Raw genomic sequence first — 53798 nt, 5'->3', positions numbered from 1 at the left:
TGGATGAGAGCGGCGCGTCTTGCCTGCAGGAAGCGGCGCACCGCCGGATCGCGCTCTAAGCCGATCGCCCGATCATAGGCCTCGAGCGCCTGCGGTGCCTGGCCGAGCCTGGCCAGCAGGCCGGCCCGCGCGGCCCAGTAGGGCTGGTAGTCATTGAGCCGCTTGTCGTCTCCCAGCACGTAAAGAGCCGCCAACCCCGCCACCGCGCCCTCGGTCTCTGCGATCGCCACCGCGCGGTTGATCGCCACGACCGGTGATCCCGCGATCGAAAACAGCGCTTCGTAGAGCGCGCGGATCGCCGCCCAGTCGGTGCGGCCGCTCAGTCGTCGCGCCACATGCGCCGACTGGACCGCCGCCTCGAGCTGATAGCGGCCGATCGTGCCCATGGCGGCGGCACGGCGGAGCAGGGCTTCGGCCTCGTCGACCAGGGCGTGATCCCACAGTGCATGGTCCTGCTCGGCGAGCGCCACATACTCTCCGGCCGTGTCGCGACGCGCGGCGCGGCGCGCTTCGGCGAACAGCATCAGCGACAGCAGGCCCAGCGCTTCCGGCTCTTGCGGCAGCAGCGAGGCCACCAGCCGGCCGAGCCAGATGCCTTCGGTGGCGAGGTTCCGGCGCCGCGTCTCGGTACCGGCCGGGTCGGACCAGCCCTCGGCGAAAGCGGCGTAGATTGCCTCCAGCACCGCGTCCAGCCTTTCGCCGAGTTCGGCTCGCTCCGGTACGCGGAACGGAATGCCGGTCTCGCGGATGCGGCTCTTGGCGCGCACCAGGCGCTGCCCCATCGTTGACGGCGAGAGCAGGAAAGCGGAAGCGATCGTCGCGGCATCGAAGCCGAGGATGGTCTGCAGGATCAGCGGCGCCCGCACGCCCGGTTCGATCGCCGGATGGGCGCAGGCGAACATCAGCCGCAATCGTTCGTCGGGCAGGTCCTCATCGGTCATGCGCGCCTCCGCCTCCTCGGCAATCAGCTTGAGATGGTCGCGGCCGGCTTCGCTGGTCAGCCGCCGCCGCACCGCATCGACACGCCGCCGCCTTGCCACCGCGAGCAGCCAGGCTTCCGGCTTTTCCGGCACGCCGGAGCGCGGCCAGCGTTCAAGCGCCGCCGCAAAGGCGTCGGCCAGAGCATCCTCCGCAGCAGCCACGTCGCGCGTGCGCGCCGCCAGCCAGGCGACCAGCTTGCCGTAGCTCTGCCGGGCGGCCGTCTCGGCGGCCACCCGGGCGATTTCGGGGCGTGTGTCCATCACGCCGTCATTTCCTGGGCAGATAGTCGGCCATTTCCCAGATCGGCCGCACCTCGACAGTCCCGGTGCTGGCCGCCGGACAGCGCGCCGCCCAGGCGATCGCGGCGTCGGCGTCCTCGGCTTCGATCATGTAGAAGCCGGCAAGCTGCTCCTTGGTGTCGGCATAGGGGCCGTCGAGCACGCTGGTCTTGCCGTCAGTCATCCGGACCAGGGTGGTCGCCTGGCTCGGGCGCAGCCTGTCGCCGGCCAGCCAGGTGCCGGACTTCTTCAGCGCTTCCGTGTAGGCGTCATAGGCGGCGCTCATCTGATAGGTCGCCTCGGTCGGCACGTTCGCCATCGCGGCTTCGTCGGCGTAAATCATAAGCATGTATCGCATGGGTCTTCTCCCGTGGTTTCGAAGGCCGCTTCGTTGCGGGCCGAACGTATGTCGCGCGACCTTGGCCGATTTCGACAGGCGCTGGAAAAACTTTCGGCTCCGGCCGCGCCTTGTGCAAGCCGGCATATGTTTGGCGACACTCTCAACCATTCGTCTAACGAGCGGAATTGCGGGTTGGCATTTCCCCTCCGCTGTCTAAACTCGCCCGGTTCGCGTCAGGGAGGCGATGCGGCCAATATTTCAGGGAGGAAACCGGATGTTGAATTTCAGGACGAAATTTGTTGCTGCCGGCGCGATGGCGCTTTCCCTTGGCCTTGGCGCGGTGTCGGCCACCGCGCAGGAATTCATCAACGTGCTGACCGGCGGAACTTCGGGCGTCTATTATCCGCTCGGCGTGGCACTGTCGGAAATCTACGGCAAGGGCATCGAGGGCGCCCGCACCCAGGTGCAGGCGACCAAGGCCTCGGTCGAGAACCTCAACCTCCTGCAGCAGGGCAAGGGCGAGATCGCGTTCGCGCTCGGCGATTCCGTCAAGATGGCCGCCGAGGGCAATGCCGAGGCCGGCTTCCCCGGCAAGCTGGACAAGCTGCGCGGCATCGCCGCCATCTATCCCAATTACATCCAGATCGTCGCCAGCCAGGAATCCGGCATCAAGACGCTCGCCGACCTCAAGGGCAAGAGCCTGTCGGTCGGCGCGCCGGCATCGGGCACCGAGCTCAACGCGCGGGCCATCTTCGCCGCCGCCGGGCTGAAATACGAGGACCTCGGCCGCGTCGAATACCTGCCCTTCGCCGAATCGGTCGAGCTGATCAAGAACCGCCAGCTCGACGCCACGCTGCAATCGGCCGGGCTGGGCGTCGCCTCGATCCGCGATCTCGCCACCTCCTTGCCGATCAATGTCGTTGCGGTGCCGGCCGAAGACGTCGCCAAGATCGGCTCGCCCTATCTGTCGGTGGTCATTCCCAAGGGCACCTATGAGGGCCAGACGGAGGATGTCGCCACCGCCGCCGTCGGCAACTTCCTCATCACCCGTGCAGATGTCTCGGATGAGACCGCCTACCAGATGACCAAGCAGATGTTCGAGCATCTCGACCAGCTTGCCGCCGCGCACGCCGCCGCCAAGGCGATCGACCCGGCCAAGGCCCTCGACGGCATGCCGGTGCCGCTGCATCCGGGCGCGGAGCGGTATTACAAGGAGAAGGGGCTGCTGAAGTAGGCGAGGACTATCTGAGATGTCTTCGCGACGCGCCTCGCACTATCATTCGCTCATTTTGGAGTGCGTCGGATGAGCGAAGCAGTCGACGGCAAATCCTCCACCTTCCATCTCCCCGTCGCCGAAGAGCAGGTCGAAGGACTGCCGCCGGGTTTCGGCGACGGCATCGCCGGCAAGGCGGCCTTCGCCATCGCGGTCGCTTTTTCCGCCTTCCAGATCTACATCGCCGCCTATGGCAGCCTGCCGAGCCAGGTGGTGCGGGCCATGCATGTCGGTTTCCTGCTGCTGCTCGGCTTCGGCCTGATCGCCAATCTGCGCGCCACCAGCCTGCCGGCCAAGGCCGCGTTCTGGACGCTGGGCGTGCTCGGCTTCGGCACCGGCCTGTACAATTGGGTGTTCTATACCGACCTCATCCGGCGCTCCGGCTTCCTCACCACGCCGGACCTGATCGTCGGCGCGGTGCTGGTGGTGCTGGTCTTCGAGGCGGCGCGCCGGCTGATGGGGCTGCCGCTGGCGGCCATCGCCTTCATCTTTCTCGCCTATTGCTTCGTCGGCAATCATCTGCCCCCGCCCTTCATCCATCGCGGCTATGACTTCGCCCAGCTGGTCGACACCTTCGCCTACGGCACCGAAGGCATTTACGGCACGCCGATCTATGTCTCGGCCGCCTATATCTTCATCTTCGTCGTCTTTGCCGCCTTCCTCGAACGCGCCGGGATGATCGCGCTGTTCAACGATTTCGCGCTCGGCCTGGTCGGCACCTGGCGCGGCGGCCCGGCGCAGGTCTGCGTGCTGTCCTCGGCGCTGATGGGCACCATTTCCGGTTCCGGCGTCGCCAATGTGGTGGCCAGCGGCCAGTTCACGATTCCCTTGATGAAGCGCTTCGGCTTCCGCTCGGCCTTCGCCGGCGCGGTCGAGGCGACCTCCTCGATGGGCGGCCAGATCATGCCGCCGGTGATGGGCGCGGTCGCCTTCATCATGGCCGAGACGCTGAACATCCCCTATGCCGATGTGGTCAAGGCGGCCATCATCCCGGCGCTGCTCTATTTCGGCGCCTGTTTCTGGCAGGTGCATCTGGAGGCAGGCAAGGCCGGCCTGCGTGGCATGGCCAAGGCGGACCTGCCCAACCCCTGGGACGCGGTGCGACAGCACTGGCCGCTGGTGCTGCCGCTGGCGGCGCTGATCTATCTGCTGTTCGCCGGCTACACACCTGTCTTCGCGGGTACGATGGGCCTGGCGCTGACCATCGTGCTGATCCTCGGCACGCCGCTGGCGGCGCTGATCGGGCCGCTCGCCTTCCGCGTCGTCTTCTGGCTGGCGCTGGGGCTCGCCGCCGCCTCCTTCATGAAATTCGGCGTCAACATCCTCAGCCTTGTCATCGCCGCACTCGTCATTGCCTGCCTTGCCTTCAGGGGTGGCCGCGAGACGCTGCGGATCTGCATCGACTCGCTTGCCGAAGGCGCCAAGAACGCGCTGCCGGTCGGCATTGCCTGCGCCATCGTCGGCATCGTCATCGGCACGCTGACGCTGACCGGCATCGCCTCGACCTTCATCGGCTGGATCATCTCGATCGGCGAGAACAATCTGTTCCTGTCGCTGGTGCTGACCATGCTGACCTGCCTGGTGCTCGGCATGGGCATCCCGACCATCCCCAACTACATCATCACCTCGTCGCTGGCCGGGCCGGCGCTGCTATCGCTCGGCGTGCCGCTGGTGGTCAGCCACATGTTCGTCTTCTATTTCGGCATCATGGCCGACCTGACGCCGCCGGTGGCGTTGGCCGCCTTTGCCGCCGCACCCATGGCCAAGGAGAGCGGCCTCAAGATCGGTATCCAGGCGACAAAACTAGCCATTGCCGGTTTCGTCGTTCCGTTCATGGCGGTCTACACGCCGGCGCTGATGCTGCAGGACGCCGGACCGATCGCCGCCCAGTTCGGTTATCCCGTCGAGGTCGCCTACATCGTTCTCAAGGCCTGCATGGGCATCGTGCTGTGGGGCGCCGCCGCCGTCGGCTTCCTTGCCACGCGCATGGCCTGGTGGGAACGGCTGGTCGCCTTCGCCGCCGGCGTGCTGCTGGTGGCGGCGGTGCCGCTGACCGACGAGACCGGCTGGGCGCTGTCGCTGGCCTGGATCGGCTGGCATGTCTGGCGTGCCCGGCAGGCGCCGGCCAGGGCATGATCCCGAAGCGAAGGTCGGCGAACGCAAAAAGCGGCACCCGGCTGGCGGCGGCGATCCTGCTCAGGCGAGAAACCGCATGAGCCTGTGCATCCTCGCCGCCGGCAAGAGCGTGACGCTCGGCGTTGCCGCCTTCACATTGTCCTGGGCGCATTCGGTGGAGCGGACGCGCTGGGAGGAAGACTGGAAGGTGACGCCCTCCGGCCTGCAAGTAGTCGAGGCCCGTATCAAAGGCTCGGGTGCCGGCATGGAGCCGCCGGAAGGTGCGGTGCTGAAGGATGGCTGGTGGGCCTATTCGCCCAAGGTCGGGCCGCAGCCCCGTCTCGTGCTGGCGGCCTCCGGCGCGACGGCCGGTGGCTGGACGCTGTGCACGTCCCAGGATTGCCGCGAACTGGGTAAGGCGGCGGGCGGCGCGATTGTGCTCCAACCCTGTGTGGCCGATCGCTTGAGCCGGCCGCGGTAGCGCGCATTCATCCGATTGGCCGCAACCAGGCGCGACGCTCTCGAAGAGGATCAGCGGCTGCACCGAAGGGTTCAGAGGGACGGCTTGCGTGGGATGGCTCGTCCGCGGACGCGCGGTCACGCTGGCCTCGGCTGCTTATGTCCTATAACACCAAGCCAGCCGATGGCGGCATCAAAGACGCGGCGTTGCCGCACGCCGGCGGTCGGCCAGGACAGGGCGTTCGGCGCGATAGGCGGTGGCGCGGCTGTCGGCGTCCGGCCTGCAGATGCGGCTGTTGTGTCGGCTTTCGAAGCTCATGGTCAGTGTGCGCCCAGCGACGTGCCGCGACGGGCGCAGGCCGGACCGGGGCCACGCATGTAATAGCGCTCGGGCCGATAGGTCGGCGCGACGAATTCGCGGATAGCGGCGGCATAGCCGATGAGTTGCGTGAGGAAGTTCATTTTATCTGGTCCCTGTCCCGATTTTCGGACGTCCCTTCCGAAGTGCGAGAACGATAGCATCGAGGCGTGAATACTCAGTGAACGTGATGTTAATTTTTGGTCGAAAACCCGTCGCTTCATGGCCGGATTGCGGCTGATTCGGGGTGTTTCGACGCCTTTTGTCACCATTTCGGTTGGTGTGACTTTTGCATCACATATGTTTCGTTTGAATGTCGCCTTGGCGCGCTTGTGTTTCAACTTTCGTGCCGCCCGGGAATTTCCTGCCGTGCGGCCGCGAGCGCTCGGAACCGGCCCCACCAATGGACGTTGAGTTCCAAGAACCGGCATTGCCGGCTCACAGGCACTGCCCAGGCAAGGCCGGGATCTCCCGAACAAGCAAGAGCAATGGAAAGGTTGAAATCATGGGCTTCTTTTCGAAGGACATCAAAACGCTGGACGACCTCTTCGTGCACACGCTGCGCGACATCTATTATGCCGAAAAGCAGATCGAGAAGGCGCTGCCGAAGATGGTCGACAAGGCAACCGATCCGCAATTGAAGGCCGGCTTCGAAAAACACCTCGAGCAGACCAAGGGCCATATCGAACGCGTCGAGCAGGTGTTCGAGCTGCATGGCGTCAAGGCCAAGCAGGTCAACTGCCCGGCCATCGACGGCATTCTCGAGGAGGCCGACGACGTCAGCGGCGATGTCGACGACAAGGACGTTCTGGATGCCGCGCTGATCGCCTCCGCGCAGGCCGTCGAGCACTATGAAATGACCCGCTACGGCACCTTGATCGCCTGGGCCAAGCAGCTCGGCCGCAGCGACTGCGCCAATGTGCTGGCCAAGAATCTTAAGGAAGAGCAGGCGACGGATCGCAAGCTGACCGAAATCGCGGAAAGCAAGATCAACCTGCAGGCCGCCGAATAGGGGCTGAAGGTCGGGGCCGGCGGCAACCGCGCCGGCCCCGGCCCGACCGGGTTGGAACCGAGCGGGGTGGTCGCCCGTTCCAGCTGATCTTTCTCAAGGGGAAAACCTCATGGCGCCGCGCCCGGCCTGGAAAGGCTATCTGAAGCTCTCGCTGGTCACCTGCGCCATCGAACTGACCAACGTGGTCACCCATGCCGACAAGGTCTCGTTCCACATCCTGAACCGCAAGACCGGCAATACGGTGAAGCGGATCTATGTCGACGCCGAGACCGGAAAACCGGTCGAGGACGGCGACGAGATCAAGGGATACGAGATCGAAAAGGGCGACTTCGTCCATATAGAGGAGGACGAGATCGAGGCGGTGCAGATCGAAACCTCGCACACGATGAGCCTCGACGGCTTCGTCGACAAATCCTCGATCCGGCAGATCTATCTCGACACGCCCTACTATGTCGCTCCGGCCGACAAGGTTTCGGAGGAGGCCTTCGCCGTCATCCGCGACGCGATGGCGGGCAAGAAGATGGCCGGGCTGGCGCGCATCGTTCTTTATCGGCGCGAGCGTCCGGTGGTCATCGAGCCGCTCGGCAAGGGCATGGTGCTGACCACGCTGCGCTACGACAACACGGTGCGCCAGCCGGAGACCGTCTTTGGCGACATCGAGGCGGTGAAGACCGACCAGGAGATGACCGATCTGGCCGAGCTCATCATCGACAAGAAGAAGACCAAGTTCGATCCCTCGAAATTCGACGACAAATATGAGGAAGCCCTGCTCGAGCTGATCCGCGCCAAGAAGGCGGGGCACAAGGCGCCCAAGGCCAAGGAGGCGCCCAAACCCTCCAATGTCGTCAACCTGTTCGACGCGCTGAAGAAGAGCTTGTCGTCGGATTCGGGTTCAGGACAAACCAAGTCCTCCCCGGCGAAAGCCAAGCCGGCGGCCAAACGTGCCAAGGCGAAAAGCGTTGCGCCGAAGCGCAAATCGGCCTGAGGATACGAGATGGCCAGCAGCCTCGAACAGTATCATTCGAAGCGCGACTTCAAGAAGACCGCCGAGCCGGCCGGCAAGGTTGCGCGCGGCAAGAAGGCCGGCGGCATCTTCGTCGTCCAGAAGCATGCCGCCACAAGGCTGCATTACGATTTTCGCCTCGAGCATGACGGCGTGCTGTGGAGCTGGGCGGTGACGCGCGGTCCGAGCCTCGACCCGCACGAAAAGCGGCTGGCCGTGCATGTCGAGGATCATCCCATCGACTATGCCGGCTTCGAAGGCACCATCCCCAAGGGCGAGTATGGCGGCGGCTCGGTCCTCGTCTGGGACGAGGGCACCTGGATGCCCGAGGGCGATCCGGCCAAGATGATGGCGAAGGGGCACATCAACTTCGAGCTCGAGGGCCACAAGCTGCGTGGCAAGTGGCATCTGGTGCGGCTGCGGCCGCGGCCCGGCGAAAAACGCGACAACTGGCTGCTGATCAAGTCGGACGATGCCGCCGCACGCCCCGGCGAGGATATTCTGCAAGACGAGCCGAAATCGGTGAAATCAGGCCTGACGATCGAGGAGGTCGGCGAAGGCAAGGCGGCCAAGGGCGAGAAGCCGAAGGTCTGGCATTCGAACAAGCCGGCCGCCGGCAAGGCCAAGACCGGCGGCAAGAAGCTCGATTTCATCGAGCCGCAGCTCGCCACGCTCGAGCGCGACGCACCGTCGGGCCAGGACTGGCTGCATGAGGTGAAGTTCGACGGCTACCGCATGCAGGCGCAGATCGCCGGCACCGACGTTCGGCTCCTGACCCGCACCGGGCTGGACTGGACGGAAAAATTCGGCGGCGAGATCGCGGCCGAACTCGCCGGGCTGAAATGCAGCGACGCCATCCTCGACGGCGAGATCGTCGTGCTGGCCGACAGCGGCGTGTCGTCCTTCGCGCTGCTGCAGCAGGATCTGTCGGCGAAGCGGACGAACCGCTTCATCTATTACGTCTTCGACCTGATGCGGCTCGACGGCAAGGATTTGCGCCGCGAGCCGCTTGTCGAGCGCAAGCAGGCCCTGCAGGCGCTGCTCGGCGAGCCGTCCGACACCGCGGCGGTGCGTTTTTCCGACCATTTTGCCGAACCCGGCAAGATCATGCTGGAACATGCCTGCCGCATGGGGCTGGAAGGCGTCGTCTCAAAACGCGCCGATGCGCCCTACCGCAGCGGGCGCGGTCCGGCATGGGTCAAATCGAAATGCACGGCACGGCAGGAATTCGTCATTGGCGGCTATCTGCCGTCGGACAAGACCGGGCGCGGCCTGCGCTCGCTGCTGGTCGGCTATTTCGAAGGCGGCAGCCTGCACTATGCCGGCCGTGTCGGCACCGGCTTCTCCACCAAGAGCGCCAACGACCTGAAGAAGAAGCTCGATGCGCTGAAGGCGGACGCCTCGCCCTTCGATGCGGCCGTGCCGAAGGGCAAGGGCCTGGTCTGGGTCAAGCCGGAACTGGTCGGCGAAGTGGAGTTTCGCAGCTGGACGTCGGACCGTATAATACGCCATGCTTCGTTCCAGGGGCTGCGCGAGGACAAGCCGGCGGAGGAAGTCGTGCAGGAAAAGCCCAATGCAACGGGAACAGGGGCAGCGGGAACCAAAACAGCGACAGGCAAGAGCCCCGCCAAGCCCAAGCCGGCGGCAGGCAGCGCCAATACGGCAGCACCGGCGGCGAAAACCAGCGTGAAGCTCTCCCACCCGGACAAGCTTCTGTGGCCCGACGAAAAGATCTCGAAGCAGGCCCTGCTCGATCACTACGCGCTGGTATGGCCGCGCATGAAGCAGTTCGTGGTCGACCGCCCGCTCAGCCTGGTCAGGGCGCCCGATGGTGTCGGCGGCCAGCGTTTCTTCCAGAAGCATGCCTCGCCCGGCATGCATGCGAAGATCGAGAAGACCAAGGACCCCACGGATGGCGAGGAAATCCTGTTCATCCGCGATTTCGACGGCATCGCGGCGCTGGTCCAGCTCGGAGTGGTCGAGATCCACATCTGGGGCTGCACCATCGACAAGCTTGAACAGCCCGACCAGATCGTCTTCGACCTCGACCCCGACGAGGGCGTCGACGTGAAGGCGGTGCGCGAGGCGGCGCTCGACATCAGGGGCAAGCTCGACGAGCTGTCGCTGCCCAATTTCGTCAAGACATCGGGCGGCAAGGGCTTTCACGTCGTCGTTCCGCTGAAGCCGTCGGCGGATTGGGCCGAGGTCAAAGGCTTCGCCCATGATTTCGCCAGGGCGCTGGAGCAAGGCGCGCCGGATCGCTACACCGCGACGCTGTCGAAGAAGGCGCGCACGGGGAAGATCTTCGTCGACTACCTGCGCAACGGCAGCGGCGCGACCACCGTCGCGCCCTACTCCTCGCGCGCCAAGAAGGGCGCGACGGTGTCGATGCCGGTGACCTGGGCCGAGATCGAGGCCGGCCTGCCGCCGAACGCCTTCCCGATCGGCGACAAGACGACGCTGAAACGGCTCTCGGAAGCCGATCCGTGGGTGGATTTCTTCAAGAAGGGGAAGGTGCTGAAGCGGGGCTAGCTCGACTTTCGGCGCGCCGACCTCACCCCAAAAACACCCTCTCGAACGCCTGCTTGCCCGGCGGCGAGAAAATCACCGCGCGGCTGTCCTTCTCGCGGCGCGCCCATTTCTCGGCAAGGATCTTGTCGAGGATGGCGGCGCCAAGCGGCCCGGCGAGGTGCGAGCGCCGCACGCTCCAGTCGAGGCAGGCGCGGCACACCGGCCGCCGCGGCTTGGTGTAGACATCGATGCCGATCGCCGCGAAATGCGATGCGGCGGACGGCCCGAGCCTGATCTCCTTGTCGTCGCGGACCAGTATGTTTTTCTCCACAAGGCGGTCCAGCATCGCAACGGCCTGCTCGCCCGCAAGGTGATCGTAGCAGACGCGCGCGACGCGCATCGCGCCGTCGCGCGGGCCCGGCCGCACGCGCTTGGGGCCAACGGCTTCCGCAACGCCGGTGATGGCCTCGATCATGCCGGCCACTTGCGGGCCGGCCAGACCGTAATAGCGATGCCGGCCCTGGCTGGCCAAGGTCAGCAGCCCGCCCTCCATCAGCTTGGACAGATGCGAGGAGGCGGTCGGCAGCGACACGCCGGCCTCCAGCGCCAGTTCGCTCGCGGTCAATGCCGTGCCGCCCATCAGGGCGTTCAGCATGTTGGCGCGGGCCGGATCGCCGACCAGGCTGGCGATGCGGGCAATGTCGGGTCCTTCACGCATGGTTTGATCCTCATCGAAGCATTCTTGTCAGATAACCATTATTCTCCGACGGGATCAAGGAGACGAGGATGGCCGCACGAATCGCTTTCACCCCCGAACCGGTGCCCCGCCGCCAATCGTTCCCGTTCGTCACCTGGGTCCGCTCACGGTTGCTGGCCCGCTGGTATGACCGCCATGCGCAGCGCCGCGACCTCTCGGAGATCGACGACCACCTGCTGCGCGACCTCGGCCTGACACGGGAGGATGTGCGCCGCGAATGCGCGAAATCCTTCTGGCAGGTGTGATCGCCAACTCATCTGCCTAGCAGATCGGGTGGCACGACGTTTCGACGCCGCCCGAACTGTCGCCGCTAAACACCAAGGAGCCGACCATGACCATCACCTGCTTCATCCGCTACGAGATCGACCCGTTCGGCAAGGCCGCCTTCGAGGAGTATGCCCGCAACTGGGGTCAGGCCATTCCGCGCTGCGGCGCCGATCTGATCGGCTATTTCGCGCCGCATGAGGGCTCGGCCACGACGGCCTATGCCGCCTACAACATCGAAAGCCTCGCCGCCTACGAAGCCTACCGCGCCCGGCTTGCCGCAGACCCCGCCGGCAAGGCAAACTATGAATTCGCCAAGCGCGAACGCTTCATCCTCAAGGAGGACCGCATGTTCCTGAAACTGGCTTCCGGCCCGCATGCGCCGCTGGTCAAGCTATGATCGCCGTCATCTTCGAGGTGCAGCCTGCGCAGGGCCGGCGCGAGGCCTATCTGAGCATAGCCGCCGACCTGCGTCCGCTGCTCGACGGCATTGACGGCTTCATCTCCGTCGAGCGCTTCCAGAGCCTGGCCGACCCGAACCGGGTGCTGTCGCTGTCGTTCTGGCGCGACGAGGAGGCGGTGAAGGCCTGGCGCAACACCGAAGAGCACCGGCAGGCGCAGCGGGCCGGGCGCGGCGGTATCTTTGCCGGCTATCGATTGCGGATCGCGCACGTGGTGCGCGACTACGGACTGGCCGAGAGGGACGAGGCGCCAGCGGACAGCCGGGCCGTGAATGGGTGAGAGTTATTGGGCTGACGTTGGCGCCGCCCAGCGTTGGGAGCCAGCGCCGCAGCCAGCCTCCTTCTCCCCGTCACTATACGGGGAGAAGTGCCCGGCAGGGCGATGAGGGGCAGCGTCGATCTTCGCCACTTTGTTTACGCATTCCCGATCAGCACGCCCGCCGCGAACACCAGGGCGCCGCCCAGCACCACCTGGAAGGCGGCGCGCAGGAACGGGGTCTGCATGTAGCGGTTCTGGACGAAGGCGATGGCCCACAGTTCGAAGAACACCACCACGGCGGCTACCGCCGTCGCGGTCCAGAAATGCGGGATGAGATAGGGCAGCGCGTGGCCGAGGCCGCCGAGCGTCGTCATGATGCCGACGGTCAGGCCGCGCTTGATCGGCGAACCCCTGCCCGACAGCTTGCCGTCGTCGGAAGCGACCTCCGTGAAGCCCATCGAGATCCCGGCGCCGATCGAGGCGGCCAGACCGACCAGAAGCGTCTGCCAGGTATCATGGGTGGCAAAGGCGGCGGCGAAGATCGGCGCCAGCGTCGACACCGACCCGTCCATCAGCCCGGCCAGGCCCGGCTGCACATAGGTGAGGATGAACTGGCGCTGCTCGGCGGTCGCCTCCTCGACCTTGACTTCGCCCGGCACGTGTTTCTGTTCCAGCGCATGCGCCGAGCTTTCATGGCCCTGTTCGGCCGCGGCCAGATCGTCGAGCAGCTTGCGGGTCGAGGCGTCGGTGGTGCGCTTGGCCGCCTCGACATAGAACAGATAGGCCTGCCGCTCCATCGCCTCGGCCTGGCGGCGCACGGCCTCGATGCCGAGCGGCCGCACCAGCCAGTCGGGCTTGCGCTCGAAATAGCCCCTCACATGTTCACGGCGGATCAGCGGAATGCGCTCGCCGAAACGCTTGCGGAAGAGTTCGATCAGCGAGTCGCGATGGCCGTCTTCCTCCTCGGCCATGGCCTCGAAGAGTTTGGCCGATTGCGGAAAGGTCTCGGACAATCCGTCCGCATAGGCCCGGTAGATACGCCCGTCATCCTCCTCCGATGAAATGGCCAGCGCCAGGATCTCCTGTTCGGAAAGTGATTCGAAGGATCGGCGGCCGAAGCCGAAAACACGGGAAAGCATGAGGAAATCACCCTAGTTTAGAATTGTTCTAAACTATGATTTGCAACGTCCTTGGTCAATCGTGCGCTTGGCCGCGGTCAAGAATAGTTGAGCCGGCACCGGGCATCCCTCTTCATTATCAGCGAATGTTTACCTATATATCGGGCCAAGCCAAAAAAAGGAACGAGCTGATGACGGCCAAGAAGCCTCCGCACGCCTACGATCCGAAACCGGTCCTCGATCTCATCGCCAGCATCGAGGCCGACCTGCAGCGCCTGAAGGGGCTGGTCGAGCAGCAGGTCGAGAAATTCGACCCCGCCAACCCGCACAACAAGGCGCCCGACGGCAAGCTCACCGAGGAAGGCGTCGAGTGCTGCTACCGCATGTTCGACGAGGGCAAGTCGCGCTATTCGGTGGCCCAGCAGATGAAGATCTCGTTTGCCGCCGCCACGCATCGGTTCAACAACTGGCGCAAGCTGGGCGGCAGCAAGCGGCAGCGGACATTGCTGGGGTGAATTGCGACATGCGGGCGTGACGGCCGCAACGCTGGTGCATTTGTGTCTTGATCACAATCGCGAACTTTGTCCCGGTCACATCTTTTCGTTGGCGTCGCGCGCGCCTTTGCGTGCACCATGGCCGGATCGCATCGCTACAGGACTCGCCATGACCACCCCTCCCGGCATCGCCGACATCCACGCCGCCGCCGCACGGCTCTCGGGCCTGATCGTCGAGACCCCCTTGATCGAATCGCAGGAGCTGAACAGGCGCTTCGGCGGCCGCATCCTGTTCAAGCCGGAGACGCTGCAGCGCACCGGCTCGTTCAAGTTCCGCGGTGCCTACAACAAGCTGTCGACGCTGAGCGAGGCGGAGCGCTCGCGTGGCGTCGTGGCTTTCTCCTCGGGCAATCATGCGCAAGGCGTGGCGGCTTCCGCCGCCATGTTCGGCGTCAAGGCGGTCATCGCCATGCCGGCGGACGCGCCTGACATGAAGATCGCCAATGTCCGCAGGCTGGGCGCCGAGGTGGTGCCCTTCGACCGTTTCAAGGACGATCGCATGACGGTGGTGCGCCCCTATCTCGACAAGGGCATGGCGTTGGTGCCGCCTTTCGATGATCCGGCCATCATTGCCGGCCAGGGCACGATCGGACTGGAGCTGGTGAGGCAGGCGCGGGCGCTGGGTGTCGGCCTCGACGCGGTCGTCATCCCCTGTGGCGGCGGCGGCCTGACCAGCGGCATCTCGGTTGCCGTGAAGGATACCTCGCCCGGCACCGCGATCTGGGCGGTCGAACCCGAGCATTTCGACGACACGCGCCGCTCGCTGGCGGCGGGCGCCAGGGTTTCGAACGAGCCTGGCCACAGTTCGATCTGCGACGCCATCCTCACCGCCGAGCCGGGCGCGATCACCTTCGAGATCAACCGCCGCAACCTCGCCGGCGCCGTCGCCGTCTCCGAGGATGCCGTCAGGCGGGCGATGCGCGACGCCATGGCCTATCTGAAGCTGGTGGTCGAGCCCGGCGGCTGCGTCGCGCTGGCGGCGCTGTCGTCGGGCGAGATCGAGCTGTCGGGCAAATGCGTTGCCGTGGTGCTGTCCGGCGGCAATGTCGATTTCGGCACCTATGCCGGGATCATGGCGGCGTAGGGCGGCTTCCGAGTGCCAAAATGCTATGCCCGGGCTCAAGCTCCGCACTCAGCAGATACCGCTGATGCCTGATTTCGTCACGTCTAGCTAATGCTTTCCCCTAGCTCGTTTGTGGCTCCGGTTACGTTGCACCTCGGCCTCATCCTTCCGGAGCTTTTTGTCTGCTCGATGCAGGGCTCGCGGAATTGCGTCGCGTATAGCTACTAAGGCGTTCATCTCCACCACGCCGTCCAAATTTCTCAGCCGGCCAAGAAGTGCGCCAGTGATACGTACAAGGGTGTAGGCTGTGTTCAGGCCGGGCTCCACAAGTCCGGCATTGCTGCGCCCAGCGATTGGCATGTTGGCACCCATGTCCGTCAGGCGAAAGAACATGCCTCTGGCCCCGGCATGCACGTTGAAGTTTGCGAGCTTATAGTAAGTATTCATCCCCGATTGGTCTGCGGCTTCTTGCAGCTTCTTGAAGTCTGGCTTCTTGTCGTTGAGGTGGTCGGCGGCCCACCCGTAGTCGTGCCGAAAGCTTTGGCCGTAGCGGACCAGCAGATCGGCATATGCCTCTTCGATATTCTTTCGCTCTGGTGGAGCGATCGGTTTATAGCCAAGTGGAACCTGCTTGGAATCCCAGTCGTCCGCCTGTCTTTTCACCTCTACGACATGGTGATCGATGAAGCGCCGGGCCAACTCTTCGTCTCCGCCTTCGATGAGCGTCGCCACTACACCGATCTCATGTAACGTGCGCCATCGTGCCATTGCACCGTCAGCGAAGCCATTTTCTAAAAGAGTGATAATTTCATCTGCCACCTGGCAGGCACGAACGTGCAGTCGCACCAGAACGAACCTTCGATGAGCAAGATTCTTTGACTTCGATCGGTGATATCGTTTGGCGGCATCATGTCCGATTTCTCGGACCATGGTGAGCAACATGCGCAGGAGCCGCAATCCTTTGCCCCATCGCTCTTCAAGCCGGTCCTGAAACTGATCGATCTCAAAACGTTCAACAGCGCCGTCAATCTCCCAGCGCTTCTTCATTGTGTTGAACAGGTGAGCGCCGCTCATAGAGACGGTAGACTGAACGACTTCGGGTATGACCGACTTCATTCGGGTCGTGAAATCCTCGATCTCTTTTTCGTCTGCGTCGTCGAAGACAAGATCCAACTGATCTAGCTGATCCGGCGTCTCGGTATTTCCATCACTCCATGTAAAGTTTGTGGCATCGCCGCTGAGAATATGGTCCAGAAGAGCGTCGATGGCTTTTTTGGGAAGGGCAATGCTCCGCTCCCCAAGTTTTCGCTCCAAGATCGGCCGAAGAGCGAGCCTCGGTAATTGCGAGATTTGCTCCTGCAGAGCTTTCTGAAGTCGACCCATCCTCACATCTTAAGTGTGATTCTGATTCTCATAAAGGATTTGCCGATCTGAAAACGATCATTCGTGGAAACTAGTCCAGCGTGCGCCTGAACCGCACCAGCGCCACGCCAGCGAACAGCGCCACGAAAACCGACAGCCAGCCGATCTCGGTCGCCACCGCCGGCAGTTCCGCGCCCTTCAGCATCACCGCGCGGGTGATGCGCAGAAAATGCGTCAGCGGGAAGATCTCGCCGAAGGTCTGCGCCCAGTCCGGCATGCCGCGATAGGGGAACATGAAGCCCGACAGCATGATCGAGGGCAGGAAGAAGAAGAAGGTGAGCTGAAGCGCCTGCATCTGCGTGCGTGCGATCGTCGAGATCGTGTAGCCGAGCAGCACCAGCGACAGCACGAACACCAGCACCGCCGACAGAAGGAGCGTCATCGAGCCGGTGAACGGGATGGCGAACAGAAGCTTCGACGCCGCCAGCACCACCACCACTTGCACGGCGCCGACCGCCAGGTAGGGCAGCACCTTGCCCATCATGATCTCCAGCGGGCTCGACGGCATCGCCAGGAGATTCTCCATCGTGCCGCGCTCGGTCTCACGCGTCAGCGCGATCGACGTCATCATCACCATCGTCATCTGCAGGATGACGCCGAGCAGGCCAGGCACGATGTTGTATTGCGAGATGCCTTCGGGATTGTAGCGGCGGTGGACGACGACATCGAGCTGGCCCCTGGCGGCTTCCGCCGCGGCTTCCTGCGTGCCTTGCGCTCTCAGCAGCGCCTGGCCGGCGATGGTGCCCAGCGTCGAGATGGCGCCGCTGGCGACCGCCGGATCGGTGGCGTCGGCCTCGATCAGGATTTGCGGCTTGTCGCCGCGCTCGACGCGCCGGGCGAAATCGGCCGGGATGGTGACGACGAAGGCGACGTCGCCGCGCGCCATCAGGAACTCGGCCTCCTCGGCGCTTTGCGCGACATGGTCGAAGCGGTAGTAACCGGTGGTCTGCAGCGCCGCGACCATGGCGCGCGTGTAGGGATCGCTGCTGGTCGCCACCAGGGCCGCCGGCAGGCTTTTCGGGTCGTTGTTGATGGCGTAGCCGAACAGCACGAGCTGGATCAGCGGCACGCCCAGCATCATGGCGAAGGTGATGCGGTCGCGCCGCATCTGGATGAACTCCTTGATCAGCAGGGCGCCGAGCCTGGCGAAGGAAAAGACACTGTTCATGCCATGTTGTCCTTCGATCCCGACATGAACTGGATGAAGACATCCTCCAGGCTGGTCTCGCCCGGCGTCACCGTCACGCCCTTGTGCTCTCTCTCGACATCGGCAAGCGCGGCCTCGAGCGTCTCGCGGTCGGAACCGACGACGTGCAGCGTCGCGCCGAACGGAGCCACCTGGTCGACGCCGGGGCGGCCTTGCAGTGCTTGCGCCACCTCGTCGAGCTTTGGACCTTGCAGCACGAAGGTGGTCAGGCCCGCATTCTTCACCACCTCGGCGACGGTGCCGGTGGCCAGCATCCTGCCATAGGAGATGTAGCTGATGCGGTGGCAGCGCTCGGCTTCGTCCATGTAATGAGTGGACACCAGCACGGTCAGCCCGCCGCTCGCCAGGCGATGGATCTCGTCCCAGAACTCGCGCCGCGCCTTCGGGTCGACGCCGGCGGTCGGCTCGTCGAGCAGGAGCAGTTTCGGCTTGTGCATGATGCAGGCGGCCAGCGCCAGACGCTGCTTCCAGCCGCCGGACAAGGTGCCGGCCAGCTGGTTGCGGCGCGTCGTCAGGCCGAGCTCCTCCAGCGTGCGCGAGACATAGTCCTCGACCGGCCGCAGCCGGTAGAGCCGCGCCACGAATTCGAGGTTCTCGCCAATCGTCAGATCCTCGTAGAACGAGAATTTCTGCGTCATGTAGCCGACTTCGCGCTTGATCCTGAGGCTGTCGGTGCGGATGTTGAAGCCCAGCACCGTGCCTTCGCCCTCGTCCGGCGTCAGCAGGCCGCACATGATGCGGATGGTGGTGGTCTTGCCCGAGCCGTTGGGGCCGAGGAAACCGACGATCTCGCCCTCGGCGACCGACATCGTCACATGGTCGACGACGGTCTTGTCGCCGAAGCGCTTGACCAGGCCATGAACGTCGATGGCGTTCATTTTCCCATATCCGCGAGATCGACATCGACGATCTGGCCGGGCTGCAGCGGCCCCGCATCGCCCTCCGGCCGCGCCTCGACGAGGTAGACCAGCTTCTGCCGGTTCTCCAGGGAGTAGATCACCGGCGGGGTGAATTCGGGATCGGGCGAGACATAGCTGACGCGCGCCTTCACCTCCGGGCCACAGCCGTCGCAATGGACGCTGAGCAGGCTGCCGACCTTGACCGAGGAGAAGGCGCTTTCCGGAATATAGACGCTGAGCTTCACCGCGCCGTCGGGAAGCACCGAGATGACCGGCGCGGTCGGACCCGCCGTGTCGCCGGGATTGCGGATGACGTCGTTGACGCGGCCGGGCGAAGGCGCCGCCAACACCCGTTTGGAGAGCCGCCATTGCGCCTGATCCAGCGCCGCCTGCGCCTGTTTGACCTGATTGTCGGCGGCCTTGATCGTCTCGGCGCGCGCCGGCAGCCCGCCGACCGCCAGGTTGGCCTCCGCCTGGCCGACCTGCGCATTGGCCGTCTCCAGCGTCGCGGAAGCCGTGTCGAAATCAGCCTGCGTGCCGGCGCCGCGTTTGAACAGGTCGCTGGCGCGGTCGAATTTTCGCTTGGCATCGGCGGCCTGTGCCTTGGTCATGTCGACCTCGGCCTTCAGCACGGCGATCTCTTCCGGCCGCTTGCCGACCTGGAGATCGGCATACTGCGCCTGCGCCTGGGCCAGCGCCGCCTGCGCTTGCGCCACCGCGATCTTGGCGTCGGCATTTTCGAGTGTCACCACGGTGGCTCCCGGCGTGACGCGGTCGCCGCGCTTCACCGCCACCGTCTCGACCTGCGCCACCTCGATCGGCGCCAGGAGCACATAATCGCCCTCGACATAACCGACGGCGAGCGGTGCCGCCGGCGCGCAGGCACCGAACAATTGCGCGGCGAGCGGCAGCGAACACAGAAAGCTCATTGTTTTGATCCCTTCATCCCTGGTCCCTTCCGGGCGGCCAGTATGGCGCGGAGATTGTCCGTGGTGACCGCCACCACCTTGGCGGCCTCGGCGGCGCCGATGTCGCGCCAGCCCATGCGGCGCATGACGGCCTCGCGGCCGATGCGGAAATAGATGACCTGGCCGATCAACGTGAACACGGTGAGCCGGGTGCGTTCGCTCTCGGCCGGCTCGCCGGTGGCCTGCTCCCAGATCTGGCACAGCCGACGGTGCGTCGGCTCGAAGACGCCGTCATAGATGCGGTCGAGCGCCGCCGTCGGATGCGAGAGCTCGCGCAGCACGAATTGCACGATCTCTCCGGCCTGCGGCTGAGCCACGATGAAGCCGACCATCCGCTCGAGTGCCGTGAAGAGCTGCGCGCGCGCCGCCTCAGGATCGCTTGCCGCCGCCTGTCCATGGCCGAGCCCCTCGCCAGCGCCCAGTGCCTGCCCTGCGACGCCCTGGATGGTCTCGACGATGAAGTCGGCGGCAGCGGCGCGAAGACCTTCCTTGCCGCCGAAATGATAGGCGATCGAGCCGATATTGGCCCCTGCCTCGGCGGCAATTTCGCGCGTCGAGGTGCCGTCGAAGCCCTGCCGCCCGAACAGTTTCAACGCCGCCTGGACAAGCGCGGCGCGCGTCGGCTCTGCCGGGGAGGTCTCGCGGCGGGGTCTCTTGGCATCTGGCAATTTGATCATGCCAAAGACCTTAATCAATCGATTGATTAAGGTCAACTTGTGTGCGGCGCTGTCTTGCCATCGCGCGCGGCAACCGCTTTAGTGCGCGGCCATGGGCAAGGAAGTCGAGCGTAAGTTCCTGGTCTCCAGCACCGCATGGCGGGATCTGGCGGAAGCGGATATCCGCATTCTCCAGTTCTATCTCGCCACGGCACCCGGGCGAACCGTCCGCATCCGCATCAGTGATGGCGCCTCCGCCAAGCTGACGCTCAAATTCGGCAGCAGCGCGCGCGAGCGCGACGAATTCGAATACCCGATCCCGCTGGCGGAGGCGGTGGAGATGCTGGACTTCGCCATCGGACGTGTCATCGAGAAGACACGTCACCATGTTAGGCATCGCGGCTATCTCTATGAAGTCGATGTCTTTGGCGGTGCACTGGCGGGACTTGTGGTGGCCGAGCTCGAGACGCCGGAAGAGGTTCCGGACGAAATGCTGCCTGACTGGCTCGGCCGGGAAGTGACCGGCGAGCAGAAATTCTACAACGCGTCGCTCGCCCTCGGGGGGATACCGGAGATCGCCGCATGAGCTTTCGTATCGACCCGCGCCTGCCGCTGACCGGCGAGGTCAGGCGTATTCTTGCCGAGGAGATCGGCAAGGCCCTGCTGCATCTGGAGACGGCGCACACCCGGCCGGAACAGGGGCTGCACAAGTGCCGCAAGCGGCTGAAGAGCGCGCGTGCCTTGTTGCGCCTCGTTCGTTCCGGAGACGAAACATTCTGCAACACGGAGAACCAGTGCTATCGAAATGTCGCGGCGCTGCTTGCCGGTCCGCGTGAAGCCACGGCCCTGATCGAGACCATCGATCGGCTGGCGGCGGGCTTCGCCAGGGAAAGCGTCGATGGCGGGCTTGATGCCGTGCGCGACAGGCTGGTCGCACGCCAGCATGATCTGCACGAAGGCGCCGGCCTGAAGGCGGCGATCGGGGCGGCCACCGCCGCCTGCGAAGACGGCTTGAAGCGCATTGAGACCCTTGCTTTGCCCGATCAGCCGGAACAGGCCGCCGACGTGCTTGCCGAAGGCGCCCGCGTCGCCTTGCGGCGCGCCAGGAAGGCGCTCGACAAGGCCGGCACGCGCGGTGAAGCCGACGATTTCCATGACCTGCGCAAGGCGGCCAAGACGCATGGCATGCACCTGTCGCTGCTGGGCAGGCTGTGGCCGACCCCGATCAAGGCGCGGCGCAAGGCCGTGGATGAACTCGGCGAGCGGCTCGGCGAACTGCACGATGTGTTCGTCATGCGCGCGCTGCTCGAGGCGAACAGCGAGCCGCTGGGGCCGCCCGAGGACACAAAACTTCTCGGCAAGCTGCTCAAGCGCTCGGAAAAGAGCCTCAGGAAAGCCTGTCTCGCCGAGGCCGCCGAACTGTTCGGCGACAGCCCCAAGCACGCGACGAAAAAGCTCGCCCGCAAGGCACGCGACGATCTCGCCGGCGCCTCGTCCGCTGATGATCTTGCCGCCACTGCCGGCTGATGGGCGGCGGACCTCGGCCGGTCTAAGCGGGTAGCGGCCGGCGGCCTTTCGCTGGGGAAGGCTGATCCTTCATCCGCGCCCCGGCATCGCGTGGATGCGGCCCGATGGGCATGATCGCCTCGAATGGCGTGGCGCCAAAGGCAAAGGTCCATTTGTAGCCGATCAACCCGTTCTCGGGCGTGGTGTGCTGGTCGTGATGTGCTAGCAGTCTCGCCCGGTCGGCCAGTTCCTCGGCCTCGCGCCGCACCATCTCCGCCGTCTCCGGACGCATCCGCCTGGAGAAGCTGACGAAGGTCGCCTCCTTCTCGATATGGGTGATGGCCCAGCCGATGAAATTCTTGTTGGTCATCTCGAACAGCGGCCTGAGCGGCCCCTCGAAGTTCCACTGGATCGGGGTTTCGACCAGCAGTTTCGCCGACAGGCCATGGCCAAGCCCGATCAGGCCTAGTTGCTCGAGGTCGCGCAGATAGAGGAACATCGAGGCCTCGCTCAGGCCTTGCGAGCGCATGATGCCTTCAGGCGTGAATTTTTCCGACAGCATGACGAAGACGAACAGCAGCGCCGGCCGGCCGGCGAGCCGGCGCTCGATCTCGGGCGCGATGTGGTTGACCGGCCCCGGCCCGCGGTTCATCGAGCCGAGCACGTTTTCCAGTTCGACGCCAGCGGCCGCACAGATCTCCACCAGCCGGTCGAGCTTGCAGTTCTTCTCATGGAAGATGCGCTTCACCGTCGGCTCGGAAACGCCCATCCGTTCGCCGAGCTCACGATAGGTGACACCCTTGGCCTTCAGTGTCCGCTTCAGCGCCTCGAAGATTGGGCCGTTCATGGGATACGCCTCTTGCTGGCGGTTTCGTATCGATATTCGATACTAGCTTCAATCCGGCTTCCCGAGAAGTATCGAAAATCCTAGCTGTTCACCGACATCACAGGAGAGCAGCCATGAACATCTTCGTTACTTCCGCCTTCATCGCCGCCATCGGCATTGCCGCCGCCCAGGCCGACGAGCTCTGGCGCGCAACGGGCCTCGAACAGCCTGAATCGGCGCTGTTCGACGCCGCCAACGGCCGCATCATCGTTTCCAACATCGTCGGCAATCCGGGCGACGCCGACGGCAACGGCTACCTCAGCCTGCTGTCAATGGATGGCAAGATCGTGAGCCAGCACTGGACCGACGGCATGGACGCGCCCAAGGGCATGGCGATATCGGGCGGCAAGCTCTATGTCGCCGACATCACCAAAATCCGTGTCGTGGACCTCGCCAGCGGCAAGCTCATCGCCAGCATCGTGGTCCCGAATGCCGTTTTCCTGAACGACATGACGTCGGATCGGTCCGGCAAGGTCTACGTCACCGACATGCTGGCCGACAGGATCTACCGCATCGACGGCGACAGGCCGGAACTGTTCGTCAAGGATCCGTTGCTCGCCTCGCCCAACGGCGTGTTCGCCGAGGGCGGCAGGCTGATCGTGGCCTCCTGGGGCAAGGGCATCAAGGCCGATTTCAGCACGGCCGAGCCCGGCGGGCTGCTGGCGGTCGACATGTGACCTCGCGGGGGGGTCCATGGCAAAGTGAGTATGATGAGCGACAGCCCCGACAAGCGCAGCGAATGGCGCGCCATCCTTCATGTACAGGCCCGCATCGCCGTGCTGTTCGTTCCGGTCGTGGCCAGCCTGCTGCTCATCGCCGCCCTTGCCGGCAACGATCGCAAATCCGCTCCGGATGTCGACCGAACTGTTACGGGCTCGGTGCGATAGTCAAGCCGAACCCGCTTTTCCCCGGCTCTTCGAGGCACTCAATAGAAGCGCGGGATCGGGCCGTTCTGCGGGGTCGTGCGGTCGCCGAGGTCGAGAAAGACCTCGTCGACATAACACCAGCCCCAGCCTTCCGGCGGGTCGTAGCCCTCTATGACGGGATGGCTGGTGGCGTGAAAATGCTTGGTGGCGTGGCGGTTTGGGGAGTCGTCGCAGCAGCCGACATGGCCGCAGGTGCGGCAGAGCCGCAGATGCACCCACCACGAACCGCTCTTCAGGCACTCCTCGCAGCCGAGCGCGCTCGGCGTTACGTCCTTGATCCCAGCGGCGTGCTTACATCCATCCGCCATCACACTCTCCCGACCTATCTCTCAATTGAAGCATGATCTTTTCCGAAACCGGTTCCCAACTTTCGGGGTCATACTTGAGGCGCGTCGGCCTGGCTGGCGTCCCGCGCAAGAAATGCATGCAACGCCGCCACCACCTGGGCGCCCTCGCCGACAGCCGCCGCGACGCGTTTGACCGAGCCGGAGCGCACGTCGCCGATGGCGAACACGCCGCTGCGGCTGGTCTCCATCACGCCATGCGCCGATGCTATGTCCGATCCGGTGCGGATGAAACCCCTGGCATCCAGCGCCACGTCGGATTGGGCGAGCCAATCGGTGTTCGGGTCGGCGCCGATGAACAGGAAGAGATGGCGGATCGGCCGCGTCGTCGAGGCGCCGCTCGAGCGGTCGCGCCAGCGTACGGTGGCAAGATTGCCTGCCTCGCCGTCCAGCGCCTCGATTTCGGCGCCGGTCAGCACCTCGATGTTCGGCTGCGCCCTGATGCGCTCTACGAGGTAACGCGACATCGAGGCCTCGAGACTGCCGCCACGCGCCAGCAGCGCCACTTTCCTGACGTGGCTGGCCAGATAGACGGCCGCCTGGCCGGCTGAATTGCCGGCGCCGACCAGCGCCACTTCCTGGCCGCCGCAAAGCCGTGCTTCGATGGGCGAGGCCCAATAATGCACGCAGGTGCCCTCGAACTCGGCGAGATTGGCGACATCGAGGCGGCGATAGCGCGCGCCGCTGGCGATCACCACCGAGCGCGTGCGCACCGTCTCGCCGTCGCCGACCGTGAGCTGGTAGCGCGCGCCGTCGTCGGCGGCACCGAGCAGCTTCACCTCGTCGGGAATGACCATCTCAACGCCGAATTTCTGCGCCTGGTTGTAGGCGCGCGCCATCAGCGCCATGCCGGTAATGCCGGTGGGGAAGCCGAGATAGTTCTCGATGCGCGCGGAGGCGCCGGCCTGGCCGCCGAAGGCACGGCAATCGAGCACGATCGTCGACAGCCCTTCCGAGGCCGCGTAGACCGACGCCGCCAGACCGGCCGGTCCGGCGCCGACGATGGCGACGTCATAGACCTTGCTGGCGTCGACCGGCCGCAGCAGGCCGATGCAGCGGGCGAGGTCCTTCTCCGCCGGATTGAGCAGCAGCCTGCCATTCGGGCACAGCACGACCGGCAGGTGGTGGGGATCGACATGGAAGTGCTCGAACAGCGTCTTCGCGCAAGGATCGGTTTTGGAATCGAGCACGCGGTGGGGCTGGCCGCTGCGGGCGAGAAAGCCTTGCAGGCGAAGCACGTCGCCATTGTCGGCAGGTCCGACGATGATGGGACCGATCGTGCCGCTCTCGAGCAGCCCGACGCGGCGCAGGATCAGCGCCCGCATGATGCGCTCGCCGAGATTGGCCTCCTGCACCATCAGGTCGCGCAGCCGCTGCGACGGGATGACGAACGCCTCGACCGGCTCGGCCGCCTGGCCATTGACCAGCGACGGACGGGCCGAAAGCTGCGCCAGCTCGCCGGCGAAGCTGCCCGGGCCATGCGTGACGATCGTCTCGCGCCGGCCGAATTTGCCGTCCTGGGTGATGTCGACCTTGCCCGCCAGCACCACGATCAGCCCCGGGGACACATCGCCGGCCTCGAAAATGTGCTCGCCGGCGGCATAGGCGCTGGCCTCGCCGAACCGCCGCATGCGCTCGATTTCCGCCTCGGCGAGGACGGGAAAAGCCTGGTCGCGGCGGGCGCCGAAGATCGCGGTGCTGGATTGAGACATGATTGCGAGCGTAGCGAAGGGGACGCGCGGTTTGAAGCGGTTTGTTCGGGGACTGGCCAGGAGGGCAGGTCATCGGGCAAGAAAAAAGCCCGGACGAACCGGGCTTTTTCTCAGGGTTTCTGAACCGATCGAATGGTTCGAAACGGGAATTTGGTGCCCAGAAGAGGACTCGAACCTCCACTCCTTGCGGAACACGGACCTGAACCGTGCGCGTCTACCAATTCCGCCATCTGGGCTGGTGCGGGCTCAATAAGCGGGCAAGCGATTGCTGTCAACGCGCTTTTTTAAACCCGCTGCTCGCTTGCCGGCTTAGCCTTCCAGCACTTCCTTCGAAGCCACGGTCGAATCGGCGTTGAGCTGGTAGATCACAGGCACGCCGGTGCCGAGTTCCAGCTTGACGATCTCCTCGCCCGACTTGCCGTCCAGCGCCATGATCAGCGCGCGCAGCGAATTGCCGTGGGCGGCGACCAGCACCGTGCCGCCGCGCAGCACATGCGGTTGCAGATCGTGCAGGTAATAGGGCCAGACGCGGGCGCCGGTGTCCTTCAGGCTTTCGCCGGCTGGCGGCGGCACGTCATAGGAGCGGCGCCAGACATGCACCTGCTCCTCGCCCCATTTCTGGCGCGCGTCGTCCTTGTTGAGGCCGGAGAGGTCGCCATAGTCGCGCTCGTTCAGCGCCTGGTCGCGAATGGTGTGCAAGTCGCTCTGGCCGACCGCGTCCAGAATGTGCTGGCAGGTTTTTTGTGCCCGGATCAGCGCCGAGGTGAAGGCGATGTCGAACTTCAGGCCGCGCGCCTTGAGTTTTTGGCCGGCGGCCTTGGCCTCGGCATGGCCCTGCTCCGTCAGGTCGACGTCGCGCCAGCCGGTGAACAGGTTCTTCAGGTTCCATTCGCTCTGGCCGTGGCGCACGAGCACGAGGGTTCTCGACATTTTTGCTCCTCTGGGGTCCGGGCATTCCAGGAAAAGTGTGTAGTGGTTTTCCGTCCCGCGTAAGAACGAAGATGGTTCAGGGCCGTTTCAGGCAAGCCCAAGCACGTCCCGCATTGAATACAGTCCCGGCTTCCGGCCATGCGCCCAAAGTGCGGCCTTGACGGCACCGCGGGCGAAGATGGCGCGGTCCTCGGCATGGTGCGACAGCGTGATGCGCTCGCCGGTGCCGGCCAGGATCACGCTGTGATCGCCGACCACCGAGCCGCCGCGCAGCGTGGCAAAACCGATCGAGCCGGTTTGTCGCACACCCGTATGGCCGTCGCGTGAACGCACATCATTGCCGGCCAGCGCGATGCCGCGCCCGGCGGCGGCCGCTTCGCCGAGCAGAAGCGCCGTGCCCGAAGGCGCGTCGACCTTGTGCCTGTGGTGCATTTCGAGGATCTCGATGTCGAAATCGTCGGCGTCGAGCGCGCGTGCCGCCTGTTCGACCAGCACCGCCAGCAGATTGACGCCGAGGCTCATATTGCCCGACTTGACGATGGTCGCGTGGCGGGCGGCGGCAGCGATTTTCGCGTTGTCGTCGACCGAACAGCCTGTCGTGCCGATGACATGGACGATGCGCGCCTGCGCCGCGTAACCGGCGAACTCGACCGTCGAGGCCGGGGTGGTGAAATCGAGCACGCCGTCGGCCCTGGCGAAGACCGGCAACGGATCGCTGCCGATCGCCACGTCGATGCGGCCGACGCCGGCAAGTTCCCCCGCATCCTTGCCCAGGTGAGGCGAATCCGGGCGCTCGACCGCGCCGATGACGCGGGCGCCCGGAATGGCGTGGATGGCGCGGATCAGCGTCTGGCCCATGCGGCCGGCCGCGCCGACCACCACAAGGCCCATATCGCCGGCCGGCTCGCCTGATGTTGTCTCGCTCATGGCGTGCTCCCGGCGATGTCCTGGGTCTCTAGTTCCTGAACCGAAGTTTCGGCCGGGGCGCTGTCGTCGACAAGCCCCAGGCCCTTGACGCCCTGTATCCGGTGGAAACGGGCATAGACGCTGTGCGGGTCGGCCATCAGCGAGGCGTGCGTGCCCTCTTCGACCAGATGGCCCTGTTCCAGCACGATGATGTGGTCGGCATTGACCACGGTGGACAGGCGGTGCGCAATGACGATGGTGGTGCGCCCTTCCATGACCTTGGTGAGCGCCTGCTGGACGCGCGCTTCGGCCTCGTTGTCGAGCGCCGATGTCGCCTCGTCGAGCAGCAGGATCGGCGCCTGGCGCACAATGGCGCGGGCAATCGACACGCGCTGGCGCTGGCCGCCGGAAAGCGTGGCGCCATTCTCGCCGACCGGCGTGTCATACCCTTGCGGCTGCTGGCGGATGAACTCGTCGGCCGCGGCCAGTCGCGCGGCCTGTTCGATCTCGGCATCGGTGGCCGAGGGGCGGCCATAGCGGATGTTGTCGCGGATGGTGCCCTCGAACAGATAGGGCGCCTGCGAGACATAGGCTATCGAGCCGCGCAGCGACTGTTTGGTGACCTTGGAAATGTCCTGGCCATCGATCTCGATCGTACCGCTCTCGACGTCGTAGAAGCGCTGCAGCAGCGCCACCAGCGTCGTCTTGCCGGCACCGGAGGCGCCGATGACGGCGGTCATCTTGCCGGCGGCGGCGACGAAGCTCAGGTCCTGAAGGACAGGCGCCTCCTCGACATAACGGAAGGACACGTTGTTGAAGCGCACTTCGCCCGTGGTGAAGTTTGCCTTGGTAGCGCCAGGTGCGTCGCCCTGCTTCGGCTCGAGGTCGAGCAGTTCGTAGATCATGCGTGCATTGACCAGAGCCCGTTCCATGCCGACCTGCATGCGTGCCAGGCGGCGCGCCGGATCATAGGCCAGGATCAGCGCGGTGATGAAGGAGAAGACCGCGCCAGGCGGCTGCCCGAGAACCAGAGCCCGGTAACCGGAATAGGCGATGACGGAGGTGACGGCGAAGCCGGCCAGCATGTCGGAAATCGGCGACAGCCGTTCGGAGACGCGGGCAATCTTGTTCGAGCGCTGTTCGGCGTCGCTGGCGAGCTTGCCGATGCGGCCGGACAGTTCGTCCTCCATGGTGAAGGCCTTGACGATGGCGATGCCTTGCGTGGCTTCCTGCACGGCGCCGATCAGGCGCGAATTGATCAGCACGGATTCGCGGGTAATGCGCCGCACGCGACGGGTGAGGTAGACGACGGCCCAGATCAGCGGCGGTCCGATCAGCAGCGAACTGAGCGACAGGACCGGATCCTGGTAGACCATGACGCCGAGCAGGCCGATCAGCGTCACCGCGTCGCGGGTGATCGAGGTCAGCGTCAACGACAGGAGGTCGCGGATGCCGCCGACGTTTTCGTTGACCTGCGCCGCCAGCCGGCCGGAGCGTGTATCATTGAAGAAGCCGACGCCGAGCTTCATCAGGTGATCGAAAATGCGCTTCTGGTAGCGCGCCACCAGATTGTTGCCGATCTTGGCCAGCGCCACCGCCTGGCCATAGCCGGCAAAGCCGCGCAGCAGGAAGGCCGCCATGAAGCCGGCGCAGATCCACACGATCGCGTCGCCACGCCGTTCGTAGAAGATCTGGTTGACCATCGGGGCCATGATCCAGGCCGTGAAGGCGGTCGTGCCCGAAACGATCAGCGAGCAGGTGATGACCATGACATAGGTCCAGCGATAGTCATGGCTGTTCTCAGCGAGAATGCGGCGCAGCACCGCTGTGACCTCGCCGGGCCGCGCTTTCAGCTTGTTTGGAGTTTGAAGTGTCAAATCAGAGGGCTTTGTCGGTTTCCGCTTCCCGTGGCCGGGCAATTCGGCCCCCCTATTAACGCCAAGCAGCCGGCTTGCCTATGCCTTGGGGTGACTAACTTCGTCGCGCCAACGCCGGCCCGATGTCTGGACGCCGAACAGCGTGGGGTTCCTGGCATAGGCGGCAAGGCCGAGAAGGGCGGCCAGCGGATGGGTGATGACATAGACCGGCATGGTGCGCATCAGCGCACTGTGCGGCGCCTTGTCTTCGAAGGCGGCGCGGAAATTGCCCTCCTTCAGCGCCGGCACGATCTTTTGCGCGATGCCGCCGGTGAGGAACACGCCGCCCCGGCTCATGAACACCAGCGCCAGGTCGCCGGCGGTGCGGCCGAGGCAGGTGACGAAGGTCTCGAGCGCTTCCTGCGCCACCGGATCGGTTTTGGCCAGTGCCGCACCGGTGACTTCGGCCGGCGTGGTGAAGGGCGACGGCTTTCCATCCGCCTTGGCCACCGCCCGGTAGACGTTGACGAGACCGCGTCCGCACAGGATCTGTTCGCCCGAAATGCGGCCCTCGAGCTTCTCGATATGCGGGAAAACCTCGAAATCGCGCGGTGTGCGCGGCCCGATGTCCATATGACCGCCTTCGCCGGGCACCGGGATCCAGTGATGCAGCGCGTGGACCAGCCCGGCGACGCCGAGCCCGGTCCCGGGGCCAAGGACGACGCGGCCGGCATTGGGCTCCGGCGCGCCGCCGCCGATCTTTTCCATGTGCTCTTCGCCAAGCGCCACGACGGCCAGCGCCTGCGCCTCGAAATCGTTGAGCACGACAATGTCGCTCAGCCCAAGATTGGCGAACATCTGCCTCGGCTTGACGACCCAGGGACAGTTGGTGAGCTCGATCTCGTCGCCGTCGACCGGGCCGGCCACGGCCAGCACCGCCGAATTGGGGCGGACCGAGGACCGATCGAGCACCGCCGCCTGGATCGCCTCGTCGATGGTGTTGTAATTGGCGGTCTGGACGATGATCGGCTCGCCGGCCTCGGAATTGGCGTCGAGCACGATCGAAAACCGCGCATTGGTGCCGCCGATATCGCCGATCAGGATCGGAAACCGCAGCAAAGTCTCGTCATCGCCCGTGCTTGGCATGCTCTCGTCCGTCCCCGGCGCCCGCGACGGCGTTTCGCCGTTCCTGCGTTGACTAGCGCATGAGTTTGAAAAGGGAAACGGTTTTCGGGCCTGGTGGCGCGCAGGGAGAGGTTCTGCGGCCAAACGGCCACTGTTTCATGAAAACGGGGGCTAAGCCGATTGAGCCTGCGGGTGGCGCGCCAATCACTTCGCTGGCGGCCGTGGCCGCGGCACCGGTACGCCGACCTCGGGCGTCGCGGTGAAGGCGTTCACCGGGCTTGGCAGGCCGGCGGTGCCGCTTGCCGTGACGGCGGGCAGCGACGGCGCTTCCGGCTCAGGCACCGCCACCGCGACCGGCACGGCGTCGCCGTGATAGGTCGCGGCCTCGGCCGAGGCAGGCCCCGGCGCGTCGAGCACCGCGCGGCATTCCCTGGGCAGGTTGGCCATCGTCATCAGGTCACGTGCCTTGGGCGCATCCGGGTTCTTGTTCGGCCGCCACGGCTCCTGCGTGAACCACCAGGCCAGCGGCTTGCCGCAGCCATCATCCTCCGGCGTTGCTTCCTGCGCCTTGCAATTGGGCGAGCCCGGCTGGCAGCCGATGCGCATGTGGAAATGGTAGTCGTGGCCCCAGAACGGCCTGATCTTGCGTAGCCACGAGCGGTCACCCTTGACCGTGTCGCAGAGCTTTTTCTTGATGCCGGGATTGACCAGGATGCGCTCGACCTCCGGATAGCTCGCCGCGCGCTTCAAAAGCCGCGTGTGCGCCGGCGTCCACAGCGCGTCTTTCACAAGATGCGTCTTGTCGTCGACCATCAAGGTGGCGCTCATGGTCTCGCGCTGCGCCCTGGTCATGGTGCGGTCGGGCATCGGCGTCAGCCAGATGTCGGCGTCGAGCCCGATCTGGTGCGAGGCATGACCTGATAGCATCGGGCCGCCGCGTGGCTGCGCGATGTCGCCGATCAACAGGCCCGGCCAACCGTCGGCGACGGCGTCGCGCGACAATCTCTCGATCAGCGCGATCATCGCCGGATGGCCCCAGCGGCGGTTGCGCGATGGCCGCATCACCTGCCAGGTCGGACCATCCATGGGAATGGCGACGCCGCCGGCAAAACAGCCCTTGGAATAGAAGCCAAAGGATTGCGGGGCGGTGGCCGTCGGCAGCTTCTCGGCGCCGAACAGCTCTTTCGCCCGTTCCTCGGCCGCTGCCGGCTGCGCGGCGAGGCCTGCCAGAGCCAGCGCTGCCGCCAATACCGCCTTTCTGGCGCCAAGCGGCCGCATCGATGATTTCATGAACCGCACCCCCGTGCCTGCAATCGCCGAATCATACCACGCCAAGCGCCACGCTTCGATCATCCTATCCCTTCACGCCCCTCATCGGGCTGCGCGGCGCACCGTCACGCCAGTCGCCGCTTGCCCACATATGGTCGAAAGCGGCGCGATAGTCGGGAAAGCGAAACCGATAGCCCGCCGCCTTGATCGCCGCATTGGCGATCCGCTTGTTCTCGCCATAGAAGGATCGCGCCATGGGCGAAAGTTGGGCGCTGTCGAAGGGAATTTCGGGCGGCGGCTCAACGCTCATCAGATGTGCGGCGTAGGCGACGACATCCTGCGGCGGCGCCGGCTCATCGTCGGTGACGTTGAAGATGCCGCCTCTATTGCCGCTGATCAGATGCCACAGCGCGCCTGATATGTCGTCGCAATGGATGCGGTTGAACACCTGGTCCGGCTTGACCAGCCGCCTGGCAGTGCCGTTCTCCAGATTGACCAGCGCGTTGCGGCCGGGACCGTAAATGCCGGACAGCCGCAGGATCGCCACTGGGCGCCCGATGTCCTCGCCAAGCCTCTGCCAGGCCCGCTCGGCCTCGACCCGCATCACCGAGCGCTTCGACACCGGCCGGCAGGCGGCCGTCTCGTCGACCCAGGCGCCGCCATGATCCCCATAGACGCCAACGGTCGAGAGATAGCCTATCCATTCCAGCGCCGGCATCCCTGCGATTGCCTGGCGAGCGGCATTCAACACCGGATCGCCGGCTTCTTCAGGGCCGACCGAAACCACCAGATGCGTGGTTTTCTCCAGCGCAGCGCCGATTTCGTTCGTCAACTTGCCGTCGAACAGCAGTGGGACGATGCCGGCCTGGCGCAGCGCTTCGAATTTTTCCTCGGAGCGTGTCGTGCCGAAGATGCTGGCGGTTCCCCTATTGGCGCGGGCAAAGGCCTTTCCGGAATAACCGGCACCGAAAATGAAGACCTGTTTTCCGCTCATGCATGCGCCCTGTTTGGCCGCGCCAGGCGCCATTCCTCGCGCACCGCCGCGTCGTCCTCACTGTTCAAGCCGTTCGCGGCCCGTTCGGCATATTCGGTTTCCGGCACCAGTCGCGCCAGCGCCCATATTGCCGCGCCCCGCACCAGAGGAGAAGCATCGCCGAGCAGGTCCCGGACGACGCCGACGAGCGCGCCATCGCAGGAATTGCCGGCGGCGATCAGCACGTTGCGGACGAAACGGTCGCGGCCGATGCGTTTGATCGGCGAACCGGAGAAGAAGGCGCGGAAGCCAGCATCGTCGAGGGCCAAGAGATCGGCGAGCGGCGGCTCGCGCAGATCGTCGCGCGCGGCGAGCTTGGCCTCGGACGCGGCGCGGGCGAATTTGTTCCAAGGACAGGCGGCGAGGCAGTCGTCGCAGCCATAGATGCGGTTGCCGATCTTTTCCCGAAATTCATGCGGGATCGGCCCCTTGTTCTCGATGGTGAGATAGGAGATGCAGCGCCGCGCATCGAGCCTGTAGGGCGCGGGGAACGCGTCGGTCGGGCAGGCGTCGAGGCAGGCGCGGCAGGAGCCGCAATGGTCGATCTCGGGCTTGTCCGGTTCCAGTTCGGCCGTGGTGAAGATGGTGCCAAGGAACAGCCAGGAGCCGTGCTCGCGGCTGACCAGGTTGGTGTGCTTGCCTTGCCAACCCAGCCCCGCTGCTTCCGCCAACGGCTTTTCCATCACGGGCGCCGTGTCGACGAAGACCTTCACGTCGCCGCCGGCGCGCGCGACGATCTTGCCGGCGATCTCCTTCAGCCGGCCCTTCATGACCTCGTGATAGTCGCGGTTTTTCGCGTAGACCGAGATCGCGCCGCGATCGCGCCTGGCCAGCACGTCGCGCGGATCATGGTCCGGCCCGTAATTCATCGCCAGCACGATGATCGAGCGCACGTCGGGCCACAGCGTGGATGGCTCGCCGCGGCGCGCAATCGTCTCGGCGATCCAGTCCATCGAGCCGTGAAAGCCGTCGGCGACGAATTCGGCCAGGCGCGCCGGCGCCAGCGGGATGGCATCCGGGGTGGTGACGGCGACCGCGTCGAAGCCGGCGCGCCGCGCCTCCGCGTCGATCAGCGCGCGCAGTTTCGACGCGTCAGAAGTCGAGATCCGCATAGTGCGATACCGGTGACAGGCCGCGCACGCGGTCGGTCAGGAGCGGCCGGAAGGAGGGCCGCGACTTCACCCGCGTGTACCATTCGCGCGCGGCGGGGTGTTCGCGCCAGTCAATCTCGCCGAGATAGTCGAGCACCGACAGCGTCGCGGCGGCCGCCAGATCGGCATAGGTGACCCTGCCGCCGGCCAGCCAATGACGGGTGCCCGCCAGCCAGTTGGTGTATTTCATGTGCTGGCGGATGTTGGCACGCGCGGCGCGGATGGCGCCTGAATCGGGCGAGCCGCCGCCCGCCGTTTCCGGCATCACCGGCTTCAGCACGCGTTCGCGCACCAGATGGCGCGTCACTTCGCTTTCGGCCTTGTTGAGATACCAGTCGATCAGCCGGCGGATTTCGGCGCGCTGCATCGGGTCCTCGGCGAACAGCCGCTTGTCGCGCTTGAGCACGCCGCGCGTCTCGTCGAGATATTCGGAAATCACCGTCGCGCCGATGATCGGCACGTCGCCTTCGGCCAGCAGGATCGGCAGTGTTCCGGCCGGATTCAGCGCCAGGAACTCCTTGCGCCGCGTCCACGGCTTTTCCTCGATCAGCGCCAGCTCCTCGCCATACTCGCCAAAGGCGAGGCGGACGAAGCGGCAGGTGGCGAACATGGGATGGTGGAAAAGCGTCAGCATGGTTCCGCGATGATAAAGCGCACTGGTGTCGTTCAGAATCCGGAATTCGCGCGTCGCGCTCGTCCCAGGTGTGGCGAATTCCGGATTGCCACACTGGCGAATCGCAGGGCGCACCGGTAAGTCTTGGCTGCCCGGCTAGCGGGCCGTCAGGGGTGTTGCGACCTATAGGGGGACTTCGGCGCCATGACAAGCAAGCCATTCTGCTAGCCATCACGCCAATGCCGAGGTAGAAATGGAAAGCCAGACCATCGTCGAAGCCCTGCTGCTTGGCCTACTGGAGGGATTGACCGAATTCATCCCGGTGTCCTCGACCGGCCACATCCTGCTCGCCGGCCATTTCCTCGGGTTCCAGTCGACCGGCAAGGCCTTCGAGATCCTGATCCAGCTCGGCGCCATCCTGGCCATCCTCAGCGTCTATTTCCGGCGCCTGTGGCAGATGCTGCTCGACCTGCCGCATGACCGGCTGACGCGGCATTTCGTCATCGGCATCCTCATCGCCTTCCTGCCGGCGGCGATCATCGGCGCGCTGGCGCATGATTTCATCAAGACGGTGCTGTTCGAATCACCCCGACTGATCTGCATCATGCTGATCATCGGCGGCGTCGTGCTGCTGGTCGTCGACCGAATGAACCTCAAGCCGGTCTATCGCGACGTCGAGCGGTTCCCGACCAGACTCTACCTGCAGATCGGCCTGTTCCAGTGCCTGTCGCTGATCCCCGGCACGTCGCGTTCGGGTTCGACCATCGTCGGCGCGCTGCTTCTGGGTGTAGACAAGCGGGCGGCGGCGGAATTTTCCTTCTTCCTCGCCATCCCGACCATGGTCGGCGCCTTCGCCTTCGACCTGTTCAAGAACCGCAACGTGCTGACCTCGGCCGATCTGCCGATCATCGCCATCGGCTTCGTCGCCGCTTTCGTCACGGCCTTGGTCGTGGTGCGCTACCTGCTCGACTACGTCTCGCGCAACGGCTACTCGCTGTTCGGCTGGTGGCGCCTGGTGGTGGGGATCGTCGGGCTGGTGGCGTTGATGATCTGGGGCTGAACGTGCGTTGTTGCAGGCCCCTCACCGGGATTGCCAACCGAATTGAGAGGGGCAATTCGGGGCAACCCGACCTCTCCCCTAGCGGCCGGATGAGGGGGCTGCCTCGCACGGATTTCTGTCAACTCCTTCCGTAAAACGCATTCGGGACATGCACCGGCCAGCGCCACGGCAGCACGGCGACCATGTCGAAGCGCATCGACAGCCTGCCATAGTCGGGCTGGCGGGACAGCCAGATATCGGCAGCACCCTCGATGCGGCGCTCCGATTCGTGACCGATCGCCTCCATGGCCTCTATCAGCGTGCGGCGCGCCTTGACCTCGACGAACAGGACGAGGTCGCCGCGCCGCGCAATCAGGTCGATCTCGCCGAAGCGGGTGCGGTGGCGGCGCGCGAGAATCCGGTAGCCCTTCAACATCAGCGCGGCCGCCGCCAGCCATTCGCCGCGATGGCCGCGCCGGTAGGCCTTTTGGCGGCTGGCGCTCGGGCGCTCAGCCACCGCTGGTTTCTCGTTGCTCGGCCATGACTTTTGGACAAACGGAACCGTTTGTCCGAGAAAACCAGTTTCCGCTTTTCGCGATCATGGTCTGTCCTTGAGCTCGAGCAGCCGCCGATATAGCTCCTGCTTCTGGCCGCCGGTCATTTTCGCCGCTTCCGCCGCCGCCTTGGAGGCGGGCATTTCAGCGGCGAGCGACAAGAGCAGGCGATCGATGTCTTCAGGTTCGTCGGCCTTGGCCTCGGCGGCGCCGACGCAGACGACGATCTCGCCCCTGGGCGTATCGGCCCCCGCGTAGTGGTCGGCGAGCGCCCGCAGCGTGCCGGTGCGCATCTCCTCGAACGTCTTGGTCAATTCGCGGCCGATGGCGGCCTTGCGCTCGCCGCCGAGCGCCTCGACCATGGCGCCGAGCGACTCGGCCAGCCGGCGCGGCGATTCGAAGAAGATCAGCGTCGCCGGCACGGCTCTCAGGGCCTCCAGCCGGGCCAGCCGTTGTCCCGATTTAACCGGCAGGAAGCCGGCGAACAGGAAAGCGTCCGACGGCAGGCCCGACGCCGTCAGCGCGGCAAGCGGCGCCGAGGGGCCGGGGATCGGCACGACGCGGATGCCGTGGTCGAGCGCCTCGCCGACCAGCCGGTAGCCGGGATCGGAGACCAGCGGCGTGCCGGCATCCGAGATCAGCGCCACGCTCTGGCCGGCTTCGAGCGCCGCGACCAGCTTCGGCCCGGCCTCGCCCGCATTGTGTTCATGATAGGCCGTGGTGCGCCGGCGGATGCCGTAGCGGTCGAGCAGCACGCGCGACACGCGCGTGTCCTCGCAGGCGACAATGTCGGCGGCGGCCAGCGTCTCCAGCGCGCGCAGCGTGATGTCGGCGAGGTTGCCGATAGGCGTCGCCACCAGATAGAGCGCCGGATCGAGCGGACGGGCCGCGATCTCGGTCTGCCCGACCACATAGCTGCGCTTGCCCGTTTCGCCAGTCACCGATGCCGTCTCCGTTCAGCCTGTTGGCTTGCCAAACCCATTTGGCATGGCTGGCGCCGGCTTGCAAAACTCACACCGATGTAAGGCAGTCGCCATTCCTTCGCCACAGTAGGGAACGAAACCGGTTTTGGCAGATTTAGCCCCTGATTCCCAAGGGAGGACAGGATGGACAGCCTGACGATACAGGACGCTTTCGAGCCCTACTATGCCGGCCGCGGCCGAATTGCCGCACGCCAGGACAAGCGGCTGCCGGCCCGGGACGACACCAGCCTGACCAAGCAGGCCGCGATTGCCTTGCCGACGGATGTCAGGGTTTCCGACAACAAACCCGACAGCACGACGGAGCACTGACCGGACGATGCCCAATCGCTTCGATATTTTCATCACCCGTCTCGAAACGAAAACCGCGCGCCACGGCGTGCCGCTATCTCCGATAGGCGACCAGCACCGAGGGCGCCGCGACAAGGACAACGCCAAGCCGGTGCGCTCCGGAGAGTCCCACGCCGAGAAGGATCGCGGAAAGCATCGCCACAAACACGACGCCTGATCTGGTTCAGATCGGCGAGACGACAGTTCATCGTCGTGGGCGGAGCAAGGCGCGACGCAGCGCATGCCCGCGAGCAACACGGGCCTCGGTCAGCCGAAAGGCACTCAGCCTCCCAGCGCCCGATCCAGATCGGCGATCAGATCGTCGCCATCCTCGATCCCCGCCGACAGCCGCACCAGCGAATCCGATATGCCGATCTCCGCCCGCTTCTCGGCGGGAATGGAGCCATGCGTCATCAACGCCGGGTGCTCGATCAGGCTCTCCACCCCGCCAAGACTTTCGGCCAGCGTGAACAGCTGCGTGCGTTCGAGAAAGCGTTTGGTGCCGGCAAGATCGCGATCGAGCACAGCCGTGATCATGCCGCCGAAGGCATGCATCTGCTGGACCGCGATGGCGTGCTGGGGATGGCTGGCGAGGCCGGGATAGATGACGCGGCGCACATCTTTTCGCGCTTCCAGCCACTGCGCGATCTTCAGGCCGTTGGTGGAATGACGCTCCATCCTCAGCGCCAGGGTCTTCAAACCGCGCAACGCCAGAAAACTGTCGAACGGGCCCGATATGGCGCCGATGGCGTTCTGCAGGAATTTCAGCCGGTCGGCCAGATCCTTGTTGTCGCCGACCACGGCGACGCCGCCGACCATGTCGGAATGGCCGTTCAGATATTTCGTCGTCGAATGGACCACGATGTCGATGCCGAGCTCCAGCGGCCGCTGGATGTAGGGGCTGCAGAAGGTGTTGTCGGCGACGGACAAGATCCCCTTGCGCTTCGCCAGCGCCGCGACGCCTTCGAGATCGACGATACGCAGCAATGGATTGGTCGGCGTCTCGACCCAAAGCATTTTTGTTTCCGGCCGGATCGCGGCTTCGACCGCGGCCAGATTGGTGAAATCGACGAAGGAAATCCGCAGATTGGCCGAGCGCTTGCGCACCCGCTCCATCAGCCGGAACGAGCCGCCATAAATGTCGTCGGTGGCGACGATATGCGCGCCGGCATCGAGCAATTCGAGCACCGTGGCGATCGACGCCAGGCCGGAAGCGAATGCGAAAGCCGCCGAGCCGCTTTCGAGATCGGCCACGGCGCGCTCGAAGGCGAATCGCGTCGGGTTCTGGCTGCGGGCATATTCGAAACCCTTGTGCACGCCGGGCGACTGCTGGCCATAGGTCGAGGTGGCGTAGATCGGCACCATCACCGCACCGGTGAGCGGGTCGTGGCTCTGGCCGCCATGGATGGTGCGCGTCGAAAACGCCAGGCGGTTCTTTCCGGATGTTGTCATCGTGCGCGCCTCAGATGGTTGATCAGGTCGATGCGGGTAATCAGGCCGACGAACTCGTCGCCGTCGAAGATGATGGCAACCTCGTTGCGGTCGAACACCGGCAGCAGCGCGTCCAGCGTCTGGCTGGCCTGCAGCGTGTGCAGGTTCGAGGTCATGGCTGTGCGCACCGGGCCGTTGAAGCGCTCCCAGCGCCCGTCATAGGGGCCGTCGACATGGGCAAGGATGTCGCTCTCGTCGACGATGCCGACGAGCTTGCCGTTGTCGAGCACTGGCAGTTGCGAGACATCGGAGCGGCGCATGCGTCCATAGGCGTTGAGCAGGCTCTCGTCCGGCCCGACATAGACGGTGTCGCCAGTGCGGTGAGTGCGCATCACGAGGTCACGCAGGTCGCCATGCTGTTCGTGTTCGGCCAGTCCCTGTTCCGCCAGCCAGAAATCGTCGAACACTTTTGACAGGTACTTGTTGCCGCTGTCGCAGACGAAGGTGACGACGCGCTTGGGCACCGTCTGCTCGCGGCAATAGCGCAACGCCGCCGATAGCAGCGTCCCGGAGGAAGAACCGGCCAGGATGCCTTCCCGGGACAACAGATCCCGCACCGCCAGCATGCTCTGCTTGTCCGTGATGGAATAGGCCTTCTTGACCAAAGACAGATCGGCATTGGGCGGCACGAAATCCTCGCCGATACCTTCCACGGTCCAGCTTCCCGCCTCTTCCATCTTGCCGGTCTTGATCAGCGGCGCCAGCACCGAGCCGACCGGATCGGCCAACACCATCTCCGTCTTCGGCGACACCTCGGCGAAGTAGCGGCCAAGTCCGGTCAGCGTGCCGCCCGAGCCGACGCCGACCACCACCGCGTCGACATCCCCGTCTAGCTGCGAGAAAATCTCCGGGCCGGTGGTCGTCTGATGCGCCAGCGGGTTGGCCGGATTGGCGAACTGGTTGGCGTAGAAGGCGCCGGGCAGTTCGGCGGCGATTTTTTCCGCCATGTCCTGGTAATATTCGGCATGGCCCTTGCCGACATCGGAACGCGTCATGCGCACTTCCGCGCCGAGCGCGCGCAGATGCTGGATTTTCTCGCGCGACATCTTGTCGGGCACGACCAGGATGATGCGGTAACCCTTGGGAATGCCGACCTGGGCGAGGCCAAGGCCGGTATTGCCGGCTGTCGCCTCGACGATGGTGCCGCCGGGCTTCAGCTTGCCCTGTTTTTCGGCCGCCGCGATCATCGACAGCGCGATACGGTCCTTGATCGAGCCGCCAGGGTTCTGGCTCTCGAGCTTGATGAACAGCCGGCATTTTCCGGTGTCGAACTTGGTCAGCTCGACGATGGGCGTCTGCCCGATCAGATCGAGCAACGACGCATAGGGCGGCCGGAGGCGCGAGAGCGCCCTATCCGAGGAGCCACTGTCGGCCGTGGTTTTTCTATGCTCACTCTTGTCGGAGCCTCCATGGGTCAACCCTAGCGTCTTTTCCAGCCGATCGCAGTTGGAAAGAAGATAGATCGTGCCAATCCGGTGGCCAGACGGGGAATGAAATTCCATGGGGCCGTCATCCAGGCGAGGCGAGGCGGTGCCGACCGAAACGCCAGCGAGACAGCGCCAAGCCGTGGGACTGGACGGCGGCATGATCCGGTCCAGCGAAGGCGTCGCAACCTGATCACCGGCCAGCAGAATTTTTCCGGCGCCGAGACCGCGCGTGCCGTGTGTGAGGCATTTGGGCTGAACGCCATCCCTCCGGCTGGTAGCTGGAGGGACTTCAATCTTAGTTGAGCAATAGCTAATATATATGTAGCTTGGTCGTGCGGGGGACGATCCCAATCGAAGCCTAACCCGCGATGGCCGGTGCGACCTGCTTCCAACCCAAGCATCCCCGCACCGGCCATTCTTTTGGTCCGAGGGCATAGGAAAGCACTGGCTCGAAACCGGGCTGAGGAGGAATTGGGTCACTCGACGGAAGGAAGATCGCGCCTTTTGGCAGGCCGATTCGCATCCCCATTACCGCGGTCCATATCAAGCCACGTATATCTAGATTGACTAAAGTAATGGAACGTCCAATGGACAAGCACGGAACGTTCGAAGACCCCTCGGACCAAGGCCTGCTAGCGCGCAAGACTTTAGTCCTGCCGTTTTATAGTTAAGAACGGAAGTTGTTCAGACCGACATAGGGCCGCTCAGGACGAATACCAGACTACGCCCAGCCGAATATGGTGCGATCACGGAAGACGCTCGCGGCTTAAGGCGGGCACCGCTTGCCAAAGACAATCGCCTCCTGGGGTTGTCTACCCCAGCAACCGCTTGCTCAGCCTGGCGCACTGGACTCGGATATCGGGAATGGCGTCGATCTCGAAGAAGGTGCCGCGCGTCAGCGGGCCGACGGCGAGAATTTTTCGCGAAACGGTGCCATCGGCGGCGATGATCTCGCAATTGGCCGAGACGTCGAGGCCGATGCGCAGCGGGTCCGGCCGCGCCAGGCCGCGGTCGACCAGCGAGCGCACCACGCTGTTCGACGAGGTCGAGATGTCGCGCACGATACCGGAGCAATCATAGATGCGGGCGACGCCGAATGTTTCGAGGCGCTGGGTGTGGCGCGACTGGACCTCCACCGCGAAACCGTCGCCCGGCGTGACGGCGACGACGCGCCCGGCGAGCGGCCGGATGCGGCCCGATTGCACGGCCTCCGTCACCCTGGCGTAGACCTCGGGTGCCATGCGGTGACGATGGATGTCCCACCAGGCCTTGGTGTGCTCGACGAAGCGGCGCTTGGCCGAGGCCGGCCAGTTCTGCCAGATCTTCTGGTTGAAGGGGCGCAGGCCGTCCACCACGTCGCGCCAGTCGACGCCGGCCTTCTGGTTCTGACGGATGAGGTCGCGGAACCAGCCGACGAAATAGGAGAGCTGGGTGCCGAGCGGGATGTCGGCGACGTCGAGCTTGATCGGATTGCCCTTGCGATGCGGCGAGGGCAGCAGGCCGCGCCGCGACACCGCGATGATGTCGCCGCGATGGCCGCGCTGCTCCAGGGAAAGGAATGCATCGACCATGCTCAAGCCCGTGCCCAGCACCAGGATCCGGCTGTCTGGATCAAGCGCGGTGTCGGCTTCCGAGCCCATCCGGATCGCGTGGCCCTGCGCGGGCTGTTCGTCATGGCCGGTGGCGAGCACGGCAAGATGGGCGACCACGCTGGTGCCGTTGGCGAGCGCCACCTCGACCCCGGACGCCGTCGGCGTGATCGACAGGCTCTCCTCGCGGATCAGGCGCAGCCGGCCGGTCTCGCGCTCGCGCGTTTCCAGGTCGTCGAGCAATTCCTTGAGATAACGCGCGTACAGGCTGCGCGGCGCATAGACCGGAACCTGCTCTGGTGTCGCAAGCCCCCGCTCCAGCAGCCAGCGCCAGAAATTGCCGGGATCGTCGGCATAGGCGCTCATGCCTGCGGCGCTGACATTCAGCACATGCGCCGACAGCAGCGTCGAATAGGCAATGCCCTGGCCAAAATGCGGGCGTTTTTCGATCAGCGTGACGCGCAGGTCCGGATTGGGCGATTTGAGCAGATGCGCGGCCAGCACGACGCCGCTGGCGCCGCCGCCGACGATGATGATGGAACGGGTCGGGTTGGTTCGCCCGGTCATGCGCAAGCGAGCCCCATGCGAAGTGCCGGCTTCAGGCCTGGACCTTCACCGCGACCGACAGGTCGTTCCGCACTACCGGCAGGTCGTCCCTCGCGACCGGGAGGTCGTCGGCAATGTCGCGCATCTCGGCGAGGCTGCGCTGGTCGAGCACCTCGGCGATCGCCTGCCGGACTTCCAGCATCAGATGTCGGACTTGGCATGTCGCCTCGTTGCAGTCTTCACAGCGCTGATACTGTGTGCGGCTGGCGCAGGGGATCGGAGCCAGCGGACCGTCGAGGACGCGCACGACGTGGCCGACCTTGATCTCGTCGGCGGGCCGGGCCAGGCGATAGCCGCCCTCCTTGCCCTTCCGGCTCTGGACGAAGCCGGCATTGCGCAGCTCGCCCAGTATAGCGTCGAGGAATTTCTTCGGAATGTTGTTGCCGGTCGCGATATCGCCGACGAAGGCGAGCCGTCCGGCCGGCATGTGCGCGAGATGGACGAGCGCCTTGAGGCCGTACTTGCCTTTTTTGGTGAGCATGAACCGAACGTTTCTCTGTCGTGCGATGGCCTTAGGCCATCCGTTGCGAAACGCCTCGCGTGCCTCCCCGCCGCGCCGAAGCCTCCATGACACATAAATTCCAGTGACATGATATACAAGCCAATTGCGGTTAATCTTGCTTGATTTTCAACTCGTTGCGGCGATTTTAGGCCCGCCTTGTGATTTCGAGGACACAGACGCCAGGCTTGCTCGCATGACGGCCCGCGGCTGGGAACCGACGACGCCAGCGATCTCCACGATACGCTTGGGATGCCCTGTCATCGGCACCCCGCACCTATGTGCCATAAGATTACTATACTTAGGTGCCGACACGTGGAACCTCATTCTAAATTCCGTGCCATTCGAAGCATCAGTTTGCTGGAGGTAGGGAAAACCCGGAATTCTCGTTTGAACCTGTCTGTATCTGCAACGGTCGAGGTCGAGCCCTCGGGCAAAGTTGATGGGCTCGCCGCTCTTGGACGACGGCAACCGTCACTTCCGCCGTGGCGGCCCGCCGCCAGTGGCTTTTTTTCAACAAGCTCTCCTTCCTTGGAAGGATTTAACTCTACAAGAACCATGGAATTAGCGAACTATGGACATGCAATCCGGTTTTCCCTTTTCATGGAGCCCTTTGATGCCCACCATTTCGCGACGCATTCTCCTTCTGTCGTCGGCCGCCCTCGCCGGCGCCGCCTTCCTCAGCCCGGCGCTCGCCGAAGACCTGAAGATCACCATCGGCTACCAGACGGTGGTCGAACCCTCGAAAGTGCCGCAGGCCGATGGCGCCTATGAAAAGGCGACCAAGGCCAGCATCGACTGGCGCAAATTCGATTCCGGCGCCGATGTCATCGCCGCGGTCGCCTCCGGCTCGGTCGATATCGGCTATGTCGGCTCGAGCCCGCTGGCGGCCGCCGCCAGCCGCGAACTGCCGATCCAGACCATTTTCGTCGTCGGCCTGATCGGGCAATCCGAGGCGCTGGTCGCCCGCAACGGCGCCGGCATCGAGAAGGTCGCAGACCTCGCCGGCAAGAAGGTCGCCGTGCCGTTCGTGTCGACGACGCATTACAGCCTGCTTGCCGCGCTCAAGCACGAGAATGTCGATCCGAAATCGGTCCAGATCCTCAACCTGCGGCCGCCGGAAATCGCCGCCGCCTTCGCGCGCGGCGACATCGACGCCGCCTATGTCTGGGACCCAGCGCTGGGCCAGATCAAGACATCCGGCAAGGTGGTGCTGGATTCCTCGCAGGTCGCCGCCTGGGGCGCGCCAACCTTCGACGCCTGGATCGTGCGCACCGACTTCGCCGAGAAGAACCCGGAAGCCGTGCGCGACTTCGTCAAGGTGACGGGCACCGCCTATGCGGACTATCTCGCCAAGCCCGACGCCTGGTCGGTGTCGTCGCCGCAGGCCGCCGCGATCGCCAAGCTCACCGGCGCCAAGCTGGAAGAGGTGCCGGAGCTGCTCAAGGGTTATGTCTTCCCCACCCTGGAAGAGCAGGCATCCGGGAAGTTCCTCGGCGGCGGTACGGTCAGTGCGATCGCGGCGGCATCCGCCTTCCTCAAGGAGCAAGGCAAGGTCGACGCGGTGCTGCCGGACTATTCGAAATACGTCACTTCGAAATACGTCACCGAGGCGCTGGCCTCGAACTGACGCCTCGCACACGCGGCTCTCCTTCCCTGACGCCGCGTGTTGCCTGTCCCGAAGCCGCAGACGAGGCGCGGTTTTGGGGCCGGCGGATATTCTTCCAATCGGCGAGGGCCCATGCCGCATCTCGTGCTCGACAAGATCTCCATCCACTATGACGGCCAGCCGGCACCCGCCGTCGAGCACGTGTCGATCGGCGTTGCCAAGAACGATTTCGTCGTCCTTGTCGGCCGCTCCGGCTGCGGCAAGACCTCGCTGCTCAACGTCGCCGCCGGCCTGGTCATACCGGCGCGCGGCAGTGCCACGGTCAATGGCAAGCCGATCACCGGGCCCGGTTCGGACCGGGCCGTGGTGTTCCAGAACGATGCGCTGTTTCCGTGGCTCACGGCGCGCGAGAACGTCGCCTTCGCGCTCAGGCTGCGCGGTGTGAGGCCAGCCGAACGGGCGCGCCGCGCCGATGAACTGCTGGCGCTGGTCAAGCTCGCTGAAGCCGGCGACAAACGCATCTGGGAGCTGTCCGGCGGCATGCGCCAGCGTGTCGGACTTGCCCGGGCGCTCGCCGCCCAACCCGAATTCCTGCTGCTCGACGAGCCGCTCGGCGCGCTCGACGCGCTGACGCGCGAGCGCATGCAGACGACGCTGCTCGACCTTTGGACGGCAAGCCATGCCGGCGTGCTGATGGTGACGCACGGCATCGAGGAGGCGCTGGTGCTCGCCACCCGCATCGTCGTGCTGGCGCCCGGCCCGGGCCGCGTGGTGCGAACCTTCGAGCCGAGCTTCTCCAGGCGTTACGCGGCAGGCGAGCCCATTCGCGCCATCAAGGCCGATCCGGCCTTCGCGGCGGCGCGCGGCGAACTGACCGACGCGATCTTCGAGGGAGAGGCGGCATGACAATTTCCTCCTACACCGAACGGCCCGGTTCAAGGACAGACGAAACCGACGGCCTGTCGGTGCCCTGGTCGAGGCCACGGGCGAAACGGACGGGCGTTTCGGCCCGCATGGTCAGCGCCGCCACCATCCTGGCGGTGCTCGCGCTCTGGACACTGTCGGCCCGCCTGCAACTGGTGTCGCCGGTGTTCCTGCCCTCGCCGCTTGCCGTGTGGAACAAGTTCATCGTGGTTATCAGCGACGGCTTCGTCGACGCGACGCTGCCGCAGCATGTCGTCGCCAGTCTGGGCCGCGTCTTTGCCGCGCTGGTCGCCGCCATCCTGGTCGGCGTGCCGGTGGGGCTCGCCATAGGCATCAGCACGGTGGGGCGCGGCATCTTCGATCCGCTGCTCGAATTCCTGCGGCCGATCCCGCCGCTGGCCTACCTGCCGCTGGTCATCATCTGGTTCGGCATTGGCGAGCCGTCGAAGATCCTGGTGATCGCCATCGCCATGCTGGCGCCGGCCGCGCTGTCGACCGCCTCGGGCGTCCGCGGCGTCTCGCGGGAGCGCGTCAACGCCGCGCGTTCGCTTGGTGCGACTCGACGCCAAGTGGTCCGCCACGTGATCCTGCCCAGCGCCCTGCCCTCGATCCTGACCGGCCTGCGCATCGCGCTCGGCGCCGGCTGGTCGACACTGGTCGCGGCCGAGCTGGTGGCGGCAACGCGCGGGCTTGGCTTCATGATCCAGTCGGCGGCCCAGTTCCTCGTCACCGACGTGGTGATCATGGGCATATTGGTGATCGCCGCCATCGCCTTCGTGCTCGAATTCACCATCCGCCGCATCGAGCGCGTGCTGGTCCCATGGGCGGGGCGGGAATGATCGGAAAAGGAGAATGACGATGACCCATTCCACCGCCGTGTTGTTTGCCCATGTCAGCGCCTGGCTGCTCGGCCTTGCTTCCGACGAGAAAGCGGCAAGTGACGACAGCCCGCGCTCGCCGGCGCCGGTCCATCTCCGCGCCGGGCGCGATCGCCTGCCACCGCGCGACGAGAGTTTTTACTGGGCCTGGCAGTACTGGTCCCAGTGAACGCAGTCGCCACGGGCGGCGCGCTCGGCAGCGGGCGCGCTTGCTCGAAAATCAACCATGCCCACGGTTCGCCCATACCAGGCCGGCCAGGCCGACCAGCATGGCGGCGAGGCCGATATAGAGCCATTGCGATTGGCCGGTCATGAAACTGCCGCCGACCACGCCGATCCCTTGCAGCGACCACAACGCACCGATCGCCAGCACAATCAACGCCAGCAGATTTTTGGTCAGTCTCATTGTCGGATCTCGCTTTCCCAGTCGATCGAGAGCGGCGCCACAGCCGCGATGAAAGAGCCAAAGGAAGTGGCTCGATCCCAGCGGTTTCTACTTGGAGATTAATCCCGGATCTTGTCAAACGGATCTCGGATATCGGCACGAACATCATCGATAACTGATGAAATCTGGTCCGAAAATCCCTGACAAACTGTTACCCCCTGACTCCAAACGTGTGATCTTGCCATGGAACCGCCAGATCACTGCCGCATTTCCTGCCTTATTTCCCACCTAACGGCTTGGGTCTGTCAAAAACGGAGCCATCCCCCAAATATGAAGACCACGAAACAGACCGCGCTTGTCGCGGTAACGATCGCTGCTGGCCTGATGGTCGGCGCCTCCGCCACTTCGGCAACCGCCGCCGCCGGTCAGTGTGGCCGCGCTTCCTGGTACGCGCTGCACTCGAGGACCGCATCGGGCGAGCGTATGAACCCCTCGGCGATGACCGCCGCCCACCGCACGCTGCCTTTCGGCACCAAATTGCGGGTCACCAACAAGAACAACGGCCGCAGCGTCGTCGTGCGCATCAACGATCGCGGTCCCTTCATCAAGGGCCGGGTGCTCGACCTGTCGAAAGGCGCCGCCGGCCAGCTCGGCTTCATCGGCTCCGGGCAGACCTCCGTCTGCATGGCGCGCGTCTGATCTGATCGTCTCCTGACCATGATCCCCTTCCCGACCGCAGGACCATCATGGTCAGGTCGCCGCGAAAGCCTGACACATATCCTACACATTTCGGCACTGCACATTGAGCCGGCTGGGCCGACCGTGCCTGGTTTTCAAGGCTTTCGGCGAAAGAAGCATTGGTCACGCCACGTGACGTATTGCATCGCAGCAATTAGTTGTTAACTTCCCCGCGAGACATCTAGGGCTCGGCGCTGATCGTCGTCCCTTCGGTCGCGGGGTAACGTATGTTCTACCAGCTCTACGAAATGAACCACGCGGCCTTGCAGCCGGCGCGGCTCTATGCCGACGCGGTCCGGTTGTTCTACTCTAACCCGCTCAACCCGGTTTCGCATACGCCCTGGGGCCGTTCCATCGCGGCCGGCGCCGAACTGTTCGAGCGCACCACGCGCCGCTACGGCAAGCCGCGATTCGGCCTCGCGAAGACGGTGGTCGACTGGAAGAGCGTCGCGGTCACCGAGAAGACCGTCTGGTCGAAGCCGTTCTGCAATCTCGTCCGGTTCGAGCGCGCCGTTCCCGCCGGGCGCAAGGCCGACCCGAAGCTTTTGATCGTGGCTCCGATGTCGGGCCACTACGCCACGCTGCTGCGCGGCACGGTCGAGGCGATGCTGCCCTATGCCGATGTCCACATCACCGACTGGGTCGACGCCCGCATGGTGCCGCTGGCCGATGGCAGCTTCGATCTCGACGATTATATCGACTACGTCATCGACATGCTGCACACGCTGGGTCCGGACACGCATGTGATGGCCGTGTGCCAGCCTTCCGTGCCGGTGCTTGCGGCGGTGGCGCTGATGGAGGCGAAGGGCGATCCCTTCGTGCCTTCGACGATGACCCTGATGGGCGGGCCGATCGACACCCGCCGCAACCCGACCGCCGTCAATCTGCTGGCCGAGGAAAAGGGCATCGACTGGTTCCGCGACAACGTCGTCATGCGCGCGCCCTGGCCAGTGCCGGGCTTCGGCCGCGAGGTCTATCCCGGTTTCCTGCAGCTTTCGGGCTTCATGAGCATGAACCTCGACCGCCACATCATCGCCCACAAGGAATTCTTCATGAACCTTGTGAAGCACGATGGCGACAATGCCGAAAAACACCGCGACTTCTATGACGAATATCTGGCGGTGATGGATCTGACGGCGGAGTTCTATCTGCAGACGGTCGACACGGTCTTCGTGCGCCATGCGCTGCCCAAGGGCGAGATGACGCATCGCGGCACCAGGATCGATCCGTCCGTCATACGCAACGTTGCCCTGTTCACGGTCGAGGGCGAGAACGACGACATTTCGGGTCTTGGCCAGACCAGGGCGGCGCAGGATTTGTGCGTCAACATCCCCGCCGACAAGAAGGCCCACTACATGCAGCCGGCAGTCGGCCATTACGGCGTCTTCAACGGCTCGCGCTTCCGCTCCGAGATCGTGCCGCGCATCGTCGACTTCATCACCAGCTATGGCCGCCAGAACCGCGTCGCGGTGAAGCCGAAGCTGGTCCGCACCGCCAAGCGGTAGGCGGTTTGAAAACGGAACCGGCCGCGGGTCCGATTCCGTTGCACAAGTGCCGCTCTGCCTCCCCGCGGGTAACCATGCTGCAAATCAGGCCGACGTCGTAATTGACACGGAGTGTAAATCGCCCTTAACGTTTCGTTAACAACAGGGCGAGCGGGGACAATGAATTCCTCAACCATGCGAAGGCTGCGCGTATGCGCGGCAGCAGGGCTGGCGTTAACGGGGGGCTGGATGGCACCGGCCTGGGCTTCGGGCGCCATGGCCACCGGGGGCCTCACCTCGCAGCCGATCGGCCACTACGATTTCTGCAAGCAGCGTCCAGGCGAATGTTCGATCCGCCCGGCCAATCTCGCGCCGGCGGTGCTGACCGACGGGTTGATGCGCAAGCTGGTCAACGTCACCGCAAGGGTCAATGCCGCCGTCAAGCCGATGAGCGACATGGACATCTACGGCAAGGACGAGGTCTGGGCCTATCCGGACAAGGGCGTCGGCGACTGCGAGGACTATGTGCTGGAGAAGCGGCGCCAGCTGTCCCACATGGGCATGTCGCTCGCCGATCTCCTGATAACCGTGGTCCGCAAGCCCGACGGTGAAGGCCACGCCGTGCTGACGGTGCGCACCGACGGCGGCGACTATGTGCTGGACAATCTGACCGACAAGGTCAAGTTCTGGGACCAGACCGGCTACCGCTTCCTCAAGCGCCAGGCGATCGACAACACCGGCCGCTGGGTCTCGATCCGCGGCGGCCAGCAGGTTCTGGTCGGCTCGGTGCAGTAAGGCCATAGCGGGGCACCTGCCTGAGGCGGCGCCGCCCCGGCGCTGCCATACTGTTACATTCTGCACCGTTGCGAAGCTCGCAGATCGCGGCATGGATCCTCGGGGCTGCGCGTCCGCTTCGCTCCCGCTCCGCCCGTGGATGATGAACCGTGGAGGTTCCGCCAATCTCTGGGGCCTCTGCCATTGCTGCACTGCCTTGACCCACGGCTCCCTTTGGGGACCCTCCAGAAAATTTCCGCATCCCTCCGTGAACCATTTCCGTTCGCCCGGCGACACACAGCCGTGAACCGAACCAACCCAAATCATGGAGACTTCAAATGACTGCTTTTCTGCGCAACACGCTTCTCGCCGCCGCCGCCGTTTCGGCGCTCACCGGATCAGCTCTGGCCGGGCAGACCATTCCAAGCTGCGCCAACACCAACCTCAACGATTTGTGGGCCGGCCGCTGTTGCGGCGAGGCCGGCGCGTCGGACTGCCTGGGCGGTGGAAATGGCGGCCAGGGCCATGGCGACCATGGTCGTGGCGGCAATGGCGGCAGCACGGCCGGCAAGAATTGATCGCACCACGGCTGCCCGCTGGCTGCTCGCCGGCGGGCACTGTCTTCTACGATCGCCGGCCCAATGCGGCGCGGATCGACGCGGTGATGCGCAGAAGCTCGGCCTCGTCGAGTTTCTCGATGGTCTCGGCCAGAAGATTGGCAAGTTCGGTGGCGGCGGGGGACAGGCCCGACGTATCGAGTTTCACCCGCGGATGCGAGGTTTCGGCCAGCCGCGCCAGTTCCTCGGCATCGTCCCAGATGATGTTGAAATAACCGATGATCTTCTGGATCAGCGTCCAGGTCGGCGCGCCGCGCCGGCCATGCTCGAGCGCCGAGAGATAGGCGGCGCTGACGCCGATCGCCGCCGCCATGTCCTTCTGGCTGACGCCGCGCTCGGCCCGCAGCGCCCGCAGCCGCTCGCCGAACGGCGTCACGAGCGCGCCCGCCGCAGCCTGATATAAAGCGCTCCCGAGCCGCCATGGTTGCGGGCGGCATGGTCGTGGCTGGAGACCAGCGGCCGGAACGCCGGTGTCGACAGCCAGGCCGGCACGGCGCGCCGCAAGATGCCATCGCCGCCCGAGGAAGACCCCTTGCCGGTGATGACCAGCACATAGCGGACGCCGCCGGCATGCGCCCGGTGCAGGAACGAGAACAGCAGCGAATAGGCCTCGTCCTGCGTCATGCCGTGCAGGTCGACGCGGCCCTCGATCGGCAGCCGGCCTTTTTGCAGCTTGTCCAGCGTCGGCTCGTCGAGCCGGTGCGTGACATGCTGGATTTTCGGTTTTGCAACAGCCGTCGCGTTGGCGGCGGGCTGGACCGGCTGCGCCGGCGCCGGCCTGGCATCGACGGCCATGTCCGGAATGTCGACCGCGGCGCGGCCCTTGAGCGGCTTGGCGGTGCGCGCCACCAGGTTCCACAGCACCCGGTCGTCATCGCTGAGTTTATCGCCGCGCTTGCTCATCTCGCGCCCCCGGCCAGCGCTCGCGGCACCAGCGCATAAAAATCGGCGGCGTTGCGCACCACGCCGGCGATCTCGCCGGCGGCATCGCCCGAGCCGGCGAACAGGTCGCCACGCGCCGGCCCTGTTATGGCCGAGCCGGTGTCCTGCGCGATCATCAGCCGCCGAAACGGGTTTTTGTCGAAGGCGGTGAGCGTCGGCGCGTCGATGTAAAAAGGCGTGCCGAATGTGTGCAGCAGCCGGTCGACGGCCATCGAGCGGCCCGGCGTCAGCGGCACCTTGGCGGCCGCGATCGGGCCGAGCGCGGCATCATCCACTGCAGCCTCGCGGAAGAAGATGTAGGAGCGGTTCTGCCACAGGATCTCGTCGACCCGCCCAGGATGCGCCTTGAACCAGGCGCGGATCGACTGCATGGTCACGTCGGCCAGCGGGATTTCGCCGAGCCCGCTCAGGATTTTGCCGGGACCAGTAAAGCGCTGGCCTGACTTGGCGGCGTAGGTGACGCGGCAAAGCCGCCCGTCGGTCATGACAAGCCGGGCCGCGCCTTGGACATGGATGAAGAAGGCATCGACCTTGTCTGCCAGCCAGGCGATCTCCAGCCCCTGGCCGGCGAGCGCGCCGCGCTCGATCGCGCCACGGTCGGGATATTCGGCCAGCCCATCGGCGGTCCGGCGCGCGAAGGCGAGGTAAGGGTCCATCCCGGCGGGCCGGGTGGCGTCGTCAACAACGATGAGATCGGCCGGACGCGACAGCAGCGGCACGGCAAAATGCTCCGTCCGCACCGGCGAGGCCTCGACTTGCGGTTCGTAGAAACCGGTGACGAGGCCGGCGCCAGTTTCGGGCCGGACCAGCATGGGGACAAAATGGCGCTCGAAGAAGGCGCGCGCTTCGGACGAACTGGCGGCGGGGGCTTCACGCGCTTGCGCATAGGCCTCGGCGAAGGCGCCGAAGTCGACGCCCAGCGCGCCGCTGCGATAGGGTTTTACCGGCACATGGAAGGCGGACCGGGCGAAGGCGGCGAAGGCCGGCAGATGGTCGTCGTCGCCCCAGCCGGGCAGGTCGCCGAAAGACCTTTCAACAAGGAGAGGCGACAGCGACACCGGAGCCTGCCTTTGCCGGACTCAGTCTTCTTCTTCGGTGGCGACGAGCTTCCAGTTCGGATCGCGCGAGCGTGTGTCGCGGGCGAAGGTCCAGACATCCTTGACCTCGGCCACCGTCTCGGGATCGCCGTCGATCACCGTACCGGCCTGGTCGCGCGTCGCCGAGATCAGCTCGCTGATGATGCGCAGCGTCACATGCGCCTCGCCGCCCTTCATCTCGGCCGAGACGATGTCGGCCTTGTCGATGCCGACGAAGGAGGACTGGATCTTTTCCGACTTGGCCTCGCGCTCGCCGATCGCGGCGACGAAGCCGTCATAGACCTCGCGCGACAGAAGGTTCTTCAGCGTTTTGCGGTCGCCGTCGGCATAGGCCATGACGATCATTTCGTAAGCCATCTTGGCGCCGTCGACGAACCCCTTGGGATCGAAGGAGGGGTCGTTGTCCTTGATCGCGCGCAGGCCCTTGTTGAGATCGGTGTCGGGCTTGGCGAAGGCGTCGATGGCCGTGTAGGCGTCGGCCGGCGCCGGCTCGCCGGGCGCCCGCTTGCGCGGCAGCGAAACGACATTCTCGGGCTTCTGCGTGGCGTCCTTGTCGGTGCGCGCCGCCGTGTAGGGGTCAAAGGGCGGCCGCTCGCTACCGGTCCGGCGGCCCAGCACGTTGCGCAGCTGGAAGAAGATCACCACCGCCGCGATCAGGAAGAAAATCGTGCCGAAGTCGAAGAAGCCCATATTTTCCGCCAATCAATCCCTGCCTCTAGGCCGGACCGTCCAGCCCAGCAGGCCGCGGTCGCATAGCGTTCACCATTCAAAGCATATAGAACGCAAGGCGCAATCATTCAAATCAAAGGCAGGCATACCTATCTAACAGCCTCCGTGCCAGCGGCGATTGGCCGCCAGCGGGACAAAACAATCGAATGATCGGTAAAGACTTGCGCATTTCGCTGCTTCCCCTCTTTCTCCTCGCGCTTCCGCTGCTGGAAATCGCCGGTTTCGTCGTCGTCGGCCGTGAGGTCGGCGCGCTGGCGACGGTCGGCCTGGTGCTGGCCTCGAGCTTCGCCGGCGTGCTTTTGCTGCGCCACCAGGGTTTCGGCGTCATGACCCGCATCCGCACCGAGATGGCCGCCGGCCGCGACCCCAGCGGCCAGCTCGCCCATGGCGCCATGATCGTGGTCGCGGCGATCCTGCTGATCATTCCCGGTTTCATCACGGACATTGTCGGCCTGCTCCTGTTCCTGCCGCCGGTGCGCGATCTTGCCTGGAGCAGGCTGAAGGGCCGCATCGTCGTGGCCAGCAATTTCTCCACCGGCGGCTTCCGCCGGCAGCGCGACAAGGTCATCGACCTCGACGACGGCGACTATTCGCGCGAGGACGACCTCAAGCGCGGCCCGGACCACAATTCGCCGTGGCGGCGGCTGAAGGACGATTGAGACTGCATCGATATTCAGGTGATGCCGGTCTGCAAAGGGCGGCTTCCTGCGCTTCCGGTGCTCACGTACTTCCATTCGCCGTGGCGGCGGCTGAAGGACGATTGAAGTGGCGATCGCAGCGTTCTGGCCCATTTTGAGAGGCCGGCGCCGCCCCTCATTGTCCTGCCGGACATTTCTCCCCGTATAGTGACGGGGAGAAAGGGCTGATTGGGGCGGCGCTGGCGCTCAATCC

General features: G+C 65.0%; 60 protein-coding genes and 1 tRNA gene (1 of these 61 running past the window's edge). 27 read left to right on the top strand and 34 right to left on the bottom strand.

The genetic code is table 11. From position 1 onward, the window contains the following. Together FJ936_RS23530 and FJ936_RS23525 are read right to left on the bottom strand one after the other, a co-directional pair. Window positions 1-1241 carry the 5' portion of a DUF6596 domain-containing protein gene (locus FJ936_RS23530; RefSeq protein ID WP_140789001.1) on the bottom strand. 4 nt of this gene lie to the left of the window's left edge, so the window shows 1241 of its 1245 coding nt (coding positions 1-1241); its start codon is at window positions 1239-1241; its stop codon lies off the left edge, out of view. Window positions 1242-1248: 7 nt separating this feature from the next. Beyond that, a complete protein-coding gene (locus tag FJ936_RS23525; RefSeq protein ID WP_015314786.1) occupies window positions 1249-1617 on the bottom strand; it encodes a YciI family protein in 369 nt (122 codons plus the stop codon). Window positions 1618-1873: 256 nt separating this feature from the next. On the opposite strand from FJ936_RS23525, the gene FJ936_RS23520 reads away from it, so the two are divergent. From FJ936_RS23520 to FJ936_RS23510, 3 genes are all read left to right on the top strand, one after another. Next, on the top strand, window positions 1874-2833 hold the full coding sequence (locus FJ936_RS23520) for a TAXI family TRAP transporter solute-binding subunit (protein WP_140788890.1): 960 nt from the start codon (window positions 1874-1876) through the stop codon (window positions 2831-2833). 69 nt (window positions 2834-2902) lie between these two features. Further along, window positions 2903-5008, top strand: coding sequence for a TRAP transporter permease (locus tag FJ936_RS23515; RefSeq protein WP_141907059.1), 2106 nt, complete (start codon window positions 2903-2905; stop codon window positions 5006-5008). A 76-nt stretch (window positions 5009-5084) separates the two neighbouring features. Next, window positions 5085-5468, top strand: coding sequence for a DUF1850 domain-containing protein (locus FJ936_RS23510; RefSeq protein ID WP_140618416.1), 384 nt, complete (start codon window positions 5085-5087; stop codon window positions 5466-5468). Window positions 5469-5639: 171 nt separating this feature from the next. Here FJ936_RS23510 and FJ936_RS31175 read toward each other — a convergent pair whose 3' ends face one another. Both FJ936_RS31175 and FJ936_RS23505 read right to left on the bottom strand, forming a co-directional pair. Beyond that, window positions 5640-5765, bottom strand: a complete 126-nt coding sequence (locus FJ936_RS31175; protein ID WP_263484918.1) for a hypothetical protein — start codon at window positions 5763-5765, stop codon at window positions 5640-5642. 2 nt (window positions 5766-5767) lie between these two features. Beyond that, the gene (locus tag FJ936_RS23505) at window positions 5768-5908 is read right to left on the bottom strand and encodes a hypothetical protein (protein ID WP_015314782.1); all 141 of its coding nucleotides are present in this window, start codon (window positions 5906-5908) and stop codon (window positions 5768-5770) included. Between the two features lie 401 nt (window positions 5909-6309). Between FJ936_RS23505 and FJ936_RS23500 the strand changes: the two genes are divergently transcribed. The 3 genes from FJ936_RS23500 (at window position 6310) to ligD (ending at window position 10351) form a co-directional block, all read left to right on the top strand. Then, entirely contained in the window at window positions 6310-6816 is a 507-nt protein-coding gene (locus tag FJ936_RS23500) for a ferritin-like domain-containing protein (protein WP_015314781.1), read from the top strand. A 109-nt stretch (window positions 6817-6925) separates the two neighbouring features. Next, window positions 6926-7801 carry a Ku protein gene (locus FJ936_RS23495; protein WP_140618129.1) on the top strand — a complete coding sequence of 292 codons (876 nt, stop codon included), beginning with the start codon at window positions 6926-6928 and terminating at the stop codon, window positions 7799-7801. A gap of 9 nt (window positions 7802-7810) precedes the next feature. Then, window positions 7811-10351, top strand: a complete 2541-nt coding sequence (gene ligD, locus FJ936_RS23490) for a DNA ligase D (RefSeq protein WP_140788886.1) — start codon at window positions 7811-7813, stop codon at window positions 10349-10351. A gap of 22 nt (window positions 10352-10373) precedes the next feature. On the opposite strand, the gene FJ936_RS23485 is transcribed toward ligD, so the two are convergent. After that, the gene (locus FJ936_RS23485; RefSeq protein ID WP_140788883.1) at window positions 10374-11048 is read right to left on the bottom strand and encodes a winged helix-turn-helix domain-containing protein; all 675 of its coding nucleotides are present in this window, start codon (window positions 11046-11048) and stop codon (window positions 10374-10376) included. A gap of 68 nt (window positions 11049-11116) precedes the next feature. On the opposite strand from FJ936_RS23485, the gene FJ936_RS23480 reads away from it, so the two are divergent. The 3 genes from FJ936_RS23480 (at window position 11117) to FJ936_RS23470 (ending at window position 12092) form a co-directional block, all read left to right on the top strand. Then, window positions 11117-11332 carry a DUF1127 domain-containing protein gene (locus FJ936_RS23480; protein ID WP_140618124.1) on the top strand — a complete coding sequence of 72 codons (216 nt, stop codon included), beginning with the start codon at window positions 11117-11119 and terminating at the stop codon, window positions 11330-11332. Between the two features lie 86 nt (window positions 11333-11418). Further along, window positions 11419-11751 carry an NIPSNAP family protein gene (locus FJ936_RS23475; RefSeq protein ID WP_140712071.1) on the top strand — a complete coding sequence of 111 codons (333 nt, stop codon included), beginning with the start codon at window positions 11419-11421 and terminating at the stop codon, window positions 11749-11751. After that, window positions 11748-12092, top strand: coding sequence for an antibiotic biosynthesis monooxygenase (locus FJ936_RS23470; RefSeq protein ID WP_140618120.1), 345 nt, complete (start codon window positions 11748-11750; stop codon window positions 12090-12092). The genes FJ936_RS23475 and FJ936_RS23470 overlap by 4 nt, the downstream gene beginning before the upstream one ends. 134 nt (window positions 12093-12226) lie before the next feature. Here FJ936_RS23470 and mbfA read toward each other — a convergent pair whose 3' ends face one another. Next, window positions 12227-13210: an iron exporter MbfA gene (mbfA, locus tag FJ936_RS23460; RefSeq protein ID WP_015314774.1), complete on the bottom strand. Its 984-nt coding sequence runs from the start codon at window positions 13208-13210 to the stop codon at window positions 12227-12229. Window positions 13211-13380: 170 nt separating this feature from the next. On the opposite strand from mbfA, the gene FJ936_RS23455 reads away from it, so the two are divergent. Next, window positions 13381-13704, top strand: coding sequence for a hypothetical protein (locus tag FJ936_RS23455; protein WP_140618115.1), 324 nt, complete (start codon window positions 13381-13383; stop codon window positions 13702-13704). A gap of 148 nt (window positions 13705-13852) precedes the next feature. Further along, window positions 13853-14827, top strand: coding sequence for a threonine/serine dehydratase (locus FJ936_RS23450; protein ID WP_140788876.1), 975 nt, complete (start codon window positions 13853-13855; stop codon window positions 14825-14827). 87 nt (window positions 14828-14914) lie between these two features. Here FJ936_RS23450 and FJ936_RS23445 read toward each other — a convergent pair whose 3' ends face one another. From FJ936_RS23445 to FJ936_RS23425, 5 genes are all read right to left on the bottom strand, one after another. After that, on the bottom strand, window positions 14915-16189 hold the full coding sequence (locus tag FJ936_RS23445) for a DUF5677 domain-containing protein (protein WP_140788874.1): 1275 nt from the start codon (window positions 16187-16189) through the stop codon (window positions 14915-14917). Window positions 16190-16259: 70 nt separating this feature from the next. Then, window positions 16260-17396 (bottom strand): ABC transporter permease, encoded by a 1137-nt coding sequence (locus FJ936_RS23440; protein ID WP_140788872.1) that lies wholly within the window; start codon window positions 17394-17396, stop codon window positions 16260-16262. Further along, window positions 17393-18313: an ABC transporter ATP-binding protein gene (locus tag FJ936_RS23435; protein ID WP_140788870.1), complete on the bottom strand. Its 921-nt coding sequence runs from the start codon at window positions 18311-18313 to the stop codon at window positions 17393-17395. Before FJ936_RS23435 ends, FJ936_RS23440 begins: the two co-directional genes overlap by 4 nt. Then, complete coding sequence (locus tag FJ936_RS23430; RefSeq protein WP_015314769.1) at window positions 18310-19263, bottom strand: HlyD family efflux transporter periplasmic adaptor subunit; 954 nt, start codon at window positions 19261-19263, stop codon at window positions 18310-18312. Before FJ936_RS23430 ends, FJ936_RS23435 begins: the two co-directional genes overlap by 4 nt. Next, window positions 19260-19979: a CerR family C-terminal domain-containing protein gene (locus tag FJ936_RS23425; RefSeq protein WP_015314768.1), complete on the bottom strand. Its 720-nt coding sequence runs from the start codon at window positions 19977-19979 to the stop codon at window positions 19260-19262. Before FJ936_RS23425 ends, FJ936_RS23430 begins: the two co-directional genes overlap by 4 nt. A 91-nt stretch (window positions 19980-20070) precedes the next feature. Here FJ936_RS23425 and FJ936_RS23420 point away from each other — a divergent pair, with 91 nt between their 5' ends. Both FJ936_RS23420 and FJ936_RS23415 read left to right on the top strand, forming a co-directional pair. Further along, window positions 20071-20544: a CYTH domain-containing protein gene (locus tag FJ936_RS23420; RefSeq protein WP_015314767.1), complete on the top strand. Its 474-nt coding sequence runs from the start codon at window positions 20071-20073 to the stop codon at window positions 20542-20544. Continuing rightward, window positions 20541-21485: a CHAD domain-containing protein gene (locus tag FJ936_RS23415; RefSeq protein WP_140788866.1), complete on the top strand. Its 945-nt coding sequence runs from the start codon at window positions 20541-20543 to the stop codon at window positions 21483-21485. Before FJ936_RS23420 ends, FJ936_RS23415 begins: the two co-directional genes overlap by 4 nt. Before the next feature lie 22 nt (window positions 21486-21507). Here the strand turns inward: FJ936_RS23415 and FJ936_RS23410 are convergent, their stop codons facing one another. Then, complete coding sequence (locus FJ936_RS23410) at window positions 21508-22311, bottom strand: helix-turn-helix transcriptional regulator (RefSeq protein ID WP_140788864.1); 804 nt, start codon at window positions 22309-22311, stop codon at window positions 21508-21510. Between the two features lie 113 nt (window positions 22312-22424). On the opposite strand from FJ936_RS23410, the gene FJ936_RS23405 reads away from it, so the two are divergent. Both FJ936_RS23405 and FJ936_RS23400 read left to right on the top strand, forming a co-directional pair. Continuing rightward, window positions 22425-23027: a hypothetical protein gene (locus FJ936_RS23405; RefSeq protein WP_246680519.1), complete on the top strand. Its 603-nt coding sequence runs from the start codon at window positions 22425-22427 to the stop codon at window positions 23025-23027. A gap of 33 nt (window positions 23028-23060) precedes the next feature. Further along, window positions 23061-23237: a hypothetical protein gene (locus tag FJ936_RS23400; RefSeq protein ID WP_181171149.1), complete on the top strand. Its 177-nt coding sequence runs from the start codon at window positions 23061-23063 to the stop codon at window positions 23235-23237. Window positions 23238-23275: 38 nt separating this feature from the next. Here the strand turns inward: FJ936_RS23400 and FJ936_RS23395 are convergent, their stop codons facing one another. From FJ936_RS23395 to FJ936_RS23345, 11 genes are all read right to left on the bottom strand, one after another. After that, a complete protein-coding gene (locus FJ936_RS23395; protein WP_140619828.1) occupies window positions 23276-23584 on the bottom strand; it encodes a UBP-type zinc finger domain-containing protein in 309 nt (102 codons plus the stop codon). Window positions 23585-23652: 68 nt separating this feature from the next. After that, window positions 23653-25332 (bottom strand): FAD-dependent oxidoreductase, encoded by a 1680-nt coding sequence (locus tag FJ936_RS23390; RefSeq protein ID WP_141907058.1) that lies wholly within the window; start codon window positions 25330-25332, stop codon window positions 23653-23655. 151 nt (window positions 25333-25483) lie between these two features. Continuing rightward, a tRNA-Leu gene (locus FJ936_RS23385) sits at window positions 25484-25568 on the bottom strand. Between the two features lie 73 nt (window positions 25569-25641). Then, the gene (locus FJ936_RS23380; protein ID WP_140788862.1) at window positions 25642-26262 is read right to left on the bottom strand and encodes a 2,3-bisphosphoglycerate-dependent phosphoglycerate mutase; all 621 of its coding nucleotides are present in this window, start codon (window positions 26260-26262) and stop codon (window positions 25642-25644) included. A gap of 87 nt (window positions 26263-26349) precedes the next feature. Next, window positions 26350-27189, bottom strand: coding sequence for a 4-hydroxy-tetrahydrodipicolinate reductase (gene dapB, locus FJ936_RS23375; RefSeq protein ID WP_140788860.1), 840 nt, complete (start codon window positions 27187-27189; stop codon window positions 26350-26352). Next, window positions 27186-29045 carry an ABC transporter ATP-binding protein gene (locus FJ936_RS23370; RefSeq protein ID WP_140788858.1) on the bottom strand — a complete coding sequence of 620 codons (1860 nt, stop codon included), beginning with the start codon at window positions 29043-29045 and terminating at the stop codon, window positions 27186-27188. Before FJ936_RS23370 ends, dapB begins: the two co-directional genes overlap by 4 nt. A gap of 78 nt (window positions 29046-29123) precedes the next feature. Further along, a complete protein-coding gene (locus FJ936_RS23365; RefSeq protein WP_140788856.1) occupies window positions 29124-30170 on the bottom strand; it encodes a glucokinase in 1047 nt (348 codons plus the stop codon). 183 nt (window positions 30171-30353) lie between these two features. Next, complete coding sequence (gene mepA, locus FJ936_RS23360; RefSeq protein WP_140788854.1) at window positions 30354-31439, bottom strand: penicillin-insensitive murein endopeptidase; 1086 nt, start codon at window positions 31437-31439, stop codon at window positions 30354-30356. 64 nt (window positions 31440-31503) lie between these two features. Then, window positions 31504-32412: an SDR family oxidoreductase gene (locus FJ936_RS23355; RefSeq protein ID WP_141907057.1), complete on the bottom strand. Its 909-nt coding sequence runs from the start codon at window positions 32410-32412 to the stop codon at window positions 31504-31506. Next, window positions 32409-33563: a tRNA epoxyqueuosine(34) reductase QueG gene (gene queG / locus FJ936_RS23350; RefSeq protein ID WP_140788850.1), complete on the bottom strand. Its 1155-nt coding sequence runs from the start codon at window positions 33561-33563 to the stop codon at window positions 32409-32411. Before queG ends, FJ936_RS23355 begins: the two co-directional genes overlap by 4 nt. After that, a complete protein-coding gene (locus FJ936_RS23345; protein ID WP_015314714.1) occupies window positions 33544-34236 on the bottom strand; it encodes a glutathione S-transferase family protein in 693 nt (230 codons plus the stop codon). Before FJ936_RS23345 ends, queG begins: the two co-directional genes overlap by 20 nt. 232 nt (window positions 34237-34468) lie before the next feature. Here FJ936_RS23345 and FJ936_RS23340 point away from each other — a divergent pair, with 232 nt between their 5' ends. Further along, window positions 34469-35275: an undecaprenyl-diphosphate phosphatase gene (locus FJ936_RS23340; RefSeq protein ID WP_015314715.1), complete on the top strand. Its 807-nt coding sequence runs from the start codon at window positions 34469-34471 to the stop codon at window positions 35273-35275. 118 nt (window positions 35276-35393) lie between these two features. On the opposite strand, the gene FJ936_RS23335 is transcribed toward FJ936_RS23340, so the two are convergent. Both FJ936_RS23335 and rsmI read right to left on the bottom strand, forming a co-directional pair. Continuing rightward, window positions 35394-35771 (bottom strand): YraN family protein, encoded by a 378-nt coding sequence (locus FJ936_RS23335; protein WP_015314716.1) that lies wholly within the window; start codon window positions 35769-35771, stop codon window positions 35394-35396. Window positions 35772-35852: 81 nt separating this feature from the next. Next, window positions 35853-36749 (bottom strand): 16S rRNA (cytidine(1402)-2'-O)-methyltransferase, encoded by an 897-nt coding sequence (rsmI, locus tag FJ936_RS23330; protein ID WP_140788847.1) that lies wholly within the window; start codon window positions 36747-36749, stop codon window positions 35853-35855. A 165-nt stretch (window positions 36750-36914) separates the two neighbouring features. On the opposite strand from rsmI, the gene FJ936_RS23325 reads away from it, so the two are divergent. Both FJ936_RS23325 and FJ936_RS23320 read left to right on the top strand, forming a co-directional pair. Beyond that, the gene (locus tag FJ936_RS23325) at window positions 36915-37100 is read left to right on the top strand and encodes a hypothetical protein (protein ID WP_140788845.1); all 186 of its coding nucleotides are present in this window, start codon (window positions 36915-36917) and stop codon (window positions 37098-37100) included. A gap of 7 nt (window positions 37101-37107) precedes the next feature. After that, entirely contained in the window at window positions 37108-37296 is a 189-nt protein-coding gene (locus FJ936_RS23320; RefSeq protein WP_015314719.1) for a hypothetical protein, read from the top strand. A 104-nt stretch (window positions 37297-37400) separates the two neighbouring features. On the opposite strand, the gene FJ936_RS23315 is transcribed toward FJ936_RS23320, so the two are convergent. The 4 genes from FJ936_RS23315 to FJ936_RS23295 all read right to left on the bottom strand — a co-directional run bounded on the left by FJ936_RS23315 (window position 37401) and on the right by FJ936_RS23295 (window position 42712). Continuing rightward, window positions 37401-38570 (bottom strand): PLP-dependent aspartate aminotransferase family protein, encoded by a 1170-nt coding sequence (locus FJ936_RS23315; RefSeq protein ID WP_140788843.1) that lies wholly within the window; start codon window positions 38568-38570, stop codon window positions 37401-37403. Then, window positions 38567-40111 carry a pyridoxal-phosphate dependent enzyme gene (locus tag FJ936_RS23310; protein WP_246680518.1) on the bottom strand — a complete coding sequence of 515 codons (1545 nt, stop codon included), beginning with the start codon at window positions 40109-40111 and terminating at the stop codon, window positions 38567-38569. The genes FJ936_RS23315 and FJ936_RS23310 overlap by 4 nt, the downstream gene beginning before the upstream one ends. A gap of 737 nt (window positions 40112-40848) precedes the next feature. Further along, window positions 40849-42192, bottom strand: a complete 1344-nt coding sequence (locus FJ936_RS23300; RefSeq protein WP_140788839.1) for an FAD/NAD(P)-binding protein — start codon at window positions 42190-42192, stop codon at window positions 40849-40851. A gap of 31 nt (window positions 42193-42223) precedes the next feature. Further along, complete coding sequence (locus FJ936_RS23295) at window positions 42224-42712, bottom strand: Rrf2 family transcriptional regulator (RefSeq protein ID WP_140619852.1); 489 nt, start codon at window positions 42710-42712, stop codon at window positions 42224-42226. 634 nt (window positions 42713-43346) lie between these two features. Here FJ936_RS23295 and tauA point away from each other — a divergent pair. From tauA to FJ936_RS23275, 4 genes are all read left to right on the top strand, one after another. Further along, window positions 43347-44360 carry a taurine ABC transporter substrate-binding protein gene (gene tauA, locus FJ936_RS23290; protein WP_015314724.1) on the top strand — a complete coding sequence of 338 codons (1014 nt, stop codon included), beginning with the start codon at window positions 43347-43349 and terminating at the stop codon, window positions 44358-44360. A gap of 111 nt (window positions 44361-44471) precedes the next feature. Next, window positions 44472-45245: a taurine ABC transporter ATP-binding protein gene (locus tag FJ936_RS23285; protein WP_140788834.1), complete on the top strand. Its 774-nt coding sequence runs from the start codon at window positions 44472-44474 to the stop codon at window positions 45243-45245. Further along, a complete protein-coding gene (locus tag FJ936_RS23280) occupies window positions 45242-46102 on the top strand; it encodes an ABC transporter permease subunit (RefSeq protein WP_140788828.1) in 861 nt (286 codons plus the stop codon). Before FJ936_RS23285 ends, FJ936_RS23280 begins: the two co-directional genes overlap by 4 nt. A 19-nt stretch (window positions 46103-46121) precedes the next feature. Then, entirely contained in the window at window positions 46122-46310 is a 189-nt protein-coding gene (locus FJ936_RS23275) for a hypothetical protein (protein ID WP_140619856.1), read from the top strand. Window positions 46311-46361: 51 nt separating this feature from the next. Here FJ936_RS23275 and FJ936_RS30580 read toward each other — a convergent pair whose 3' ends face one another. Further along, window positions 46362-46547: a hypothetical protein gene (locus FJ936_RS30580; RefSeq protein WP_015314728.1), complete on the bottom strand. Its 186-nt coding sequence runs from the start codon at window positions 46545-46547 to the stop codon at window positions 46362-46364. Window positions 46548-46856: 309 nt separating this feature from the next. On the opposite strand from FJ936_RS30580, the gene FJ936_RS23265 reads away from it, so the two are divergent. The 4 genes from FJ936_RS23265 to FJ936_RS23250 all read left to right on the top strand — a co-directional run bounded on the left by FJ936_RS23265 (window position 46857) and on the right by FJ936_RS23250 (window position 50100). Further along, window positions 46857-47225: a septal ring lytic transglycosylase RlpA family protein gene (locus FJ936_RS23265; protein WP_015314729.1), complete on the top strand. Its 369-nt coding sequence runs from the start codon at window positions 46857-46859 to the stop codon at window positions 47223-47225. 266 nt (window positions 47226-47491) lie between these two features. Further along, entirely contained in the window at window positions 47492-48769 is a 1278-nt protein-coding gene (locus FJ936_RS23260) for a polyhydroxyalkanoate depolymerase (protein WP_141907055.1), read from the top strand. 159 nt (window positions 48770-48928) lie between these two features. Further along, window positions 48929-49543, top strand: a complete 615-nt coding sequence (locus FJ936_RS23255) for a transglutaminase-like cysteine peptidase (RefSeq protein WP_141907054.1) — start codon at window positions 48929-48931, stop codon at window positions 49541-49543. Window positions 49544-49860: 317 nt separating this feature from the next. Then, entirely contained in the window at window positions 49861-50100 is a 240-nt protein-coding gene (locus FJ936_RS23250) for a hypothetical protein (protein ID WP_140619862.1), read from the top strand. 46 nt (window positions 50101-50146) lie between these two features. Here the strand turns inward: FJ936_RS23250 and FJ936_RS23245 are convergent, their stop codons facing one another. Genes FJ936_RS23245 through FJ936_RS23230 form a run of 4 tightly spaced genes read right to left on the bottom strand, consistent with a single transcriptional unit; the run spans window position 50147 to window position 52868 of the window. Then, a complete protein-coding gene (locus FJ936_RS23245; RefSeq protein ID WP_015314733.1) occupies window positions 50147-50515 on the bottom strand; it encodes a helix-turn-helix transcriptional regulator in 369 nt (122 codons plus the stop codon). After that, window positions 50512-51042, bottom strand: a complete 531-nt coding sequence (locus FJ936_RS23240; protein WP_140660315.1) for a Smr/MutS family protein — start codon at window positions 51040-51042, stop codon at window positions 50512-50514. The genes FJ936_RS23245 and FJ936_RS23240 overlap by 4 nt, the downstream gene beginning before the upstream one ends. Beyond that, the gene (locus FJ936_RS23235; protein WP_141907053.1) at window positions 51039-52139 is read right to left on the bottom strand and encodes a murein transglycosylase A; all 1101 of its coding nucleotides are present in this window, start codon (window positions 52137-52139) and stop codon (window positions 51039-51041) included. Before FJ936_RS23235 ends, FJ936_RS23240 begins: the two co-directional genes overlap by 4 nt. A gap of 21 nt (window positions 52140-52160) precedes the next feature. Next, the gene (locus FJ936_RS23230) at window positions 52161-52868 is read right to left on the bottom strand and encodes a Tim44/TimA family putative adaptor protein (RefSeq protein ID WP_015314736.1); all 708 of its coding nucleotides are present in this window, start codon (window positions 52866-52868) and stop codon (window positions 52161-52163) included. Window positions 52869-53068: 200 nt separating this feature from the next. Between FJ936_RS23230 and FJ936_RS23225 the strand changes: the two genes are divergently transcribed. Beyond that, a complete protein-coding gene (locus FJ936_RS23225; protein ID WP_140823087.1) occupies window positions 53069-53566 on the top strand; it encodes an FxsA family protein in 498 nt (165 codons plus the stop codon). Window positions 53567-53798 lie beyond the last annotated feature (232 nt).

This window comes from Mesorhizobium sp. B2-4-13, from assembly GCF_006658535.1.
GTDB lineage: Bacteria > Pseudomonadota > Alphaproteobacteria > Rhizobiales > Rhizobiaceae > Mesorhizobium > Mesorhizobium australicum.
Note: the sequence above shows the minus strand (reverse complement) of the source record. Positions and strands in the feature narration are given on the sequence as shown.

Excerpts from the sequence above, each read along its gene's own strand:
- FJ936_RS23525 (WP_015314786.1), bottom strand. The coding sequence starts at position 1,617 with ATGCGATACATGCTTATGATTTACGCCGACGAAGCCGCGATGGCGAAC.
- FJ936_RS23520 (WP_140788890.1), top strand. The coding sequence starts at position 1,874 with ATGTTGAATTTCAGGACGAAATTTGTTGCTGCCGGCGCGATGGCGCTT.
- FJ936_RS23515 (WP_141907059.1), top strand. The coding sequence starts at position 2,903 with ATGAGCGAAGCAGTCGACGGCAAATCCTCCACCTTCCATCTCCCCGTC.
- FJ936_RS23510 (WP_140618416.1), top strand. The coding sequence starts at position 5,085 with ATGAGCCTGTGCATCCTCGCCGCCGGCAAGAGCGTGACGCTCGGCGTT.
- FJ936_RS31175 (WP_263484918.1), bottom strand. The coding sequence starts at position 5,765 with ATGAGCTTCGAAAGCCGACACAACAGCCGCATCTGCAGGCCGGACGCC.
- FJ936_RS23505 (WP_015314782.1), bottom strand. The coding sequence starts at position 5,908 with ATGAACTTCCTCACGCAACTCATCGGCTATGCCGCCGCTATCCGCGAA.
- FJ936_RS23500 (WP_015314781.1), top strand. The coding sequence starts at position 6,310 with ATGGGCTTCTTTTCGAAGGACATCAAAACGCTGGACGACCTCTTCGTG.
- FJ936_RS23495 (WP_140618129.1), top strand. The coding sequence starts at position 6,926 with ATGGCGCCGCGCCCGGCCTGGAAAGGCTATCTGAAGCTCTCGCTGGTC.
- ligD (WP_140788886.1), top strand. The coding sequence starts at position 7,811 with ATGGCCAGCAGCCTCGAACAGTATCATTCGAAGCGCGACTTCAAGAAG.
- FJ936_RS23485 (WP_140788883.1), bottom strand. The coding sequence starts at position 11,048 with ATGCGTGAAGGACCCGACATTGCCCGCATCGCCAGCCTGGTCGGCGAT.
- FJ936_RS23480 (WP_140618124.1), top strand. The coding sequence starts at position 11,117 with ATGGCCGCACGAATCGCTTTCACCCCCGAACCGGTGCCCCGCCGCCAA.
- FJ936_RS23475 (WP_140712071.1), top strand. The coding sequence starts at position 11,419 with ATGACCATCACCTGCTTCATCCGCTACGAGATCGACCCGTTCGGCAAG.
- FJ936_RS23470 (WP_140618120.1), top strand. The coding sequence starts at position 11,748 with ATGATCGCCGTCATCTTCGAGGTGCAGCCTGCGCAGGGCCGGCGCGAG.
- mbfA (WP_015314774.1), bottom strand. The coding sequence starts at position 13,210 with ATGCTTTCCCGTGTTTTCGGCTTCGGCCGCCGATCCTTCGAATCACTT.
- FJ936_RS23455 (WP_140618115.1), top strand. The coding sequence starts at position 13,381 with ATGACGGCCAAGAAGCCTCCGCACGCCTACGATCCGAAACCGGTCCTC.
- FJ936_RS23450 (WP_140788876.1), top strand. The coding sequence starts at position 13,853 with ATGACCACCCCTCCCGGCATCGCCGACATCCACGCCGCCGCCGCACGG.
- FJ936_RS23445 (WP_140788874.1), bottom strand. The coding sequence starts at position 16,189 with ATGGGTCGACTTCAGAAAGCTCTGCAGGAGCAAATCTCGCAATTACCG.
- FJ936_RS23440 (WP_140788872.1), bottom strand. The coding sequence starts at position 17,396 with ATGAACAGTGTCTTTTCCTTCGCCAGGCTCGGCGCCCTGCTGATCAAG.
- FJ936_RS23435 (WP_140788870.1), bottom strand. The coding sequence starts at position 18,313 with ATGAACGCCATCGACGTTCATGGCCTGGTCAAGCGCTTCGGCGACAAG.
- FJ936_RS23430 (WP_015314769.1), bottom strand. The coding sequence starts at position 19,263 with ATGAGCTTTCTGTGTTCGCTGCCGCTCGCCGCGCAATTGTTCGGTGCC.
- FJ936_RS23425 (WP_015314768.1), bottom strand. The coding sequence starts at position 19,979 with ATGATCAAATTGCCAGATGCCAAGAGACCCCGCCGCGAGACCTCCCCG.
- FJ936_RS23420 (WP_015314767.1), top strand. The coding sequence starts at position 20,071 with ATGGGCAAGGAAGTCGAGCGTAAGTTCCTGGTCTCCAGCACCGCATGG.
- FJ936_RS23415 (WP_140788866.1), top strand. The coding sequence starts at position 20,541 with ATGAGCTTTCGTATCGACCCGCGCCTGCCGCTGACCGGCGAGGTCAGG.
- FJ936_RS23410 (WP_140788864.1), bottom strand. The coding sequence starts at position 22,311 with ATGAACGGCCCAATCTTCGAGGCGCTGAAGCGGACACTGAAGGCCAAG.
- FJ936_RS23405 (WP_246680519.1), top strand. The coding sequence starts at position 22,425 with ATGAACATCTTCGTTACTTCCGCCTTCATCGCCGCCATCGGCATTGCC.
- FJ936_RS23400 (WP_181171149.1), top strand. The coding sequence starts at position 23,061 with ATGAGCGACAGCCCCGACAAGCGCAGCGAATGGCGCGCCATCCTTCAT.
- FJ936_RS23395 (WP_140619828.1), bottom strand. The coding sequence starts at position 23,584 with ATGGCGGATGGATGTAAGCACGCCGCTGGGATCAAGGACGTAACGCCG.
- FJ936_RS23390 (WP_141907058.1), bottom strand. The coding sequence starts at position 25,332 with ATGTCTCAATCCAGCACCGCGATCTTCGGCGCCCGCCGCGACCAGGCT.
- FJ936_RS23380 (WP_140788862.1), bottom strand. The coding sequence starts at position 26,262 with ATGTCGAGAACCCTCGTGCTCGTGCGCCACGGCCAGAGCGAATGGAAC.
- dapB (WP_140788860.1), bottom strand. The coding sequence starts at position 27,189 with ATGAGCGAGACAACATCAGGCGAGCCGGCCGGCGATATGGGCCTTGTG.
- FJ936_RS23365 (WP_140788856.1), bottom strand. The coding sequence starts at position 30,170 with ATGCCAAGCACGGGCGATGACGAGACTTTGCTGCGGTTTCCGATCCTG.
- mepA (WP_140788854.1), bottom strand. The coding sequence starts at position 31,439 with ATGAAATCATCGATGCGGCCGCTTGGCGCCAGAAAGGCGGTATTGGCG.
- FJ936_RS23355 (WP_141907057.1), bottom strand. The coding sequence starts at position 32,412 with ATGAGCGGAAAACAGGTCTTCATTTTCGGTGCCGGTTATTCCGGAAAG.
- queG (WP_140788850.1), bottom strand. The coding sequence starts at position 33,563 with ATGCGGATCTCGACTTCTGACGCGTCGAAACTGCGCGCGCTGATCGAC.
- FJ936_RS23345 (WP_015314714.1), bottom strand. The coding sequence starts at position 34,236 with ATGCTGACGCTTTTCCACCATCCCATGTTCGCCACCTGCCGCTTCGTC.
- FJ936_RS23340 (WP_015314715.1), top strand. The coding sequence starts at position 34,469 with ATGGAAAGCCAGACCATCGTCGAAGCCCTGCTGCTTGGCCTACTGGAG.
- FJ936_RS23325 (WP_140788845.1), top strand. The coding sequence starts at position 36,915 with ATGGACAGCCTGACGATACAGGACGCTTTCGAGCCCTACTATGCCGGC.
- FJ936_RS23320 (WP_015314719.1), top strand. The coding sequence starts at position 37,108 with ATGCCCAATCGCTTCGATATTTTCATCACCCGTCTCGAAACGAAAACC.
- FJ936_RS23315 (WP_140788843.1), bottom strand. The coding sequence starts at position 38,570 with ATGACAACATCCGGAAAGAACCGCCTGGCGTTTTCGACGCGCACCATC.
- FJ936_RS23310 (WP_246680518.1), bottom strand. The coding sequence starts at position 40,111 with ATGGAATTTCATTCCCCGTCTGGCCACCGGATTGGCACGATCTATCTT.
- FJ936_RS23300 (WP_140788839.1), bottom strand. The coding sequence starts at position 42,192 with ATGACCGGGCGAACCAACCCGACCCGTTCCATCATCATCGTCGGCGGC.
- FJ936_RS23295 (WP_140619852.1), bottom strand. The coding sequence starts at position 42,712 with ATGCTCACCAAAAAAGGCAAGTACGGCCTCAAGGCGCTCGTCCATCTC.
- tauA (WP_015314724.1), top strand. The coding sequence starts at position 43,347 with ATGCCCACCATTTCGCGACGCATTCTCCTTCTGTCGTCGGCCGCCCTC.
- FJ936_RS23285 (WP_140788834.1), top strand. The coding sequence starts at position 44,472 with ATGCCGCATCTCGTGCTCGACAAGATCTCCATCCACTATGACGGCCAG.
- FJ936_RS23280 (WP_140788828.1), top strand. The coding sequence starts at position 45,242 with ATGACAATTTCCTCCTACACCGAACGGCCCGGTTCAAGGACAGACGAA.
- FJ936_RS23275 (WP_140619856.1), top strand. The coding sequence starts at position 46,122 with ATGACCCATTCCACCGCCGTGTTGTTTGCCCATGTCAGCGCCTGGCTG.
- FJ936_RS30580 (WP_015314728.1), bottom strand. The coding sequence starts at position 46,547 with ATGAGACTGACCAAAAATCTGCTGGCGTTGATTGTGCTGGCGATCGGT.
- FJ936_RS23265 (WP_015314729.1), top strand. The coding sequence starts at position 46,857 with ATGAAGACCACGAAACAGACCGCGCTTGTCGCGGTAACGATCGCTGCT.
- FJ936_RS23260 (WP_141907055.1), top strand. The coding sequence starts at position 47,492 with ATGTTCTACCAGCTCTACGAAATGAACCACGCGGCCTTGCAGCCGGCG.
- FJ936_RS23255 (WP_141907054.1), top strand. The coding sequence starts at position 48,929 with ATGAATTCCTCAACCATGCGAAGGCTGCGCGTATGCGCGGCAGCAGGG.
- FJ936_RS23250 (WP_140619862.1), top strand. The coding sequence starts at position 49,861 with ATGACTGCTTTTCTGCGCAACACGCTTCTCGCCGCCGCCGCCGTTTCG.
- FJ936_RS23240 (WP_140660315.1), bottom strand. The coding sequence starts at position 51,042 with ATGAGCAAGCGCGGCGATAAACTCAGCGATGACGACCGGGTGCTGTGG.
- FJ936_RS23230 (WP_015314736.1), bottom strand. The coding sequence starts at position 52,868 with ATGGGCTTCTTCGACTTCGGCACGATTTTCTTCCTGATCGCGGCGGTG.